The organism is Senegalia massiliensis, assembly GCF_009911265.1.
In the GTDB taxonomy this organism is placed as follows: Bacteria; Bacillota; Clostridia; order Tissierellales; family SIT17; genus Anaeromonas; species Anaeromonas massiliensis_A.
The window spans coordinates 57672-115342 of sequence record NZ_QXXA01000013.1; the positions used below are offsets into that span (position 1 = coordinate 57672).

Consider the following 57671-nt stretch of genomic DNA (forward strand, 5'->3'; position numbering starts at 1 on the left):
AACTCCTTTTTTATTTTTTTATTTATTTATAACAATTAAAAATAAACTTATTTAACTTCTTGAATTAATGTATCATCAGAATTGTAGTAATCTGTTTCAATCATTTTTTTTCCTCTATTATCTAAAGCGTTTTTTACTGTTGGCAATAAATTATAACCAATAACTGCTATCACAGCTATTATTAAAATTAAGCATATTAATCCATTTGCTTTTTTACTTTTTAAAATGGAACTGAATCTATTGCTTGAAATGTTGAAATTAACCAAGGATAACCACCTACCAATACAAATGCCATAAGAGGTATGACTAATAATATAAACATAAATATAGTTTTTTTAGCATCTCTTTTTTTCCTTGCAATTTTAGTTAATTGCTTTCCATATTTTCTATTATTTTTTATATATCTCAAACTTGTTGACCTACTACTTGTTAACATCTGTTCAAGAGAAATTACAATACTTCTAAAGTCATCATTTGCAGTTCTTTCTCTTAAATCAATTAATGCCTTCTTAGGATTTTCACTAAAGTTTGTTGCAGCTCTTTCCAAATCACTTTTAAAGTGATTTGATCTGTTCATAAGACCTATTAATATTTGTTTTACAGGTTTTCCACCTCTAATCATCATAATAGTATATGTTTGTAACATTACTATTTCATTTTGTCCTAATGTTTTCCTGTAAACTACATACAGTCTTAATACGATTGAAGGTAGAAAATAAGATAATAAACACACTATAATAATAAATTCCCAACTGATTGCAAAATTTACTTTACTTAAGTTTTCCTCTCCAATTTTTTTTGCTATTTCTTGTAACCTATTATTATTTATAATATTATTAATTTCAGTAGTAATCTTAATTAAAATCATAAATAGTATTGTTACAATTGGTGACATTATAGAAATTATTTCTAACATCCCAGTTGTTATATTAAGTCCAGATGCTTTAACTAATTTACTTTTCCTTTTATAGCTTTTACTATTTTCTTTGCTTAAAGCCCATTTCATTTTTTTATTTTTTGCTAAATTTCTAATCTTGTTACCTATTGGTGAATCTCTAACCCTCTTTCTTTTTCTTTGAGGAATCAATTCAATTATTAGTAATAAAATTGAAATAGAGATTAGAACAGAATATATATTTATATCTAATTCCATATTTATATTAATCCCCCCTCTTTTAAATCTTTTCTATCAATGTACTTGTGAAAATTCCTATTGCTACAGATATTACCCACATAGTTATTATTCCATTTCCTGCAGTAGTATATAAATATAGGAACTTAGCTATATCATTTATAAATATGTTAAATAAGAATACTCCTAATGTAGACAAAGTAAGTATTAAAAATGTTAACTTAGTAGAGGTTAACTCTGATTTACTTTCTTCCATATCATGAATATCATCATTAATTAAGTCATTTAAGAACAGTAATTCATCAGATATATCTCCAGAGCCTTCATAACTCATTACCAATAATTCTGCAAAAGCATATGCCCAAACATACTTTAAACTATCTGCAAATTCTCTAAAATATTTTTTATATTCATACTCACTTGATAATCTTCTTGCTAATCTTTCAAATACATAACTAATTTCATTAGGCATATCAATATAACATTCATTTAAAGTTGCTTTGATATTTTTATTAGTTAAATATATATCAGTAAATTTTTGTACTGCTATAGGAAATTGTCTATGTATTTTTTTTAATCTCAGATTAAGATATAAATTAAATGAATAATGAATAAAAAATATAAAAACCATACCTATTATTAATATAGATAACCACATATTCATTATTGTAAATAAAAATATAACTAATATAAGTGTTGCTAAAAATGAAATGGTAATAAAACCTTCGGCGATAATATTTACTTGGTCTCTTTTCATGTCACTAATAACTGATATTTTCATTGCATATTTTGATCTAAGATTATAAATATACTCATTTTTCTTGAATAATTTATCTGTTATAAAAGATATTCTTCTAAAATTAATTGTAAATTTCTTTTTTCTTGCTACTCTTAATTTTCTTTTTCTATGTCCCATTAATTCAATTATAAAAAGAATTATTGGGATAGATAGTGGTATTACATATAACATTTTATAACTCCCTTCTATTCATATTTAGCAGGGAAAACTTCGTTTATTTTACTTCTCTTAACACCATAATGATTTAATTTATCTTTTAATTTCTGTGATATAGTATTTTTCATTACATGTTGTCCTTGACTTTCTGGATTTTCTTCATCTATTTCAAATTCAAATAGTGGAACTGCATCATATTTCATATTTTGACTATCAACTACTATTTCATAAATTCCTGCACAAACTCTTCGTTTATTAGGCAATTTTCTAAATTGTATAACTATATCTAATGCTCTAGCAATTCTATATTTAACTTCCTGTAAACTTACGAGTTTACCACTCTCTAGCACCATATCTGCCATATCATCAATGGCTTCTAAAGGACCTATACTATGTGCTGTTCCAATACTACCACTATGTCCTCTAGTCATTGCTTTAATTAATTCATTTACCTCATAACTTCTTGTTTCTCCCACTAATATTACATCTACACTTTTTCTTAGCATTGTTGCAAAGAGTTCTCTTAATGGATAATTTTCTTGTTCTTCAAATTGCACCCAATGTCTATTTGGATATAATTTTTCTAAATGTAACTCAAATGTAGTCTCCAAAGTTCCTACAGTTAAATCTTTTTTCATAAATCCAAGCAACCATTTAGTTGCAGTTGTTTTTCCAGAACTCATTTCTCCTATAATCATTGTATTTGCTCTACCTTTAATTAAAGTATCTAAGACTTGTACCATTTCTTGTGTCACTGTTTCATTTTTAACCATATTTTCAGTAGTAGGTACAAAACTTTCAAATTTTCTTATATTTAAGTAAGGCATTTTTGCTACTGGAGGAATTTCTGCAGTAACTCTACTTCCATCAAGTCTTTTTGTTTCTACTTTACAATTCCCTTCACTTAAATCTTGTTTTTTATCAAATTCTAAACATCTTCTCATTATAGTTATAACTTCTTCATAATTATTAAATTTTTCTGGTACTTCTTCATCAATACCTTTTCTTTCTATAAGGATTTTTGTTCCATGTACTTTTATTTCATCTACATCATCTACATCATATTTATCTAAATGACCAAGTCCCCAATTTTTAGAATATATTTTATCGGTTAATTCTTTTAGAAAATTAACATCATTAAATCCTTCCTCTGTTAATTCTCTCCAAATATGTTGTTTTACGTATTCTTTAGCTTTTTTATCTCCTGCTGAACAATTTATTAACATTTGAGTATGTTTCTTTCGCATTTCTCTATTACTGTGTTGTAGAGTTATTCTTTCTTTAACTCTATTATTTAGCATAGCAAAATTTTCCTCTGTTAAGCTTTTCTTAAACATATTTACACCCCCTTAACTACTTAAAATAGATTTTAATTTTTTACCTACAAGTTGTACTTTATTATAATCTGGCTCTTTGCCTGTAATTTGAATTAATAACTTATCTAGTATTTTACTTGTATTATTATTTATTTTTTTATTATAGCCATTTAGAAAATCAATAATTTTATTATCAAAATATATCTTATATATTTTTTTACTTCCTATATCTTTCTTTACTTCTTTTATGTCTAAATTAGCATCTTCACTTAATCTGTTATAAATAAAAAAGCTTTTCTCCATTATTTCATTTATTTTCTTCTTATTATCATTATCTAAAGATTTGTATTGTTTTAGATAATTAGCGTAATCATATTTATTTTGGTGAGATATAAATAACCCATGATCAATATAATTACTTAAATTTAAGACTTCTTCATGGTGTATACCTGCTTTGTTATCTACAACTATATAGTCATAATCATCTCTAACTATTTCAATTAACTTTATTAACTCATCAGAGGATAAAGTATTATTTACTTTCATTTTACTTCCACAAAGAATATCTAAGTTATTTTCTATATTAGTAATAATAGATTTTGTTGTAGACTTATCTAAATTATCTCCTCTAAAAAAAGGCTTTAAGTCGTCTATATTGTATTGTGGCTCTATCATTAGATAATTTTCTAAATCATTAAACTTATAATTATTATCTATTACTAGCACCTTACCATCATATGTTAATTCTAGTGATAATAAAGCAGCTATAGTTGACCTTCCTACACCATTTCTTAAACTTAAAACAGAAATAACTTTACTCATTACTTTCAACCTCCTTGTTTTTCTTATCTTCTTCAGTAACTTTTTCAATAGCATTTTCATCAGTGTTATCATTTTCATTAATCAATATTTCACTTGCTTTTTCTGTTATATTTTTATCAGCTTCTTCTGAACTTAGTCTTTTTTCAAGTATTTTATATTCTAAATTTTCACCATAAACGCTAATTTTAGAAATGTAACTTCCTTCTACTAAACTTAAATACTCTTTTATTTCTTCTTCACTTAATAAAACAGTAAGGTAAATTGCAACTCCATTTTCCTCACCAGTTGTTTTATCCCTATCACTACTATTCGTATAGTTTTCTGTCTTAGATTCATACACCTTTAATTTTTCAAATAATTTTTCCACTTCTACACTATTTTTATCAGCTAATCCCTCTTTAGTAGGCTTTAGCCAAATATCTATGTAATCTCCTTCCTGAATATCTAATGCTTTATCTTCATCCATTACTGTTATCATAAATTTGTTCTTGTCTAAATCTATATCGTTCATATAAGGCTCATTTTCTATTAATCTATCCCTATGAACTATCTCATTTCTATAAAGTGGAGTAATTGTTCTTCTTCCAATTATAAGGTCAATATCTCCTGTTACACCCTCAAACATTTTTTGCTTGTTAACATCTCCTCTAAATCTTTCTTCTACTTTAACCATATCTTTTTCTATAATAGTATTTTCTGGTATATCTTCCACCGCTACAACAACGCTTTCTTTTTCAATATCTACTCTTTCATATGTTTTCATTTCTTGAAAGTAGTAAATAATTCCAACTATTATTATTATAAATATAGCTACAACTACCTTGATACTAGGTTTTTTCATTGAAAATCCTCCTATATGCAAATTAAAACACATCCGTTTTTGTTTTAATTTAAAATTATAATATAATATTAACACAATAGATATGTTTTGTAAATCAAAAATAAAAAATTAATATAATTTGTTATTTTACAAATGGAATTAACTTTTTTATGTTGAATTTCTTCTTACTTTCGCTTATATGATGAATCTCATTACAAATAACTTTTATCTGTTCTACAATTTTAGAATCTATTTTTACTTCGTTATCCATGATTAGATAGCTGTTCAATAATTTAATATAATTATCAACTTCAAAATCCACTTTAAATATATTCGCATTTATAGATAGTTTGTTGTTACTATCATCATTTTCTAAATCTAATATTGGATCAGTTAATGTTGCTAGAATATCTTTCTCATTAACTTTACTGTTTATATATTTGTTTACAATTAATTTGATTTTCTTTTCATTTACTCCACTTTTAACTAGGGTTTTTATATAATCTTTTGTTTCTATCATATTTATTACATTTAAATCATTAACTACATATAAGTCTGAAACTCCATATTTTAACCATTGATAGTTACTTTTAAAGTTTAAATCTATCAGTATAACATCATTATCATATCTTATAGTCTCAATTGCATTATAAAAGTCAAATTTATACTGCTCTTTTTTACTATTTCCTACCATAGTATATAAATTATAATTTTCATCAATTTTTATACTATGGTTTTCTCCTTCTTCTAAAAATCTTAATGAGTTCTTTTGATAGTCAGTTATACTTTCATCTCCCCAACACTTTATATAAAATAAAGTTTGATTATTAGTTATATCTAATACAGATACCTTTTTTCCTTCTTTAGCTAATGTCTTAGCGATTAAATCTATTATAGTAGTTGTTCCTACTTTTCTATTTCCTACAAATCCCACTATCTTTTTATAGTCTTTTGGCAAATCACGTATATATTCTTTTTCTATTTTAGTTATTGTTTTTGTAACTGTATTAGTCTTAACTTTGTTTTTTTCACCATCTTTAGTTGAAAAGAAAGTTTTTATATTTCTATTTGTATTACTTTTTTTATTTTCATCATCTTCTTTTTCATATTCACCATTCAGAATTTTGTATCTTTTATAGTGCATATGGAAATATTCATTGTCACTATTAAGTAACTTCTCCATTATTTCTTTAGGTAACTTAGTAAGTAAATATAAATTTTGCTGATCATTATATTGGTCTTGTATTTCAACATAGGAATTTAAAAACACTTCTTCTGAAGTATTTAAATCATTAGTTAAATTAATTATTATAGTTTGTAGTTCTCTATCCTTTACTATATTAGCATTCTCACTATCTAAGATTTCAACTTCTGTTATATCCATATATATCTTTGCATCTTTTTTACTTCTGTTTTTTTCAATTAATTCAACTATATTTCTAAGCGTTAAATCACTTTTATACAAAACATTATAAATACCTAAATTAAACACATATTTAATATAATCATCATTCTTATGTGCATCATTAACTATGTATATTATCTTTAAGTCCTTATAAACATCTGTTAACTCATCTAAATCACTTTTTGGAATACTATTATCCTCTAAATCTTCTTTAAGAATCAATATATTGTATTCATTTTTAAGTTCTTCCCATATACCACCAAAGTAGTATTCACTTTTATATTCAAATGTTTTTTCTGTCATTTCATAATATGCTTTTTTTATTTGTTCTTCTATATCATTATTCGCAGATTGATTTAATCCAAATAATATCTTCATTTAATAACACCTCTATATTATAAAATTAATTGCTACTGGTAGAGTTTGTAAAACAATAAATGTAATTATAGCAGTTTTCTTAAAATATGCACCTGTAGTTTTTCTGGGTACATCAGCATTTCCTTGATCTCCTAACAACTCATTTACAAATCCATATAAATATAATATAAGACATAAAGCTAAACTATTAGCCTGTAAAAAACTAATGAAAGATATAAGACTATTAGCCATTTTATCAGCAGTCAATATCTCATGCATAGGATTATTTTGAAAATATAATATTACTATAGGTATGTTCATTACTACTATAAATAAAATAGTAATAAAGAATGACATTAATATGTATTTTCGTCTTTTCTGTAAACTCTTTGCCCCTAAAAAGTTTATCATTATAACATTTGTTACAATAATGAACATATATACGAATACTGAATACTTCCTCATCCCTAATGCAATTTTCAAAAAGATTATAGTTAAGTTTCTTTTTATATCTGCAAAAGTAGTTTTTTTAGTTTCTTTTGAATTTGCTATCATATTATCTACTGTACTTTCAACTTCTTCTTCCTTACTTAACCCTGTATCATTTAACTTTTCTTTCAATAATTTATTTTGTTCATCTAATTTATTTTTTACACCTTTATCTTGCTCTGCATATACACTACTCGATAAAAGTATAATTACAAACATAATCATAAAAATTTTAAATAATTTATTATAATATTTCCTCATAATATTCTACCTTCCATAAACCATTATAGAGTCTATATTTATGTATTCTAATGGAGCTTGTATTAATTTACCTTTTTCATATTTAATAATTAGCATATCCGAATACCCTTTACAGCTACTCTCTCTAGCCCCTAAAAATATCCCTGATACAAATCCATATTTTTCAGAATTAAAACTTATTCTATCCCCTCTATTTAAAGTTATTCGTTCATCAATAGTAATAGATTCTTTTTCTAATTCCATTAATTCTGCTAATTTTTTATTAGTAACTTTTTCATTTGTAACTTCAATACTTTCATTATTTTCTTCTGATAATTTCTTTAATTCTTGCTTTTGTATAATCTTGTATTTATATTTCTTATAGTTCTTTATTATTATTTGATTTGTTATATATATTGCAGTAGTTATTCCTAAAGCTATAAAAATTACATTCGTTCCCATAAGAGTCCCCCTCGTTTATTTGTTTGTATATATATACATTTTACCACATTTAATAACATCTAACAATCGGTATATATTTTGTTTCTAATCTATATAGTTTATATTCTATTTTTAAGAAAGTTTAATTCTATTTTTTTACCATCTTTATTTTCTAACCAAATATTATCTATATCATTTTCTGTTTGAAACTTTATTAAATATTCTTCTTTTTCATCAGGATTAATCATATAATCCATGTCATAATACTCTATATTTTTATTTAGTAGCTTATGGCCAATTTTTCTACCCTCATATAATGAGTAGATACCTTCTTTTGTATTATTTATTATTAAACTTTCATCTTTATTGTTCATAATTTCTACTAGATAGGCAACTTTACCATCTACTTTATATTTTCTTTTAATCAGAAGTTCTATATTTTCATTTTCAACACTAGTATTCATTTCTGAAATATTCGTAATAATTTCATTTGCAAGAGTTATATTATTGTCTTTTCTAAATATAGTTAAGTTCTTATTTATAAAACCTTGCTTAGTTATTATATAATAATTAAATGAAATATCTCTATCTATACCATAAGTAGCTAAGTCACCCATTAAATACTTTTCTATCTTTCTTTTTGAGTACTCCAATTTAAATTCTTCTAGCGTATAATTAAAGTCTTCTCTATATTTTTCATCTAACATACTATAAGCCTTCTTATATTCTTTTCTATTTATGTAACTGTGAAATTCATTTAATATATAAGAAGATACTTTAACTACCCTTTCTTCTTCACTCTGTCCAAATAACTCCTCTGCTATTTTACTATCAACATCATTTTCTATTTCTTTGTTTTTATTTGTATATACTTTTTTTAGTTTTTCTTCTTCGTTTGCAATCTCTTTTATTCTTTTATTTTCTTTTTCTATACCAAATATAACTAATAAAAGTATTAAACTACAACATAATATTCCTGAAAGTATATATATGTATTTTTTTGAAGTCACATTTTCACCCTTTCTTTATTCTATAAAAATCAGATAGTATTTTTTATTTTTTACTTCTTCTACTATTATCTTTAATTCCATTTTAACCTTTTCTTCCTTAGATTTTACATATAGGTCAGTAACTATTATATTATCTGTTATTCTATTCCCATCTACTTCAATGGTTGCATTAATGACCTTATCAATAGGTGTCAACTTATTATAGAACTGTTCAAATTCGCTAAGTGATTTTATACCAAATATGTCAAATAAAATTCCTTCATTTTGCCTATAATAATTTTCTTTATTAATCTTATCTTTAGAGAAATCTTCCTTAATAGTATTTATCAAATCTATAGACATATTTAACTTCTTACTTACTTTATCAATATCATTGGAGTCTATTATAAAGTCCTTATTTAATTCACCTATTGTCTCATCATCAATTGCTTTAATTGGACTATTTACTTTTTTTATTTCTTCTTCTATCATGTCAATCTTTTTCATTTTATGTGGATATATAGTTTTATCTTTATATATAAATACTTCTATTTCAGTAGTATAAGAATGATCCATATCCTCTAAATTTATCAATAGAATTGTATTGTGATAATAGTTTTTATTTTCTTCAATATTAAGTATTGAATATGTTAACTCATATCCATCTGTAACACTAAATTCTTCTTTCATTTTTTCTATACTATATTTTTCACTTTTCTTTTTTTGGCTTATCATATCAAATGCTTTATTAAATTCCTTATTATTTAATTTTGTAAGAAATTCATAGAAAATTGCAGCATTAAAATCTTCTATTTCCTTCGGTATTTCTTTTTTATTAATATCTGTTGCTTTATTTGTAGTAGATATAGTCTTTTCTTCTTTACTAACTTTTTTATTATCTCTTATATCCGTTATAATTATATCTATAATTACTAATAAGAATATTATTAATAATACTGTTGATACGATTTTTTTCTTATTCATATTTAACTCCTTTATCGTATATATGGTAATGGATTAACTGGTTGTCCATTAATCCTTATCTCAAAATGAAGATGTGGACCAGTTGAGTTACCTGTAGTTCCACCTCTAGCAATAACTTGTCCCTGTTTAACTCTCTCTCCAACCTTAACAAGTAATTTACTATTATGAGCATATCTAGTAGTATATTTTCCATCATGTTTTAGATATATTACTAAACCATATCCTCCACCCCATCCTGATCTTGTAACAATTCCATCTTTAGCTGCTATTACTCTTTCTCCAACACGTTTTCCTGCATATGCTAAATCAACTCCGGTATGCAATCTTTGTGTTCCATATATAGGATGAGTCCTATATCCAAATGGAGAAGTTACTTTATTATAATCTGGGACAGGGAACATAAAACCTTTGCCTGAAGGATTCCCCTCAACAATTTCTCCACTTCCCCCTCCAATTACACTACCATTACCAGAGCCAGTAGATTGCTCAAAGTTTATATTTTTAAATTCTTCTATATCTGCTATTTCCATAGCTTTACTTAATTCGGTTACTATGCCACTAGAATTAGGTAAATTATTTATAATCTCCCTTAATAAGATAATATCAGTAGTAGCAAGTTTATTATCATCAAATGTACTCTTTATTCTTTCGAAATTTGGCTCTTCCAAAACTTCTGCTACTTTATCTTCAATAATTATTTCTTTAGTTTCTGTCCATTTTTTTAATTTTACTTCTTTTATTTCTCCTTCTACCCACTTCTTTTCATCTGGTAAGTCTACAGTTTTATAATATCCTTTTTCTTTTACGACAGTTACTGTTTTAGTTTCATATACAGGGTCTATCCATATTCGTTGCCATATACCAAATTCATTTGGAGCAAATATCCAATAACCATCTTTAACTTTAATCCTTCTTGTTTCTTTTCCGTATACAGGTTCAACATATACTTTTTCCGTACCACCTTTAACAGTTTCCCAATATCCTTCCTCTTGATATGTTCCTGTTTTAGTTTGTACTTTTGATTTTTTCCAATCTGTTTCATTTGTTTTTACATCATAATTGTAAGTAAAATTATAATTAGTAAATACCCCTTTAACATATTCTAAATGTGCTAATGGCATTTTTTCTGTTATTTTTTCTTTAGTTACTTTGAGTTCTACCTCACCTTTATCATTTAAAACTTCTTCATAATGTTTAATAGTAGTAATTGTATCTTTTGTATTTTTATTTGTTAAAAAACTAAACTTAGGTTTCAAATTTGATTCAATATCAGCTAAATATTTTTCATTCTTACCTTCCCATACATTATGATTTGGGTTTACAATTTCTAATCCTGCTATTAGTTTCCAATCAAGCTTGTATGGCTCAACAATGTCTTCTACATCAAGAGTTATCTTTTCTTTTTTAACATCCCTATTTCCATTTTTCTCAGTAATAATTGTTTTTGTTGCAGGAACATTCTTGGGAGTTGACCTAATCTCTATATCTGCATAATCTGGAATTAACTCTGGATTTAATGGTGATCCTCTATCCTGTAATGATTTAAGCTCATCTTCTGATAAGTTTTCTGCCCATATTTTAAAATTCTCTGTCTCTGTATTTTCACTGACACCACTTTGTTTGCTATCATTAAAGGCGTCACTTACCATAGTTGCCCCTCTTGTTATTGCTATAAAAGCTATACTTATAAGTATAATTGTTCCTAAAGAGGGTACTACAATACTTCCTAACCATAACTTTAACTTTTTCATAGCTAGACTTTTAGCCTTTCTTTTAGCCATTTCTACAACTATATTTTTATTTTCTTGCTCTTGCATTTGATGCCCCCCTTATCAAAAAGGAAAAAACTCTAGGTTTTGATATAGAGTTTTTTCGTTCTTAATTATTGTGAATCACTAACTGAATTTAATCTATTATAAGTGTTTGATAGATTGTTTATTGTTTGCTCATATTGTTGTTGTTGTCTTATGTTTTCTTCTATTTTAGTTTGTATTTCTCTTCTAATGTTTTCTTCATTATTTTGTCTTGGTATAGGTGCTGATTGATTTTTCATGTTTGATACATGTGATAAATGATAATCTTCAGCAGTCATTTTATGTGAACTCTTTATCATCATATTATTTAATCCATCTACCTGTACATTATAAACTTGACCATGCATTTCTTTTTGTATTTCTGTTTGTGGTATTGGTTGTGAGCCTATAAATTCTTGTGTTTCTCTATTGTAAAAATTATAATCTCCTGTATTTGAAGATTCTGTATCTACTGTTACCATTATTTGTGAATTAGGCTCAATATTTTCTTTTATTTCTGGACTTATAGCTTTATTAAAAGGTTTCATACTTGTAGGTGCAGGACTATGGAAACCTGTTCCCTCTATAGCATATTTCATTTGGTCTTGTAATACCTGTCCATTATCATATTTTATAGGAGATATTTCCATTTCTCCTTGACTTAATTTTGGATTACCCATAGTACTTGTTGCAACAACTTCACTACTCCCATTACTTCCACGTTTGAAATACGTTGTACCATTATTGCTTGTTAAAGAATAGCCTACTCCTTCCATTAGCTTAGATTCTACTCTATTATCTTCTGGTAAATTTATTTCTTCTATGTTTCTTTCATCCAAAACCAATCCATCTTCCAATGATTTGTTTTGCATAGATTGAACATCTCTAATTGGGTCAAAATAACTTGTTCTACCTTCTACAATACTTTTATCTTGGTCAGAATAGGTCATTGTATTAACGCCTAAGTTATTTCTAAGTTGATTTAATTCTTGTAATTCTGCTCCTTTTAAACCTGTTCCATTTCCATTATCATTAAACTCAACTTGTCTTGTATAAGGTTGTCTAGCAGTTGGGTCTCCGTTTCCAGTTCTTAATATTTTCTTACTGCCATCTTCATTTCTTCCATATAATACACTTTGATTTTTATCTACGTATAGCTCTGCACTCTGTAAGTTTTCTATCTCTTCATTTGAACTTTCATAAGGAGTATATTCAGCATATTTTTTATCAGCTAGATTATTTAGTCCAAATGCTCTGTATAAATTTTGTTGCCTTAATGCCTTTTTTTCATCTTCTTTAAATTGAGTACCTTGTAACACAGGAGAAGTCAATCCAAGTTTTTCATCTTGTTGTTTTTCAGACATACCTTCAAATTCTCTATCTTCCTTATAAGCTGCAACACCATTTGATACATTATGATATCCTTTACCTATACCACTACCTAAACTTGAGCCAATAGCAGTTGCTCCTGCACCAACCATTAAACCTTCTTGTACTCCAAACACTGATGCCCCTGCACCCATACTTAGACCTGCAGTAGAGCCTAAAGCTAAACTTGATACTCCTTGTCTATGTTGTTTCTTACCTTGATCTAACATATCATCAATTTTACCTTGTGTTACAATTTCTCCACGTTTATTTACAGCTTCTAGCATACCAGTTTTTTGATTCAATACACCTTTTTTGTTTAATAATTGCTGATTAGATTGAGCCTGTGATATCATACTGTTTCCTTCTCTAAGGTTAGTAGCACCATCTTTAATCCCTTTATAGCCCATTTGTCCTATCCTCATAGCACCATACATAGCACCTAAACCTGCAAATGATTTAGCACCTCCGATACTACCTTCAAGTCTCAACATCTTTTTAACTGTTGCAGTAAAAGGTATAACAAGACCAAATGAAATCATTATGAATAAAGCATCACTTAGCGGTACACTTTCTGCAACTGAGCCTACAATCGTCTTAGGTGCGACATTAACTGTTATTGCCATTACTGTTATCATCACAAAAGCATGAATAGCTTGTGTGAATATATTCGAACACATTTCTTTCCACCAAGATATTAAAGCTCCTTTTTCTAATGGATATGTAACTGCAATTATTGGAAATAACACAAATAAATAAGCAATAGCTATATCCCTTATAAAGTAATAAATAAGCATCCATATGTTTAAAAATACTGTCATAGCATATATAACAGATAGAGCAAATGTAGTTTTTTCGAATGCCAATGCTCTCATGAAACCAACTAATAAACCACCACTAAACTCTAAATCAGATCCTGTTATTTCTTGTAATAACATAAATAATCCTTTTACAAAAGCATTATTAAAAATAATTACCCAATCTAATAATTGTGGCATTGAAATAAGCCAAAACCAAGTTACAAATATTCTAGTTGCTTTATCTTTTAGGTGAGCTTTTCTTTGAGGACTATCTCCTGCTTTGTTTATTGCAACAGCCAGCCATAATAACATTGGAATAAAGAAAGCAGTAGCAATACTTTGTATCCATAGAAACAATTGCATTAAAACTTTCGCAATCTTAGGATTCAATCCTCCTCTAAGAATTAAATTTTCTCCGCCTTGGTTATAAACTATCTCATCTATAGTATTTACATCACTTACAGGATAAAATATAAAGTAAAATATATCTGTAAATGACCTAACAACTTCTGCAAATGCTATGTCAACTGCACCAACAGCTAAATCTTTCAATCCTCCACCTATAACACTAGTGAAATCTTTAATTCCATCCCCTACACTTTCAAAAAAACCTTTATCTTCATCGTCATCATTAGCTGCAATAACTGGTGAAAAAGAATTAAAGATAATGAAAAATATTATTAAAAAAGATATTATTCTTTTTCTATTATAAAAATTCATTATGCACCAACTCCTGTAGGTTTCTTTTTATTTTGATTTGTTTCTACAAAGTTAATCTCGAACTCTGGAATTTCAATATTTAATTTAACACTACTTTTTCCCGTTATAAATAAACCCTGTCCTACGCCACATGTACCTAAAAATTCTACTTCTCCTTGAGTCAATTTAAAAATATCTCCTATATTGTCAACACTTGTGGTATCTGGAGGCAAAAATAATTTAGTATCTGAGTTCCTGATAATTGGACTTGTTTCTTTTCCATAGAACTCATCAAATTGTTGTGATATAACTGTAAAGCTTGTATTTTTCTTTCTCGCTCTTCTAAAGCCTGTAATAAGGAAATCTAATGCATCTGGAAAATTTATCATTCTCCATGCTTCATCAATACCAACTCTAATTTTATGTCCTGAATTGTTTCTTTTAATCATATGTTCCCAAATGTAATCTGTTATTAAATGTTGTGCAATTGGTAGTTCTGTTTTTTCATTTAATCCACTAACATCAAAATTTATGAAAGGTATATCATAACTTAATTCCACTGTACTTTGACCATCAAAGGCAATAAAACTACCTTTCTTAATTCGGCAGAAATCCTGTAAAACCATAAGAAGATAATCATAGGCTGGTTTATAGGTAACTGTTTTATTTAGCTTAGCAAGTTTTTCTAACTGTAAATAGAAAGATGATAGTGTAGGCATTGTTTTTTTTGTTTTTCCTCCTACTATCCTTCCATTAACAACTTTTTGTTGCTTTATTTCATATAAACTTTCTGGGTCTGATGTGATTTCTAACCTCTCATATTCTGCTCTTACAGTATTCTTAATAATCATTCTTGTAATATCATTAAAATATTCTTTATTATCCATTTGCCCTTTTGCCATTGTCATTATCATAGCACTTACACTATTAATCTTTTCTGAAATAAGTAGTGTTTCATAATACTTTCCTGTTTTTTTATTTTTAACTATGTCAATTGTAATATCAAAAGGATTAAGTATTGTATCTGTATCAGGAGCTATTTTTATTATCTGACCTCCTAAAATTTCACAAATATCGTTGTACTCTGGCTCTATATCTATAAAAATATTTTGTATTTTATCTAATGTGTTACTTCTAGCAGATAACATTTTAATAAATGTAGATTTACCTCCACCAGATTTAGCGAAGATAACCATATTATAGTTTGCTAATGATTCATTGAAATTGTTCCAAAAAATTGGAAGGCCATTATCCATATTAAAACCTAAAGGAACTCCACCTTCGTGATTTATATTGCTACTTGTAAAAGGATATACACAAGCTAATGATCTCTTATCAAAAGTATGCCATTCTTTTACTCTATTGTTCATAATAGGCTTATTACTTCTAAAAGTATCTTCCTGTATATATGTAGCACTTTTTATACCTACATCAGATTGCCCCATTGTTTCTTTTAGTTGGTCAGAAGAATTATTTAAGTCTCTTAAATCCTCTTCATAGAGAGTAGAAATAATAGAAGCTTCATATAATTTATTAGTACCATCTCTTATTTCTGTTCTAAGTCTTTGTGCCTCTCTTGCCTTACTAGCCATATCATCACTTCTATTATTTCCTTCAGCAGTTAACAACTCTGCTTCAAGATTTGTTCTTGTCTTTGATAAATCAGATTTAGCTGTTTCGGAATCAATAGGATTAATATAAATAGAAGTATCAATATTTCCAAAGTTATATAATTGATGTAAAAACGATGCGAAATTTACTGTATTAGGAAGTAATCCCACATACATATTTTTAGCATAGTATTTATCACCAATAGTTCCATAAAAAGGACTTTCGCTGAAATTAATACTATCTGGTGCTATTAGATCTTTCAATTTCTTTCTGTTTTTATCAAATATAGTCTCTTTTGTATCACTATCTATTTTTTTATCTAATAAATCTTCAGTTTCTATTTTTTTCTTTTTATTTTTTTTATCTTTTTTTTCTTTTTTATCTTTGGTTTTTTCATCTTTAGTTTTTTTCTTGAAGATTTTTTTAAACATAAAATTATGCACCTACCTTTTCACTTTCACTGACTTCCATATTGTTATCTAAATTTTCTTTTAAATTATTTTCTTCCTTTTTTAATTCCTGTAACCTAAGTTTCATATCTTTAACTTCCATACTATCTGCAGTTGTATAAAGATGACTAAAACCACTTTTGAAAGCATTTTGTATCCTATAATTTTCATAATCTGCTTTGTTATAAGATATATACAATACTTCTGCTAGAGTATTTCCATCTAACAATTGTCCTTTTAATTTTGTAGTTTTTAATGCACCTATTATACTTTCTGCCTTATTTATTAACTGAAAGAAAGCTTCTGATAAGATTTCTTTATCATTTAATTCCTCTTTATACTTATTTGGATTATGGGTAAAAGCCAAGCTTATATAATATCTTCTTTCCAACATATGTTTCTGTTTAAATCTTCTTTCTATATAATTCATTAGCTTTCTACCATATTGATATTTGCTTTTAATTTTTAAAGACTGCTCTTCCCAATATTCTAACTCTGCGATTTTTTCATTATTAGATTTTTCTTTTAGATATCCTATTTTCTTTAATGCTCTACTATATTCATTTTCTATTTCTTTTAACCTAGTTAAGTAGTTTTTCATATACATTTCTATATCTATTTTTCTACTCTGTATAAATAATTGAATTGGATAATCAATACCATTTAACAACTTTTGAAATTCTTTTTCGAGAGTGTTTCTTTCTGATAAGTCAAGCAAATTAAAATTAACTCCATATACTTCTAATAAACAAACATAGTTATATTTATCCTTTTTAATTATTCCTAATGGATTATTTTGGGTATAGACTTCTATAGATTCAAACTCTAAAAAATCTTGTGTATATTCATATTTAATATCTTCATTGTTTTTATTATCTTTATTTGATTCTTTCTTATTTTTACTTTTATTTTTTTTACTTTTTTTATTATTTATTGGATTGTTATCATTCTTCTTTATTTTTGTACTTTTATTATCTCTATACAAAACTATACCTAAACCTATTATAGTTAAAAAAGATACTCCAAATATAATATATTTAGCAACACTTAACACTTAATAACCTCTCCTTCTTATGTAAATTTTTTTTGAATTTCTTTTATACTTGTATTTCCTCAATAAATATATATCTAAACCTACTCCTCCACCTTCAAACTTCTTTTTCGGTATTGGTATATGTGCTAATGGATATGCGATAATATTAAGAATTAAAAACAATCCTAAAAAAACCCATAAGTTTGTCAACTTACCTATAATTGCAGCAAATGCAGTAACACCACCATTATAGAAAGCACCCTTTTTATTAAAGTGAAGATTAATTGCAGGTATACTAAAAAACCTTTCTTCTCCTTTTAACTCTTGGGGAGTTAAATGTGCCATAAGTCTACCTCCTTTAAAATCTTTATTTTATATTTTAAAAAGGATATAGACATTTTTATAATGCTATATCCTTTTTTTATTTTTCTATAAGCTTTTACTAAATGTATTAAAAAATATTTACATTATCTGAAATAAAGCTGAAGAATGCTAAATAGTTAGCAAGGAATATAAGTCCACCTATGTGCCAATACAACTTATTTTTCAATTGAGCTTTTCTCTGAGGATTATCTCCAGCCCCAGATAATTGTGCACCTGTCATTATTCCACTTACCAAAACTATACCTGTAACAACTATCATAGCAATATCAAAAACATCTTTAACAATACCCATAATTTGCCCTTTAGCATCTCCAGATTTATCAATTACACTTCCACTAGATTTAATATCATTCATAGTGTTTTTTATAGAATCAGCATGTACATTATTAGTTTCTACTAACCCTAAAGAAATTGTAAGCACTAAAGACAATACCAAGATAAAACCGATTTTTTTCATTATAATACCCTCCTAAACATTTCAAGTGTCTTTAATTATTTTTTTTACTTTTATTTCATCTCCTTCCTTATCTAAATTTATGTAAACAAACTTACCACCTACATCATAAAAAGCACCTAAATCAATATTGTATATAGCAGTTCCATCATTTAGCGTTGCTCTATTATTAACCACATCTTCAACATAAACATAGATTGTTTTATTTTTTATATATTGTTCTTCATATAACATATAGAGAAAAATCATATTTTTTCGCAATTTCCTAATAAGCTTTTCTCTTTCAAATGAATGTTTATTACCAGATAATTTTGTTCTCTTATATTCTATTTCCATAGGTCTTTTATTCTGTACCTCATCATAAAATCCATATTTGATACTTTCTTCCTTAGAATATGAGTGAACTTTTGTTCCAAGTCTTTCATCGTTTATTTTTTTTATGTTTTCTTTAATCTTTTTTTCATCTTTTATTATTCCTTTATCTTTAAAAGAAATCTTACTTTTTTTACTGAGGTCTGGTAAATTTATGCTAAAAAATAAGTTAGCTATATGTCTTACATGAGAATAAATATAATAAAATACTTTCTTTAAAATAATAAACAATAGACAAATTAATAGTAACCCTAAGATTACATTAAGCATATTATTTACATTTAAGAAAGAGGATACAGTGGTAGTTAATTGTTTATACACATTCATCACTCCTTTTTTATTAAACTACAAATACATTTGAAAAACTTAACACTAAATCATATACAAATTTTATATGTTATGGACAAAATTATAACATATAAAAATTATACCACAATTTTTAAAGTTGTACAATATATCTATTGTGTTTATTTGAAATCAAATATTATTTTTATAATCAAAAAAGGTGCTATGTATAAATTTATACATAGCACCTTTTTTGATTATATATCATCTTCTATATCATCTTCATCAGATAATCCATATCCTGTATCTAGAAATTCGTTACCTCCTAAAATTCCATCAATTACTGATAACCCAGAGTTTTTAACTTGTTCTTTTTGTTCACTTTTAACCTTTGTACTTTCATCACTAAATAGATTACTTAATTCTTCTAATTCTTTATCTTTAGCAACATCATTGTTATTATTTTTTATAGAATCCTCAACCTTTTTATTAACTTCAACCGGTTTACTTATGATATTATCAATATCAGTATCTTTCTTGTTTGACTCTTTAACACCTTGTATTTTTTCATTATTATTATTTACTTCAGATAAATTACTTGAAGACAAATTATTTATATCTTTGCTTGTTGAAATTTCACTTTGAGAAACTTTCTCTAAAAACTCTACTTTTTCTTTTAATAGCTTGATTTTTTCTTTTAATATCTCATTTTCTTGGTTAGCATACTTATTTTCAAATTTTAGATCTTCAATTTTATCTTTATATACTAATTTTCCATTGGCAAAATCATTTACCAATGTAGCTAAGCTACTAGATATACTCTTTTCACTTTGTAAATATTGTTTAGTTGGTTTATCAAAAGTTTCTTTTGTAAAAATAACTTGTATAATTTTTCTTCCATTCTTTAATTCTAGCTTTCTTTTTAAGCCCATATTTTAACCTCTATTCTTCATCATGATTATTTTTATTCTCATTTTGTAGAGTATTAATATCTGGAAATCTTTCATATGCAACCTGTGTCAATATCTCTATTACATAAGGACTCATATATTTTGGAGTATTTAACATTTTTAATAGCTTTGGGTCAGCATTTTCTGGTATTAAAAGAGTAACTTTATCGCCGCTTCTTATTGGCTTTGTTCTTATTCTTGCCATTACTTACTTAACTCACTTTCTTCTTCATCATTCTCTAAAGTATCAATCAACTCTTTATAATAACCAACAGCATTTGCAAACACAGGATTTGGATCAACAACAGGAAAAACTAGAGAATCATCATAGCCATAGTTCTTAAATGATTTCTTTAACTCATTTGTTACTAGTTGCATTTTACTTCCTCCACCTATTAGATAAACTCTTTTTAACTTATCTTTTTGGCCACTTCTGCCTAATAAGTCAACAATTTCACCTGCTATAACATTTGAAAGGTCTCTTAGGTGTCTTGCTAAATTTACTAATATGTTTATATCTGTACCTCTTAAATAACCTCTCTTACCATTTCTCATACCTTGCTTAGTAAGAGATTGTTCAATATCGAATCTTGAAAATTTGTTTGATGCTCCATGCTCATTTTCTACATCTGATATAACAGATAACATAGCATGTCCTATTCCTTTTGGTACACCCTTTGATATGTTTTGCAAGGTTCTGTGTTTCACAATAAGCTCACTATTAATATCATATCTATCATCTTCTTCACCATTAGATATTGCTTTAAATTGTTTTCCTATTATCTCAGTTGTAAAAGCCCCAAGATCAACTGTCATTACTATATTATCTATTAATTCTTCTGGATTTTTCCTTATAAACTCATTATCCTTTTTGCTTAACAGTAGATTTGCAGTTGTTTCTCCCTCTATATTTACTTTCACTCTGTCTACAATTAAATTTATAGACGTAGGAAACGAGTTTTGTTTAAACCAAGGATGTACAAATTCAATTTTATGAATACCTTTTAATTCTTTCTTCAATCGAGTCCTATTTTCTTTATCTATCCACTCACTATATGGTAATCCAGTACTTAGATTAACTCTTAAGTCTTTTTGATGTCTTATATCAACACCATCCTTCTTTTCACTATATAATATAAGATATGTAACACTTGCTAATATAGAGTTATGTAACTGATTATCTTTAGCTTTTTCCACATCAAATTTTGATACTCTACTCTCAATATGATTTTCAGTTAGATTACCCAAAGCAAAATGTATTGTCTCCTTATATTCTTCATTAGAATGTTTTGTAACTTTAACATCTAATTTATCTCTACCAAATCCCTCTAAATCTTTATCCTGTACATATGCATTTTCTGGAGGAAATGCTATTACATTAGGTATTTGCATTTTATATTTTCCATTATACAATAATTTTAACTCACTATTGCCTCCATCCATACTTACATTATGATTCATATACAACACTCCTTTAATTAATTATATCATATTTAATATATGATATTTTTTTTATTGTTTTATTCTCTTAAATACTGCTATATAGTTATTTTAACAATATAATATAAAAAATTATAGTTTCAAATATGATATTATATTTTATATCATAACACAAAACATATGTTGTGTAAACATATTTATCATATATCTTTTTTACATTTATGATATATGATATAATTAATTATAAATATAAAAGGGAGTGTCACTTTTGGGGAAAATAGTTGAGTTTAAGAAAAGGGTAAAATCAAAAGGTACAATATATATTGCTGATAATACAAATTATTTATCAGTAAAAGCTGATTTATATTTATTGTGTAAACCTTATACAGATAGTTTGCCTAAAAATAGTGCATTAGCTAAAGAGTTATCACCATCCTTAGAACTATATTTGTTAAAACAAGCTAAACTATCAAAAGCTATATTTAAAACTGATTTTAAAGAATTTAAAGAAAAATATCTCAGAGAACTTCAAAATAGAATTGATTCCATTAATGCAATCAATGATATAAAACATATGCTAAATCAAAACAATACAATTTGTTTGTTTGATAACTGTAAATTAGAAGAATATTGTCATTTGAATATTTTAGGTGAATTATTTCAAGATAAGGGTTATAAAGTACAATATATTAAAAGTAAGGAATGATTATATGAAAATGTCTGAATTAGTTAATAGCTATAATAGTGTTGATGATGATAACTTTATACTAGAAAGTTATATTTATGAATATGAGCAAAAACTTTTCTCAGAAAAGAAATTAAGCAATAAAACTATAACTCAAATTATATTAGATTTGCATAGATTTGATAGATTTTTAAAAGTAACTTATCCAAAGTTAGAAAATGTAAAAGAACTTAAGTATATGCATATTAATTATTATCTACAATTCTGTATAAATGGATTAATGTTAAAAAATAAAACCTTTAATAAAAAGTTAAGGGCAATAAGGAAATTACTAAACTACTTAACTTTAAATAAACATATATTAGATTATAATCCTGCATTAAAAGTAAGTTACCTTAAAAATGAATTAGAAAGGCCACTTAAACATATTCCTAAAAACGTTATTAATATAATATTTGCAGAGCTTAGTAATTCAAAGTACGGTGTTAGAGATATAACTATCTCAAAATTTCTATTATACACTGGATTACAATTACAAGAAATTATGAATCTACAAATAAATAATTTAGACTTAAAGAATAAGAAAATACATTTATTAAGGGATAATGAAAAGTATACTTTTAAACTAGCAGCACCTTTATATAAAAGTCTTAAAGAATATATGAGCCTAAGAAAAGTACTATCAAGTAATAAAGAATTTACAAATTATTTATTTATCTCCAATACAGGAAAACCATATGACTCAAGATTATATCAATATCAATTCAAAAACGCTATTATAAGAAGTAATATACAAAGTAATTATACTCCAAAACATTTAAAATTCAGTTTTGCTTATTATATGGCTAAGAAAACGGACCAAGATACATTAAAAAAAATATTAAACCAAGATAAAGTAGAACATTATTACGACCTTGACGAGAATCCTTTTCTTTCTTAATTTATTTCATGAATAAAATTACACAAAACAAATTAATACAAAAAAACAGAATGGAGTGTGAAGATGAATAAAGAAACTACTGTAGAAGAGTTTTCTAAATTAATAAGTAACATACCATTTAAAAATATAGATTTAAAAGAGATTTATATAAATACTAATGAGGATTTTATTTTATATAGGCATCAAATCTTAAATGGTTATTATATAGCTATATATAATGATGGTAATAACCATTTGAGAGTTATTACGGAAAACAAAAATGCCTTTATTATTAATTTAGAAAATGTAGATAAAGACAATTACTCTATATTATATAAAGTTCATAAACCACGAAAAATAGTTTTAGATGCAAAACCTATATATAAAAATGATTTTAATTTGGTAAATGGAATATATGATATATTACTTATAAGTAATATTTTTTATAAATTACATATAAATGATATAAATGACTTTATTAAAACTTTCATGAATAATGTGGATTCAAATAATATAAATACTTTAATTTATAATCTGCATATAATTAAGGATAAATTTAATACTATTTTAGATAAAAATAAAATGTTTACAATGGTAAATAAAGAATTTGAACTACTAGAAGTGATCTCAAGATGTGAATTAAATGGATTACCTTGTAACTGCATTGAGTTTGAGAAATTTATAAATGTTATGAATGAAAAGTTTAAAGAAAATGAAAGTACTTTTAGTGAGGTATATAAAGCTAGATACACTAATTTAAAGTCCCTCCTAAATGGTTTGAAACAAGAAGGACATAAACCTGTTTTTAACGAAGAATATTTATATAAAACAGGCAATACTACTCTTTATAGTTTATCGGTCGTTAGAAGGATATATAAAGAGAATAAGAATAGGAAGATAAATTCTAAATCTGATAGAATATTACCAACTTATAATCCTTATAATAAAATAGGTGCTATAGAAAGCAACTTTAATATTGATCCTCTATATCTCCCCTACCTTACAACTGATAAAGAGAAATATTATATAACAAGTAAATATGAAAATCTTGAATTAAGAATTTTTGCCAATTTAAGTAATATTGACTATTTAATTGAGTGGTCCAATAATAATAATTTAATACCTTCTATGGCAGAAAAATTATTTAAAGAACAATATAATGAAGATAAACAACTTTATGAATTATATACATATGCCTTATTAAAAGCACTTATAAAGGGATATAATTCACTAAATAGTATAAGAAAATACTTTATATCAGAAGTTCAGTTTTTATTAAATGAAGAAGAAATAAAAGAATATCTTAAAAAGTTTAAAGAAGAATTTAAAGAAGTTATAATTTTCATCTATAATTTTAATAAAACTATTAGCCATGAAAATCGAGTATCTACATCCAGTGCTATGCCCATATACAAATACATGAAATTAACAAGTAGTGATATTATGAAAGATTTTATTATAAAAGTATATAAAAATATCAAACAATATAATAAAAGAAATAAATATAAACTTTCTATAGTATATTTGTCTCAAGATAAGATAATTATAGAAAGTGATAAGGAATCTTATAATTTAGCACTAGATATTTTAAATAGAAATTTATCTAAAGCCTATAACAAATATGTTAAAAATGTTTCTATGTTATCTAGTGTAAATACAGGTTTTAAAAGGCTAAGAGCTTAATTTGCTCTTAGCCTTTTTTATTATATTCTTTATCATAAATCTTTTTAAGTCTTCGGAAATGTTCTGAAGTTATAGCTTCATCATATTTTAATAATGCTTTCATTTTTCCATTCTTTATATCATTTCTATCATATTCCAATGAGTTTTTTATTTTAATCTTTTCTACACTATCTTTCTTTTTCTTTTTAAGGACTCCCATTTTACCTTTTTCTACATCTCTTTTTATATTTATAATGTTATTTACCTTACTACTTAAATCTTTAATTTGTTGTTCTCTTTTTTCTATATCTTGATGTTCTTTTGTGTTCTCTAACTTGTCTATAGCCTTAGTATTTGTTTCTATTTGTTTCTTTTTTAATTTTATTAATTCTTCTTTATCTTTTTGTTTAGAGGTTCTTATATTATCTATCTCTCTTTTTAATTTTCTGTTGTGACTTTCTAAGTCTTTTTTTTCTAACCATATCTCATTTGTAGATTTTATAGTTCTTAATTCTTGCATCTTTTGTTGTCTATAATTTTCCGTTTCATCATACATTGTATTTAATTGTTCTAAAGGTTTTATAGTAATGTATCTATGATTCTTTTCATCATAAGTTAAATTTCTTATAACATCATAAAATTCTTTACTTACATATTCTAATTGATATAGGTCATCTGTTGAAACTTCTAATGCATCAGCTATAGCTTTTACTGTTGTTATAGTAGGAGTATTATCATTTCTTTCAATTGAGCCATATCTCTGCTCAGAATATCCAAGAAATTCCCCTATTCTTTTTTGTGTTGTCTTTTCTTCTCTCAAACTTTTTACATTATTTATTATTATAGGCTTTAAATTTTTTTCCTTTAGTTTAAGGATTTTATTTTCTAATCTTTTTTTATAAGATTCTTGTTCTTTAACTTTTCTTAACTTCTCTCTAGTTCTTATAATTCTATCCATTAAATTATCTTTCATTTCTTTAGTTATCCACTTGCTATTACAATTTTTACATCTATATCCCTCAACATCGTATTCTTGTTTTTCTCCAAATACTTTTACTTTGTAATCTATAAGGTCTTTCATTATATCTGTACTATTACAATTATCGCAAACAGTAACCTCATTATAAACTATCTTAGCTTTTTTTCTTTTAGTAGTTTTAATAACTTCCTTTTCATCATAAACTATATTATTTACAATAGCTCTAATACTATTTAAGATATCCTCATAGTGTATAAAAATATCCTTACTATCTCCTAAATATCCTTCAACCATTAAAGTTTCTTCTTTATTAAATACTTTTATTTCAAATTCAAATTCTGTTTCATCTATAATATCTTCATCTTTATCTATTGCATTAATATTATTTTCTTTTATAACTTCATCAGTTTTATTTTTTATATAGTCTTCTAATGTTGGTATATTTAAATCACTATCAGCATTATTATCACTAACTTCATTTAATGGTAGCAGTTTTATTTTTGCTTTTATAGATCTATAACCTTCTGCTACAAAAGTTTTAACCTCGCCATTAATATTAGTCTTATATTTTATCATTTCCTCTAATAAATTACCTTTTTGAGTATACTCTTTTAGTTTTTCAGTATTTTGAACTACAAATATATTGTTGTTTTCCATATAATCAACCCTTTATATACATTTTATATTTATCTATTCTTTATCCTCTATTGTTCCTTTTATATCATAATTTTCTAATTTTATATTTTTTAAATCTTCTAAGTCAAAACTTTCTAAATCATCAATACCATCAATATCTAACACAACATCCGTTTCAGAAGTAGTTTCTTTTTGTTCCTCATTATCAAATTCATTTTCTATAACTGAAGTATTATAACTTTCATTTCCAGACAAAGTATCATTATTACTTAAATTATCAAAATCATTGATAGTCTGTTCTTTTTGAGAACTAATACTGATATCAGATAAATCATCATCAATGTTTAATACTTGATCCTTATCTACTTTAAGTTTTGTTGTATTAATTTCTTCAGTATAACCTCTTTCAAGTTTACCATCTTCATCTTTTTCATCTTCAATTACTTTCTCAATATTAGACTGATCTTCTTTAATTTTATAATCTTCTTCATTGTTATTATTATGTCCTGACTCATGACTTTCTTCTTGGCTTTTGTACTCATTGTCTTGTTCATTATTCATTATATCATTTTGTTCCTCAAAATTCACTCCTGTTTTTTTGTTTTTATTTGTTTCTTCAAATTCCATTGAGTCAATATCTTCTTCATCAAAACTAATTTCTACTTCTTCATTTAATTCCTGTGATTTATTAGCTTCTTCTTCACTATAATTATTAACCTTATCGTTTGCCTTATCGTTTATAGATTCAGTATTATCATCTGGTTTGATTTTTATTATAGGGTTGTATTTTTCAAATTCAAAATTATTAAATTTAGGCTTATTATTTATTTTCATAAAATCAGTAATTCCTTTACCTATCTTAGTTCTTCCTTTACTATCAGTATAACTATAAAGAGCCTGTTTAAAGGTTAAATCATTAATCTCTTGTTCACTAACATTCTTTTTTTCTTGAATTGTACCTCTTCTCGTCTCTGTATATTTAGGATTATCAGAAAATATTGAACTTGATGAAGTACCTGTTTGCATTTCAAAGTCCGTATATGTGCTAAAATATTCTGACCAATATTTTCTATCTTCTAAATTTGATTTTGGAAGAAGTATTTTTGTATCAGTGTTAGTGAATATAGTTTCTCTAAATTCATCAGATATTTCTCTTAATTGAGCCATGTTTTGTATTGCAATAGTAACTGCACACTTATACTTTCTGGCAAATGTAAAGAATACTTTTGTATTATCATTAATATAAAAAGGAAATTCATCAATTATAGTATGGAAAGGTCTCTCTGGATTTTCATCTTCAGAAAATCTACTTAAAACAACATTTTGAATAGAGAGTATAAAGAATAATGCGAATGCTTTACCAAGCCTTTCTCCTAATTCATTTTGTCTTGTTGCGATTGCTAAACATTCTCCTTCTTCTATTACCTTATGTAAATCTATACTATTTTCTCTATCACAAAGTATATAATCAACTTCTTCACGTGTTATAAAGTTATCCAACTGATTTATAATTCCAGTTATGCTTTCTTCTGTTTTTTTCCTTTGACTTCCTATACTAGTTCCTCTAATTATCTTTCCATTATTGTCCACAGGAGGAGGATAAAAACAAGTTTGAAAGTAACTTATTACACTTCCCCATTTTTTTCTTTTCACTTCGTCTTCTTTCATGGTTTCTACATATGGAATAACACTATCAAAATCATTAAGACAATCTAATACATCTCTTAATGTAGGGTCAAGTTCATTATTCATGATAGGATATATCTCTTTTAAAAGTATAACTAAATTTCTAACTGCCCTTATACTTGCATTTGTGAAAAAAGGATTTGATTTACTACTTCCTTGTGCATTATCCATACTTACTAATATAGAAGAAATTATATCTCCTACCTTATCAGCTCTGCCACCCTTTAATGGATTAAATTTAGCTATACCACCTTTCTTAATTTCTGCCAAAGTCGGATCAATTTTATGTACCTTTACCCCAAATTCATTAGCTATTTTTATAGTATCAGAAGGTAAACCACCATCTGGTGCAATAACTGCCATTCCTAAATCTTTATATATGATCTTATCAGATCCTTTTTTATTAACAATAATCTCATACCTTTGTTCACCTTTTAAGTTAGGAAGATCTATAACTATCTTTTCTTCCTTATCAGTATCGTCACCTGTTGAATCTTCTAATATTATACTTATATCCTTGAACCTATCTCCAAGTTTAATATCTCTATTAGTATCTTCTTTTTCAAACTGAGTCTTTCCTGCTGCTATTTCTAATCCTCTCTCAAAGATTTTTGTATTAATAATATATTTCATATCTCCTTCTAAAGTATCCAGTTCTACTTTTTTTCCTTGAGTTACATTTTTATATATTAATTCATCTTTATCTCTTACACCTATAATGAATTTATCTAATTTTTTTATGTACATTTCTCTTTTATCTTGTTTAGGTTGAATTAATTCCATTGAAAAATTATTATTTAACCAATGATTACTTACAGGCTTAGTTAAATAAGCTAAACCTTCTTCTAGACTTTCAAATGCTAACTTCTTTAATTCTTCTCTTAAGTATGCCTTTTTCTTGAATAGTTGCTCTAAGACAGGTTTAATATACGTTGCAGTTTTTCCCGACCCTGTACCTCCTTGTAGAAAGGTATGTTCAAATGTTTTTTTCTCTGGCACAATACATTCTTCGCCTGTTTCAATATCCTCACATATTTTAATATCAATTGTGGTATCATCAATTTTGTATACTGTTGGTAATAATAAATTTACTTCTAACTCTCTTATACTTTTTTTCATTTTATCTTCTTTAAGCATCTCAACTATTAAAGTAAACATTGGTATTATAGCTACAAGAGGAAATATAAATGTTATAAGCTTAATATTACCTACTAATAAACTAGATGGTATAACTTCTATATTATCTATAGCTGTAAGCCAACTGACAAAACCTGTGTTTGCTATTTGAATTATATAGCCTACTGTTGAAATTGATGTTAAAAGGATAGTAAATATGAATAATTGAATTCTTCTAGAAGGTTTTTTGAAAAAATCTCCTGCTAATGTTATAAAAAATAATAACATAGGGAGTGCTATTATAATAGCATAATTTGTAGAGCTAATAACATGACTTATTATTGGTAAATCATTTGTTATAGTATTATAGATTAATTTTATTATATATCCATTTATGATAATGCTAAATAAATACCCTATAGCTGCAATGATATCAATTGGTTTACCGTTAAATAGGTCTACTAATACTTGTATCTTACTTTTTAGTTTTATTCTTATGTAATTAATTTATTTCAACCCCTTTTTTAAATTTTTGATGTATTACTATTAACTTATCTAACTTTTGACTAAGAAATATACTATTCTCGCTTAGTCCTTCATTAATATAAGTTTTTTCCAATTTTTTTCTCAGATTAGATATATCATATTGCAATTGCTTATATCCTATTTCCATTTTATCCTCCTATCTTTTTAATTCGACTTTTATTATATTAGAATAATTAAACTCAATACCATTACAGAACTTACCTCTCAAATCATGATTTTTTCTTATTATAAATTTTTCATTACTATTCTGTATTAATACCTTTTTTTCACTTTCTGTTAAGTTTAATTTTTCAATTTGTTCTAAATAATACGAGTTAATAAAAAACTCACTAACTCTTTCATTGAATTTAATAGAAGTATTTAAATCTATATTCTTTTCATTTTTTATATAATAATCTTGATTATTTTTATAAACTTCATATACTTCTATTTTTTTATTCAGATTAATATCTTCTTTTAATGAATAAACTTTTACTGTGTCATTATTTTTTATATCTAATAAGTTATATATAACATCATTATTAATGTTTAATTCTCCTCCCCTATATTCTTTTTATCACAATAGATATATTGTTATTATAGCACTAAATTAATCTATTATCAATTAGATATATGTCTGTTAAATACTATGCTAAATACTAAATATATATATTTATTCCTCTGTATAATTAAATAAAGTAAAAAGAAGGATTTAGTCTTGATAACAACTGAATCTTTCTTTTTACTTTATTTTTTTGCTTTTTTGAATAGTATTTGATTGGTACTTACTAAGTTGTATATTTCCGTATTAAAAATCTTATATTTTAGCTATCAGAACGATTTATATGTCAAATCTAAAGTGACCCATTCTTATATATCTTGTTACGCACTTTATTTGGCATTATATGTAAATATACCTTTCTACATAATACAGTTTTACTAATTATACTAATACCATATTCTCATGCTTTATATATCATTATCATTTGTTAAACTTCTATTTATATACCTCAATCATAATAATAACTTTCAATCATATTACAAAAAAATAGATAAACATACAATGATGTTTACCTATTTTCATCCCATATATTAATTTTAAAAACTAATTTAGTTACTAATAAGTTTGTTTAACAATGTAGAGTTACTTTTAGAAGATAATATTTCATTAAACTTAGCATTGGAAGATAATATACCATCTTCACATAATTCACTAATAGTATCTTCGACTTCAGCTTGATCTACTTGATTACACTCACCATAGAACACTAATCCTTCATTTTCTTCAAAAACAAATAGTACTCCATCTTTTATACTGTACTTATAACAAGTAGCACATTGACTCTCTTTTATGTCCATAACATATACCTCCTAGCACTATTAAATTTGGAAGGTATAAAACGCTGTAAATTTATAAAAGCTAGATGAACCTATGTAATAAGCTATAAGCATATATGGAATGTCATATATATTATATCATATAATGCCGAAATAAATAGAATAATAAAAATCAATATAGCTTTTAGCTTGAAATATGTATCAATAAATTAGTTTTAAAGCATACGTTCCTTCCAATTGCAATGAGTCTTTAAGCACAATTATTATATAAATCAAATAAAGACTTGTCAAAAGAGAAATTCGTCTTATTTTGAATATTTTTGTCGAATTATATATAAGCATGTAAAATATTTCAAATTATTATTCTTTGTATATATTTAATCAATTCCTAAAATTAGCTATTTACATATAGAATTTGTATTTTTAAAAAGTAATATAAGTATGTATATATTTTGTCGAATTATATCGAAAACTTTTTATCGTTAATTATAAAACAATCAGTTTTTATAACATTTAGGACTACCTCACTATATAAGCTTTTCTACTACATTTAAATAATTTCTGTAAAAAATATACATAAAAAGTTCATAAGCCGAAATATAAGAATGGCTTACTTATAATTTGACTTATGAACGTACGAAAACTCTTGATTTACAAATTGCGTTTATAAAAATAACACATCCAATTATAGACAATCATGAACTAATTATATGCTCATATTGCTATTTGGAATATAATTAAGTGTTATAACTATTATTACTAGTAACGAAGATTTAATTTATAATATTATCTAGTTTTCTCTATATATTACTTCTTTATGCAATACTCTTAATTAATATTTAGCATTAATTAAGATATTTCTACAAGTAGCTTATGTACTAGATTAAACGAAGTTATTATATAATCATTATGTAATCATTATGTAACTTATTATATAGTGATTAAATATAGTAAACATAGATAAATAGACCTTAATTTATATATAATCATTATATATTAAATACGTAACTTATATATATAATATTATGTAATCTATATATAATATATTCCTTTAACCTAGTTATTATCAATGTTACACAGTCTCTTTTAATAAAATAATATATGTCACCATTAGGCAAGTTTAATAATTCACGTTTGACAAATAGGGAATTTTTTTATATAATTTATATATACTAAAATATAGAAAAGGAGGAAACATATGAGTTTTAAGTTTAGTTTAGTTGGTGATATGCACCAAAGGAAGAATGCTCCTGCTAATCGACTAGATGATTTCTACTTAACTTTAAAAAATAAAATAAGAGAGATAGTAGATGTTAGTTATTCAAATAATGTTGATGCAATCATTCAAACAGGAGATTTTTTTGATAATCCTATGCCATCAATGGCGGTTACAAATGAAGTAATAAAATTGTGGCTAAATGGAGTTGATATATCTGATGTGATCTATCAACCATACAAAGAATTTACTAAAATGTCTGCATATCAAAGAGAATATGAAGAACTAACAAATGAAATCATAAATATATATGATGAATCAAATCAACAGAATAATCCAGAAAGTAAAGAAAAAAGATTATATAAAGATATAGAGTTATTAATTAAAGACAAAAAGAAACAAAAAAATATTATTACTAGTGATATTAATAATATAAAGCCAAAATTAGAAAAAAAGATTAAGAAGGTTATTCCAATTCTTTTAGTTGGGGGTAATCATGAACTATATGGTAATAGTATAAATACCCTTAATAGAACTATGTTAGGTTTCCTAGTCAATCTAGGTATTTTAAAATTAGTTTCTAAAAAGAATCCTCATCTGATAAAAAAGAATAATTTAACTTGTGCTATAACAGGAACATCATATCATAACGATATAGACTCAAGAGGATATGAGAGTGATTATATAATAGATAAGAAATTAGGAGATAGACATATTCATTTGATACATGGTATGTTACATAACAAAGACATGGGAAAAATCATAAGACATACTACTATAGACCAGATAACAGATACTTTAGCTGACTTTACTTATACAGGTCATGAGCATAATGGTTTCCCTCTTACTCAAGTTGATGGAAAGTATTTTTATAATTCTGGTGCAATCCCAAGACTTAATATTAGTGAAATAGAAAGAAAACCTAAAATTGGTATCTTAAATATGACTAAAGGTGATATTAGCCTTGAAGAACATTATCTAAAATCAGCAAGAAATGGAAAAGACGTTTTAGACATTTCCAAAAAGTTAAAGGATAAGCACAAGGAAGAAGAATTTGCAGAGTACAGAAAGGCAGTTAGAAATGTAGGTAAAATAGAAGGATATAACGTAATGGAGATCATTAACTCTATATCTTCTAATAAAAATATCAAACCTAAAGTAAGAGATAAAGCTTTGGAAATGGTTTCAAATGCTATACAAAAGTTAGAAAATAATCAAGAAAGGTAACTCGTTCTTTAATCTAATAAAAATGGGGTTATGTATAGGTAGTATTAAAGGTTTAAAAGAAGAAAGAATTAAGAAAAGGGGAGTTAAGTTTGAGTGTATTAGGAAAATCAGTTAAAGATAAAACAAAAGTAGTTAAATTAAGTTCTAACAATATTCTAAACTTTATTTTAATCATAGCTATTTTATTGATGTTTCTATCAAAACTAGGAGTAATAGGAAAGGTAAGTGAAGGCTTAATATATATCTATATCGGAATCATGATACTAATAATTTTAACTAGTATATATGCCATACGATATATGATTGCTACAGAGATTGATAAGATGTTGAAACTTAAAAATAGCATTGAACATAACTTATTTATTTTAGGTATTACATTTGCATTTCTATTTGGTTACCACATCTAAATATTAAATAGATGATTTAAGTACGAAAGGAGGAATTAAATTTGAGTGATGTACAGGATATTAATTTACTTGAACTTATAGAAGAAACAACAAAAGAATATGGAAAAAATAATAAATTTAAATATGGAATAGCTGAAAATTTTGAATGTCACAAATATACACATATTGAGTTCTCTGATTGCATGACTACCTTTGTAGGTGAATCAAGTAATGGTAAATCATCATTTATGAGAATGTTAGATTGGGTGCAATACAATTCCCTTCGTGGTGATAAGCATATTACAACAGGAGAAAGAGAATGTAGAGGTATAATTGGTACAATTAATGGCTTTGAAGTAAAAAGAGAGATTACACCTTCTCATAATAGATATTACATTACACATAAAAGTTGGGAACAAGAATTTATATTAGAAGGTTTTGGGGTTAATGTGCCTTTGGAAGTATCTGCTGTATTAGGGGCATTTAAAGTTAAGATTGATGATAAGAAGAATAACGATTTGAAAATCAATTATATGGAGCAAGGATCTGGATGGTTTTTAACATCCGACCAATATACTTCTACTACTAAAGCAAAGGCAGTTTCTTTATTATATGGAGTCCATTTTTTGGACCAATCTATAAAAGATACTAAAGTTGAATTAAATAAAGTAAATAAGAATATATCTGGAAATGAAGAAGAAATTGAATCATTAAAGTTGAAATTAAAGCAATATGACTACCTTGATGATTTAAAAGCACGAATAGATAAGGTACAAGCACTATATGATAGACAAGTTAAATTAAAAACTCTCTCAGAGAAAGTAAAAGAATTGAATACTAAATATATAAAAGTATGTTATGAGTACAATAAATCAGTTAAGCTGCTAGAACAAATTAATATTAATAATATAGATGGTGCTAGTAATTTAATTAAGGATATTGCTATTAAATTGAATAAGGCTAATAATTTGGTTAGGTTAGATAAGGGGTACTCTCACTCTACTAAAGAAATAAATAACGCCGATAGAGTTATAAATGAAGGCTTAAAATTAGATGATATAGATGAATTAATAAATAACATTTCACAATCTACTAATAATCTCAAAATACTTATTAAACTAAATGAGGACTATGTAGTTACAAATAGAAACATAAAAACAGAAAACGATATACTTAAAATTGAAGATAATAATAATAAAGCTAATACATTATTAAATAATGCTACAGAAAAATTTAATTTAATTGCTAATACTATTCCATTGATAAATAAATACACAAACACAAAGAAAAAAATAGGAAATGCTAATTTAGTAATTAAGTATAGTCCCCTGGTATCTAAGTTAGATGGCAATATAGAAAAAGCTAACAGTTTGATATATAAACTCAACAACCTAAATAGTGTAACTCAACCTTATAAGGTGGTTGATGCTCAACTTGATAAGATAAGACGAATTTTAGATGAATCTAAAGATATAAACAAATTGTCTAAAAGATATAAAGATGCTACAAGAGATTTAAATAAAGCCAACACACTAATACCACTTAAAAACGAATACAATACTATAAAAGCTAAAATAGAGAATACAAAGCCATTTATCCAACAAGAAGATAAGCTAAATAGAATAGACGATTCTATAAGTAAAATTAACAATCTATTTAGGGTTTATGAAGGTGTATTTAGCCTTAAAAAAGAAATAATGAATAAGAATAAACTAATTGATGAAGAAGATGTAACTATTAAAGAAAAGCTAAATGATCTAAATAATAGTATTTGTAAATATGAAGAAATCATTAAGCAAATTGGAGTATGTCCTTTATGCAGAAGTGAAATTAATGATAATGTTGTAGACCATTTAATAGTTGAACTAAATAAATAAATTAGGGAGTGTTAAAAATGAATAATAAATTAGATAAATTAAATATAGAAGAAAAAGAAAAGCAACTTAAATACTATAATGAGTGCATAGCTAATACTAAGACACTAGTTGAACTAGCAAAGGATAGAAAACAACAACACGAGCAAAGAAAAGTCGAGTTAGAGGAAGAAATAAAAGCACAAGGAGTAAACCCAGATAACATTGATGAAGAAATAAATAACATATCTGAAGAATTAGAAAGATTAATTGAAGAAGTAGATAGTTTGATACCATATGACCTGTTAAAGCAAATGAATAAATTACCAGAAAGAGATTAGGTGATTAAATGAATACAGATGATATAAAGATTTATTTAGATTCAATGATAGAGTTATATCAGAGTGAAAAAGGCAAAAAAGATAGCCTTTCTGACTTAATAAAGGAAAAAGAAACTTTAATAAAAGATAAATTAGAAGAAAAAGAAATACTAAGTGAAACATTAGTACTGTTACAGAGTGCATCTGATGAAGCAAGAGATCAAAGTGTAGAAACTATGGAAAACTTAGTTACTAGACCTTTACAATATATATTCGAGGATAATACAAAATTTAAGATAGATATGAAAACTAAGGGTGAAAATAGTAGTGCTGAATTTAGTGTAGTTACTGACTTTGATTTTGGAACAGTTAAGGCAGACCCAAAAGGAAGTGCAGGTGGGGGTAAAGGAGACATAACGGCCTTATCTCTACTTACTACTTTAAATTGTAGTATTGGAACTAAAGTAACTGCCCCACTTATATTAGATGAGCCTAGCAAATATGTTTCTCCTTCATCTAAAGCATTAAATGTAGGAAAGTTTTTAAGAGAATTATCTACTAGTTTTAACAAGCAAATAATTCTATCAACTCACAATCATGACATATCTGGAATAACAGATAAAGCATATGAATTTATATTAAAAAATGGAATTAGTAATGTGAAAGAAGTTACAGAAACTTTTGAGACAGTTTAAAGTATAAGATAGTACATTATATATATTCTTTATATAATTATTATATAAAGAATATATATAATAATACATGATAATTTTATATGTTTTATATTTTACTATAAAATCAAAGTATAAATTTTCTATCTGTATAATTAAATATATATTGAATACATAATCATTATGTAATATTTATATATTCAATATATATTAATTCTATAATAGTTATGTATATAATAATTTTAAGGAGTTAAATTATGAATAGTTCATTAATAACAAAAATAAATAATATAAATAGTTTTTTAAGAAATAAAGAGAATAATAAAATAGATAAATCAGAGTTACGTAAATTATTGAATAGTAAAATAGGTAATTTCATTACAACGGATAAACATATGCAAATCAATAGATATAAAGATAATGGCATTCTATCTGTAGATGGGTCAATAAACAATGAAGGAGCTACATTTCCCTATTTAATCACACTACTTAGAGCCTATGCACATAATACAAAGCGAGATAATTTAGGTTGTATTGAGGAAGTTGAAGAAGTATTCTGTCCTGTATATAAAAGTGATAGAGATAAATTAGATAATTTGATTAATGATATGGAAGAAGGAAATTATTCAATGGAATCAATTTTCCATTCATACATAAAAAATAGGTTAGCTGAATTAGAACTGATTAGTGCTATGGAGGGTATTAAGAGATTTAATAATAAGATTGTTTTGTTAGATGGTGGATTCAAAAGATTTGAATATAATTGTCCTACACTTCTTGACGAATTCAAAGAATTTTGTTTAGAGAATAATGTAACTGCAGTAGGAATTATAGAAGAAGTATCAACACACACTATATCTAAATTATTAAAAGATTCATTAACTGAGAACTACATAAAAGATTATGATAGAGAGCTTTTATTTGGTGTTTTAAACATCAATGAATGGTTAAAGGTAGATTTGGATATAGAAATAAAAATAGGCTACTACACGACATTTGCAAGGTTCTCACAACATCCTCAAATTATATCTATAGACTTTCTGAAAGAACAAGTTGATGTAGTAGATGAAGTAATGAGTTTATTATCTTCTCTTACTCCATTAAAAAGCAGAGGAATACCTATACCAATTGATATAGTGGATAAAGAGGTTAGAATTACCGACAATGAAACATCTATCTTAATGGGAGAGTTAGACTTAGATATTAAAGAGAAGTTTATAGTTGCTAACCATAACAGGAGGCAATTTTAATGTTTAACGTAGGAAAAAGAATAAAAGAATTGAGAAAAAAAATGAATATAGAAGGTAAAGAACTAGCTAAAGAATTAGATATATCTCCTAGTTACTTATCTAAACTAGAAAGTAACATTAGACCAACATCAGTAGAAAAAATAGAGAAAATATGTGAGATTTCAAATATTAGCTTATCTGATTTCTTTAACACAAATCAAGAGAGTAAAATAGAATTAGATATAGCAGAAAACATATACTTAAATCCAAAATTAAATGAGTTATTTACAGAATTACAATATATGGATGAAGATAAATTAGAACTTATACTAAAACTTATTAAAAATTTTAAGTAAAATTGGAGGAATTATGATGTATAGAGAATACAATCCAGAAGTTTCAAAAGAAAAAATATTTAACGATTATATTTACCTATCAATAAGTAAGAACGAAGTTGAAAACGAAGATTTTACCAAAGTAGATAAAGTATTTAAAATCTTAGATGAATGTAGATTTAGGTCAAGAGGTAAACTCACTATAGGGTTTGAAGGATACATAAGAGAAATAGAAGAAGTTTATGAAATTGAAGAAATTAGAAATTATGTATCTACTATGTTCAGTAAATATCCATATATGTTTTATTATATTACAAGTGAAGAATTAAACAATGCTATTATACTATCCTGTATAGCAGATGTTAGATTAATATACAAGGGTGAAAAGAAGGCAATTACAGAACTTAAGCCTAGTGAAAACCCTACAAGCGTTGGACTAGATATAAAATTAACCAAGGAATTGAAAGAAAAAATCATTGTTAGTATTTGTAAATATGCTGAAAAAGTTGGTGATACACCAGAGAATACCGAAGAACATTTACTGAAGTTATTTCCAAGCAAGTAATCAATAAGGAGGGGTTTAAGTGAGTTTAGAAAGAAGTATTCGAATAGAACACAACGATGAATCAAAACATTATTCCAGAAGTTTTTTAAGTAGCCTGACAGGTCAAAGGTTATTAAAAAAATTATATAAAGCTAATACAGATGGTGATGAAGTAAAGATTTTTTGTTTGTGTAAAGATAACGGAATACCAATGCACATGGCTAAATATAGTAATGGTAGTACATATGCTATTCGAGCAAACAAAAGCCTAGACCATCACAAAAATTGTATTAGTAGTATGTCTGAAAAAGAATTTGAAGAAAGAAAAAAGAAAAGAGCTAGATCTTACAACTATGAGAAAGATGGTAAAACATTTGCAGTGTTTAATACTAATGCTTTTTATGAAAATTCAATAAAAATAAGCACCCCATCTAGTAGTAAGGGTAAGACTTCTACTACTAATGTCTATAGCTCTATTTTCAACATGGGAGATACTTTACTTTCTAATAGTTGGACAAACTATGTTAAACATAAGGGGTATTGTCCAAAGGAAGGAAATCTGTTATATGAGTTATATAGTGAGTTAGAGAATAATAAGACAAGTAAAAAAGGTATAAATCTTACTGACATTATGTTTATACCAAGATATTCTAAGGATAATAATAAAGATATATCTGAGTTAATTAAAAAAGCTTATTTTAGTGTTAAATATAGGTTATCAGAAGAAAAGAATATAGAAAACGGAAAGTTATATATCCTCATGAAATTAGGTAGTAAAGAGGATATACAAGAACAACTTGATGAACAACGTGGAGAAGATTTCATTAGAATAAAGGTAGTTGACCCTTTTAAAAAAGGTTATTTTTATGCTACTGTAAAATTTAAAAAATTTAGAAGAGAGTTTCATAAGCATAAAGTTAAAAATGCTGAATACTACATAAGTACTTTTATTACTTTTAAAAATGATAAGCTAATGATTGATAGGATGGCAACAATACCAACTTTAAAGGGTAGAGGGTTCTTTGTAGAAAGTTCTAAAGAAATAGAATTCGCCGAGTATCTATTAGAAAGAGAGATTCTTTTTGAAAGACCTACAAAATCATCTGACTCTAAGCATGAAGAGTGGAATGGTTGGATACCAGACTTTCTTATTCTAGATTATAAGACTAAAGAAGTAACAAGAATTGCTGAAGTTTTTGGTTTTAAAGATTTTTGGGAAGATGATGAATACAAAATGAAAATGGAAGAGAAAATTGATTTCTTTACAAGCATTCAAGGTGAAAAAATAGAAGAATTTATATATTGGAAAGCTAATGAAGATTGGTCAATGCCAAAGTTAGCCAAGAAAACAGGTCAATTTATAGGTTTACAGTATAATTAAAAAGGTGTGATGTAAAAATGAGTATAACAGTTGTAGGGAATACTACCAATTCAGAGGTTTATATAGCAACCAACGAAAGAAAATTTATTATAAATGAATACCTCATAATAGAGGATAATGATAATGATGAGCCAATAGTTGAGATTATAGAAACTAATTCATTTAATAAATTTGTACCTTTAGCAAGTGAAAAAGCAGGAATAATGGAAGATACAGTAAAGCAAAATCTTTCAAGTTATGGGTATGATCTTGATGATGAAACTATAAATCTAGCAAAAGTAAGAGTTGTAGGAGAGTTATCTAAGCCAATCACAGTAGGCTCTACTGTGAGGTTACCTAAATTTAATGAAGTAAAACACTTATTAATGAAGAAAAAGCCAAATAAAGGATTAACATTAGGTGTGATTCGAGGTACTTCTGAAATGCAAGATAGTTTACCTAATGATGTAAGTAATATTGCTATGCTTTATAAAGATGATATAGGAGTTTTAGACCAAGAGGGTGTACCTTTCGTTTTTGATTACTATAAAACTGCACAATATCCTCATATGTTAGTAACCGGAGGTTCAGGATCTGGCAAATCATATGGAACAAGAGTACTGCTTGAAGAAAAGATGCAGAAAAAAATACCTATGATAGTTTTTGATCCACATTACGAAATGGATTTCTCTGAAACTTTTGAAGGACTACCTGTAAATTATCAATATGATTATAAAAGACATTACGAAATAGCGTATGTTGGAAGAGATGTAGGGGTAGATTTTACTGAATTATCTAAGGAAGAATTATCTAGCTTACTATCATCAGCTAAAAATATGACTAGTACAATGGAAACCACACTTGCTGTTGTTTTAGAAAAAAGAGATACATTAACTAGTTTTCAAACTAAATTAAATAATCTTATGGAGATATATCAAGATGGTACAGGGGAATATGAAGTAAGGAGAAGTGAAGGAGATAAAGTAGCAACAAAGGCTTTAGAATTATATAACAGAACAAAGAGAGAATTAGGAACTGCTACCTTGATGGCACTATCTGGAATAGGTTGGAGATTGGAAAATATCAAAGCTACTGGAATATTCAACTGTAACATAGACTCAATTCATAATGCAATTCTAAAAAGAAAGACAATAATTATCAGAAGTAATATTCGTCTACTTAAGACTTTTGCAGGTTTTATTATAAATAACCTCTATAAGAAAAGAAGAAAATATATAGATAGTCAAAATACTCTTACTCAAGAACAAATTAAGCAGCTTAATATTGAAAAATTCCCGCCTTTTGAGGTAGTTATTGATGAATCTCATAATTTCGCACCCAAAACAATAGAAGGTGAAAATATGACTCCAACTAAATGGATTATTCGTGAGATATCAGCAGAAGGTAGAAAGTATGGTATTAATTTAGTTTTAGTAACTCAAAGACCTTCCAATTTAGATACTACAACCCTTGCAAATGTTAATACTAAATTTATTTATCGTACAAATAATAGTTATGATTTAGCCACTATTTCAGAAGAAACTGATCTTACAGGAGCAGAACTTGATAGATTAAAATATTTTCAAAGTGGTAATTGTTTTATAAGTAGTGCCATACAAGGTAGAAGTCTGGCTTTAACTACTAGAGTAAGTAAAACTCAGAGTCCACACTTTAAAAACCCTTATGATGAATTAGATGAATTTGGAGAAAATAATGATAAGTTAAAAGAGGTATTAAAAAAATATCTTCCATTGTCTGATATGAATTTAGCTAACTATCATATGGATATTAACAATGAAGTAAAAAAGACTATACCATCTAAAGAAATATTTGAAACACTAGAGGAAATGTATAGAAGTGGAGAAATAGATATTAAAGACTCACCACTTGGCAAACAATATGTAGAGAAATAAGAATAAATTCAAAGGGTAAATTAGGTTGAGTTCAACTTTAGTTTACCCTTCAAATATGTATATTTTCTAATTCTTTACTACACAATATATTTAGAGTATAATTATATATATAGTGTTAACTTTTATAACTAAAGGGGTAAGTGTATGAACTTGAATATGATAGAAAAGGAAAAAGATATACAATTGTATAAGGCTATAGCTAAAACTGGTTTAATTACTGAGGACCTAGCTAAACTCTTAGGAATGAGTAGAAATAGATTGAACAACCATATCAAAGAAGACAATATAATTAAAAAAGGTGTGTATATGATGTTTGGAGATCTAACTAATATATATACATTATCTGATAAAAGTAAAAATAAAATGAGAAAAGACTTTTTAATAGATATATATAAATCTGATACATCACAAATTGAACATGACTATGTATTAGCTAAAATCTATATGTATCTTAATTATAAAGAAAAGGAAAGTTGGATTACTGAAACAGGTTTAAAATATATGTATCAAGGAAAGAAAACTACTGATGGTCTATATATCACTAATAACAACAGAATCGGTGTAGAAGTAATAACAGACTCTTACTCTAAAAGTGATATAGAAGAAAAGAAGGACTTTATTAGATCCTGCTGCGATAACTACATAATGATACATACTCATAAAGATATAGAATATAGATTGTAATATAAGAAAGGAGAATTACTTTGAATATAGAATACTATAGTAATAAAGAATATGATATACCTAAGAATGTATCTGAAAAAACTGAACATAGATATTTAGAAATAATTAATCTAGGATATGCAAAGTTTTTAGATATATTAGGGAATTGTGATGGTTTTGCTATGTATAAACAATTTGAAAAATTAGTATATCTATTTGATGGTGAAAATCGAACTAAAGAATCCAATAGGAAAATAACTTTAGGTATAATAAAAAAATTAGAAATCCTTAAATTTATTGGTACTCAAAAAGTTAATCAAAATAAATTTTTATATCTTAAAAGACCTGCATTTGCTCTCTTATCTGGAGATTATAACAAATTTAAAAGAATTAATTTGAATAAAGATTTAAAAAATGATAAGTTTAGAATTTCTATATTGAAATTAGAATATTTTTTAGAAAATAATGTATTAATAAGTAATAAAACGATGTTTTATCATATTCGTATGATTATAAAAGATATTTTAAATAAGATAGATAAGAGTAATAATAAATATGGTTACGACATTCAACTAATAAAAAAGCTACTTTCTACTAAAAATTATAAAGATTTTTTTAGTTTATGTGAAGAATACCCAGAATATAGTCATAGGCTTGGAGTTATAAGAAGTTTATATGATATTTCAAAGATATATCGAAAAATGATATTACAAAGAGAAACTATTGCATTTAATCCCAAATATTATAAATCTTATGTTAAAGAAGATGGTGAAGTTACAATTCACTATATCCCTAATATTTTTATTTTTGATGTAGGAAAAGATAAGAGGTTTTTTGAAGATAAATCAAATAAATTATTCCAATCTTTTTATACAATAAGAAATAATGTTCTTAGAGGCATATACAAAGCGTATGCTAGTAGTAATAATACTTCTATGGGATATATAGGAGAAAATCATATTGGTTATACGGTTACTTTAATAGGTGAAGATGAAGGAATATTAACTAAAAAGAGAGATATATTTGATAAGAATAGAGCTACTTCGATAAATACACCAATTATGAGTATGACTAATATAATATATCTAAATACAGGAAACTACTTATATTCAGCTAGTAGGAAACTTAATACATTTAGGAAAAGTCACGATGAAAGAATAGATACTATTATTTCTAAAAAAATTAATCAGATAGAAAAAACAAGTGAGAATAAAAGAAAGGAAAGAATCGAAAAGGAAAATAGTCAATTTGGTAAAGATTTGTTTAACTTAGTAAAAGATAGTTAGAGTAGATCGTATGTTTGATTTACTCTAACTATTTTTTATTTAAAAGATACTAATAAATTTACCTAAATGAAGTATGTAGGATAAATTATAAATTAGCTTATATACAGGAACAACTAAACATTAATGAACTATGTATTTAGGTAAATAAGCTGTGAATTTATAATAGTTATATGTTATAATAAATTAATAATATGACTACCATTTTTAAAAGAAATCATTTTTTAAAAGAAAAATGATTTTCATCATAACTTTGGGTAAATAGTATTAATCAATTAAATATTTAATTTATGTATTTTAAGTGTATAACTCAACATCAATAGTTTATGTATTTAGGTAAATAAGGAGTGTGTTAAATGAAGGGATATTCAATTACTGAAGTAGCTGCAAAATTAGATGGTCTACATGTTCAAACAATTAGAAAATGGGAAAAAGATTTTGAACTTATAATTCCTAGAAATGACCTAGGACATAGACAATATACAGAAAAAGAAATTGAAGTCTTAAGAAATATAAAAAATATGAAAGATGAAGGTGCAGGAATAGAAATTATTAAGAAAATACTTAGTAAATCAGAAAATGCAGCAGAACAAAAAGAAAATGCACTTGAACTGGTATCTATTGATAGATTAAACGGAAAAGAATTAAATGAAATAATGATAAATAAACTTTCTCAGTATATGGAAGAAAGGGATGATAAGTTAATAAATGAGTTTGCTAATACAATGAAAACTCAACTTTCTGAGATAATTGATGAAAAAGAAACTCTTTTAAAAAAAGATTATCAAAAAAAATTAAATATAATGCAAAAAAATATTGAAGAAACAATCTCAAATGAAATAGAAGAAACATTGTCAAATGAACTAGAAAAACAGGAAAAGAAAATAAGAGAACAATTAAGTAGTGAGAATAGTAAGTTAATGAAATATATCGAGAATAGAGATAAAGAAAAAGAAAAAAAACCTTTTTTTAAAAGATTATTTAAATAGATACTGTAAAAATATAAAAGCATATTCTTTAAGAATATGCTTTTATTATATTCCAGACATATAAGTTGTATTTATACAAGTTATAGGTTGTATAAATACAACTTATATGGTATAATAATCATATGAGATTATTATAAGGAGGTTTTTATATGCCTAAAGTATTAACTAAAGAGTGTATAGGTGCTATTGATAAACTAAATGCTATTGGTGATGAACTTAAAGAATTTATTATGGAAAGGGAAGAAGTGATTAACCTTATAAAGTTAGCTTTAGTAAGTAAAAGGAATTTGTTTTTCTTAGGAAAAACAGGACAGGCAAAATCTTTTATTATAAAGGAATTTAACAAGAGAATTACAGGTAGTAACTATATGGAGTTATTAATGAATAAAATGATGGATAAAGACGAGATATACGGAAGATTAGACATTCCGGAGTTGGTTAACGGTAATCAAAAAGTTATTACAACGGGAAAATTACCAGAGTCAGATATAGCCTTTTATGATGAAATCTTCAAGAGTAATGATTTATTATTGAATACGTTACTTCAAAGTTTAAACTATGAAGATGTAAATTTAGAAGGTAATACATATCCTGCAAGACATTTATCAATTTTTTCAGCATCAAATGAAATACCTAACTTTAAAAATAAAGAAGAAGATAAGATACTATATCCTCTATATAATAGGCTACACTTAAAAGTAGTAACTAACTATATAGAAAAAAAGGACAATTTCAAAAAGGCTATCAAAATGAAAAGAGCAAGACATGGTACTAAACCACAAGCAACTATTAAGCTTAATGAAATTAAAATACTAAACGAAAAAGTTTGGGATGTAGAAGTATCAGAAGAAATTGACGAATTAGTTTGGAAGATCAGTAAGGATATAAGTAATAAATTAAATAGACCTGTATCAGATAGAAAGTTAATAGAGTCCTCTATAATACTTCAAGGTTATGCACTACTTAATAAGAGGGGTAAGGTAGAGCCTAGAGATTTAAAAGTTTTAGAATACTATCTATGGGAATCTCCAGAGGAAATACAAGTTATAAGGGAAATAATAAAAGCTAATTCTGATAATCCTTTAAAGGAAAAAGTTATGGGAGTTAAGTCACTTGTAGTAGAACAATTAGAAGATGCTTACTCAATGGTAGATAGTGAGGATACAAGGGCAAAAAATAAAACATTTAGTAAGACAGAAAAAGAACTACTGAATCTACATTCTGAACTAGAAAGTCTCAAAGATACTATTAAAACTGATGAAGATAATAGAATTATTGATAAAATGCTTGTAGAATTTGAAAATCTGTATAAAGAACTTAATGAGAAGTTTGGATATACGTATACGTCAATTGGTGAAATGAAAGAAAGAATGGGGATTTAATTATAACTAATTTAAAATATAATGAATATACTTTGAAACTATATAAAGGGGAAGGTTAATTATGTTTATACTTCTATGTGGCACTATCTTTACAATTTTAATGCTTAAAGCTATATTTAATACTTCTAAAATAAAATCATTAAATAGCGAAAATGATAAAATTATTAAAGAGATATTATTAAAAGAAAGTAAGCTTTACCTTTCTTTAGCTGTATTTATCTTTATATTTATGATATCTGTATCTTATTATATTGATACAAAAAGTGAATCTTACGATAAAAGTATTTTATATGTTGAAGGTACGTTGGTAAGTGTAATCAAGGAAGATAATTTTATATTTCATGATTATTATTTAAAAATCAAGTCAGAGAAAAAAGAAAATCTAATTAAGATTGATAGAGAACAATACCTGCTATATAAAGATAATGTAAATAAGAAAATATATGTAATAAAAGATAATACTTTAATTGATATTTTTGAAAATCCAGATGAGTTTCAAGAAAGTCTCACTAAATTAAAGAAGTCTGGAAGAGTTGTTGAAACAATTTAAATAGAAATATGGTTAGTTATTATATTTGATATAATTTATGAAAAATGATACAATTTATATATATACAACAAATAAATACAAAAAACCGAGCATATATTTGTATCGGTGGCATTTATCAAATTTAATAATAGGTTAGATTATCTATTATTACACGTTTTAAAAATGGAATAGCAATTTTTCAACTCTTTAGAGATATTTTTATATCTTTCAAAGGGTTTTTTTATTGCTAAATTTATCAAATGGTATAACAATTTTAAAATTGAAAGGGGAACTTTTAAAATGAATCAAAAGTATTATCAGATAAACATTGAAGGCGAATTAATAAACATTGATTTATCCAATCATTCTCTTAAAAGATGTGAAGAAAGAGGTATATCTAAATATGAAATATATTCTCTTATTCTAAAACTTGGAGAAAATTTACTTGATTTACGTAATGGTGAACAATTTGCTATCGTAGATAAAGAAACTGGAGTTGGAATAGTTAATCAAATAACTGCTGAATATGGAGAAATTTTTATAACTGTTATTACTGCTATACATAATGACAACATTTGGATTAGCAAAGGTACAAAAGTACTTAATGTAAATGAGGTATATGAATGTATAGCGTAGTTTATTAAATGTAACTAATAGAAATAAGAAATTATTAAATGAAAGGTGTGTTTATTACATGAAACTACTAACCAAGTCAATTAAGAGGAAATTACCAGAATTATATTCAACTGAGAATATAGAAAATCCATGTATCAGAGTTAAATTTTTTGATGCATATGGTAGTTATAGATGGTATGTTCTTGAGGGTGAAGAACAAGAAAATGGAGACTTTCTATTCTTTGGTTTAGTTGATAGTGGCAGAGATCAAGAATTAGGCTACTTTAGACTATCAGAATTAAAATCTATTAAATATTTAGGTAGATACCCAAGAATAGAAAGAGACATGCACTTAAAAGATGGTGAAGTACACTTAAAAGATATAGAAGGTAAGGTTGGTATAGCTGTTTAAACCAAAGAAAGAGATATATTTCTCTTTCTTTGGTTTATTAACTGAAAGGTGTGTTTATAAAATGAAAAATAACTATGTTCAAAATTATCAAATGGATTTTATTAAAACTGACATATTGAATATGAAAATATCTGAGACTAAAGGGAATAAAGATAAATACTTTTATGAACTACTCCCAATATTAGAAGAAAAACTTAAAACAATAGAAGGTCATGCAGTAAGTGATATAAACTCTTTTAAAAATTCTATTTTAAGTTATGTTTTTTCAAATTGTATTTCTAAAGGTATTCATAGAGAAATGACTGTTGAACAAATGTATCAATATGAATACAAAAAAAGTGGAATGGATAAAAAGGGAATAATCTTAAATGGTAAATACTTTTATGAAGGTAGTTATATAGCTTTAAAGCAGTATCTAGGCAATATAGAGCTATATGTAAAAAGCATATCTAATAATTCTATTATCATAGAACATAGATTCAATGCAGATATATTTTTAAAAGAATATAAAACCATTGAAAGTTTAGAAAATGATATGTGGTCCAAAAAAGATATAGAGGATCTTTTTAAAATAGAACTTAGCAAAGTAGATGAAAAGAAATTGATATATTTAAATAGACTATTGTGGAAAGTTAATGTTAACTTTGATAAACAATTTATATCTAAAGTAAATATGTTTGCTGAAAAAGTAACAAAAGAGTCTAGAGCAAGAGCTAAAAAAATAGCGAATTCTTTGAGTGAACATGAACTTATGGATTATATATCAAAAAGTCTTTATAATCGATTATGGGATAAAGATATTTTTGATAATAAAAAGGAATGTATCAATAAGCTAAAATATCAGTTTTCATTATCTGGTCAAACTTTAATTGATCCTTTATATAATCACTTTTCTATAGGATTCCTTAACTTCGATAATTCTAAGCTTTCTATAACTTTAAAAAGTGAGAATTCAAGAGAGTTTGATTATAGCTACTCAAAATTATATGAGTATATTAAAAAATATAACCACAATAATAATCAAATATCATTTTCTCATTATTTAATGTAAAGGTTAATTTCAGTATTTCAGTTTAATTATCATAAAGAGATTTATTTCTCTTTCAGTATCTAATATATTAATCGGCTTTATACAAATATAAACAAAAAAATAATTTATCAAATGAAATGAATTACTTAATAAATGGAAGGAGCGTTTAAAAAATGAATAATTCATACAAAACTTTTAAAAAATATGAGGTTAAAGCAGAAAGTCTTATAGACTTCATGAATACTTACTATAAAAGAGATAGATTTTATGGTAGAGGTAAAGAGTATGCAAAAAGCCTTATTAATAGCTATAAACAAGAGTTAAACCAAAATGGATATGTTTTCATTTCTCAACATGATAATATTACTGGGGAAGTGGTTTCATATTACAAAAAATAATGGATTCAAATTGAATCCATTATTTTTTTATGTATTTTAATTGTATATATACAAGTTATAGCTTGTTAGAGTTATGTTTTTATGATATAATTTAATTAGTGATAGACGTATCAGGAGGTGATTAGAATATGTTTAATATTGACGAAATTTTAAGTAACTATCCAGAAAATATAGATTCTAATAAAATCAAGAAGTTTGATACAACAATAAATCATACTAGAATGGAAAATTTAATCTATAAAGAAAAGAAAAAAAGTCTAGATGAAATGTATCGTGGAATAGACTATACAATCAGTGATATAGAGGAAAAAGCTAGTGAAAAGCTATCAAGTTTTAAATTTTTATCTCAAGACATTTTTAATATGTTTTACAAAGTTAATATTAGTGATAGAAAAAAAGAAGATTTATCTACTAATGCAAAAAAATTTAATAAACAAATAATTCAGAATATAAAGGAAAATCAAGATTATGGTGCATTAAAGATGCTTACAGAGGGTAATGATCTTGAGAGTATAGAAGGTACTAGGGAATTTATAAAACAATTGTATGATAATCTAGATATCCTATTAGAAGATATAACAGGAAATAAAGGTACACTCAAACAATTAGATAAAAAAAAGAAAGCTTTAGAATCAAAACAGAAACAATTAAATAATAACATCGACCTTTACCACCACTTGAAAGGGAAAGAAGGGAATAAAGAAGAATTAAAAGCAGCAGAGAAGAAAATAAAAGCACTACATAGACAAGTAGAAGGAATAATAAAACAAATAAATAAGTTCAATGATATTATAAAATACAAGACTAAAAATAATAGAGATAAAATAGAAAATAGAATAGATAATGCTTTGAAAAATTCATTGATTAAAGTTCAAGAGGTTAAAGACACCCTAGAAATATGGGGTACAGAAAATGGTACACCACAAACTATGGAAGGAAAGACTAAACTAATAGAGAAAATAAAGAAAAATCCATTATTTTTAAATATAGCTAAAGAATTAGGTAAACTAAGAAAATTAACAAATTCAAGTATCAATAAAAAATATACAATAGGAAGAGGAAAAAAGATAGGTATAGAATATGGTAATAATTTAAATAAAATATTGCCTTCAGAACTTGTTTTACTTGCAAATAAAGAAACTAAACCTATATTTTATAAAAAATATGTGGAGAAAAAACTTAAGCAATATAAAGAGAAAAAAGAAATATTTGTAGGTAGAGGTCATGTAATATTTATGGCAGATGAAAGTGGCTCTACCTCTGGAAATAGAGCAATCTGGACTAAGGCTTTAGCAATATCACTTATGGGTATATCAGTTAAAGAGCATAGAAACTTTGCGTATATCCCATACGATACGAGAGTAGGTAATATACAACATGTTAATAATACTAATTACTCAGAGGATATTGTTTTAGCGATAGCGAATAGTTACCTAGGTGGAGGTACAAATTTCACTGAGCCTATTAAGATAGCATCTAAATTGATAAAAGACAATAGATATGAAAATGCAGATCTAGTTTTTGTAACTGATGGCCACGCAACTATAGATAGCAATGTATTAGATTATTTCAATACATTAAAAAAAGAAAAGAAAGTAAAATGTGTAGGTATATTACTAGATAAAAGTAGAATAGGTAAAGCTTCTGATAAAACTATAAAGAAATTTTGTGATAAAATTTATAAGACTTCTGAAATATCAAATGAAAAAATAGCTCAAAAATTAATGAATCAAATAATATAACTTTATTTATCAAGTTTTATAAAGGAGATTAAATATGACTAATGTAATGTTTGATAAAATTTATAGAGAAAAAATACAAAATTTTATTGATAAGAGAATGTATACTTATGATATTAAAGATATATTGAAAGGTTATAATGATTATAAAAGAGGATGGTATGTTAGCGTTACTATGAAAGATTGTATCACTCATTTAGAAACCCCTATAAAAAAGATACTAGAGTTAGATATCAATAAAAATTATACATATAATAAAAGTAAAGAGAACTTTACAAATACAAATGAAGGAGATTAGTAATGATAAGAAATCAAGTTGATAAAAGCATGAATTTAAAGATAAAAAAACAGAAAAAAAGATATAGGAGATAAAATATGAAATATTATAATGAAGGTGCTTTAAAAAGTTATCATATCGTAGTAGAGGGTGATAGAAAGTCTTTATGTGGTAAAAAAATAAATCTTAATGAACTTGGTCATAGATTAGGTAATAATTTATTTAGTTCTTTGCTATGCAAAAAGTGCAAAAAGATATCAGATAGTAAAGTTAATAATACAGGAGGGTTTTAAATGAATAATGATGATAAAAGGGAAATATTAGAAATTCTCGTAGGAGAAAAAGTGTATTCTAAATATGGTGAGTTAAAAATAAACAATTTTTCAACTTCTGGAGAATTTGTTTATTTAAAAAAAGATGATAATACTACTTATCCTATAAAAATTCAAAATCTAATTATTAATGATGATTTATTAGATAAATATAAAGAAAAAATTAATAAAGACTATAATTTTAATATAGTAGCTTAATTTAAAGTTAAATATATTATTCAAGAAGATATAAAATGAGTATTTCAAACAAATCATTTTATATCTTCTTGAACTTTTCATAATAATTGTTATAAGATAATCAAAATGCTAATTAGAATACTGAACACATCTTTATTATTATTATTATATGATAAAGTTACATGGACTTGTTGATAACTTTATAAAAATATAAAAAATCATAATAATTTATATATTTTATACACAATTATTCATACTAAATAATAATATATTTATAATTTAGTTTATTATTATAGAATATAAATAATATTAGACATAACAAATAGACAACTGAATATCACTTGTCTAAAAACATTAATTAAATTAAAATTTTTATATTAATTATATATTTGAGTTATATATTTTGAAACGTTTTATTCCAATCTATTGTATATGGCTTGTCCCTATCTTGATCAAAACCAAAAGCTAGTGCAAACTTAGTTAATACATTTTCTAATTCTTGACCTATAAGATAGTTTTCAAAACATTTTTTAAAATATTGTTTTGGGTTATATATTTTTTCATTAAAATTAATCAATCTATCTGATATATTAGATAACAATGGCACTACCCTAGAAGGTGCTAGACTTATAGAGTTTATGAATTTCTTTAAATCTTTTAATATGCTAAAGCTATCTCTTTTGAAATATTTAAAATCAATATTAATTTTTTCTTTTTTTGTATGTAGTTGGACATTATCTGATGATAATTCATGTATTAAATTATTTAAGTCTTTTATAATGTAAGATTTAACTGTATTATCTATATTTGAAATCCATAGCTTACTATAAGCTAAGAAATTTATAATATAAGTATGGATTTTAAATGTTCCTTTATTAGTTCTTACTCTTTTGACAGTTATTAAAGGTAATCCATTGAGTTTAACCTTTTCCAGTAACTTCGTATTCTTACTTACAGTCTGTCTTGTAACATTCATACATCTAGCTATATAATTTTGAGATTTTCCATCTACTATCCCTTTTTCATTGCTTAAATTAGCTAATACCTGTAATAACCTAGCTGGTACAGGTTTTAGATTTAATCTTAATTGGCTATAGTAATTATATTTATTTATTTTTTTATTATACACAAAAAATCCTCCCTTGATTTACAAAAAGCAAACCTAGAAAGAATTCCTATTGTTCTTTTTATTTATATTATAAAAATCTAGTATTTCTTGTTGATTAAAACACTACATCTGTGGTATAATAATTATAAATGAAAAAGAACTTAATAAGTTTTCTTTGAGGTGAGATATTTCTGTGGCGGCCAAACCATTCAAGAAATATCTCTTTTGCTTTTTATATTTATTTTTAAATTATTTTTAAAACATCAAACCATAATTATTATAAATATTCGACATAAAAAAATAAATTCCTTTATTTTTTATATATTTTTTTAATAAAAATCAACTTGTATTAATTATTTTAATACAAGTTGATTTTTATTTCAATACTAAAATATATAAATACACTATATATTATTAAAACTAAACATATATATTGTATTATAAATCTATAAATGTTATAATCGTATTAAATAATGGTAAGGGTATATGAACAATATATAGGAAAGCTTATCTAAATGCCCAAAATATGAAATATTGCCTAATAATAATTAGTACATAGAACGTAACCAAAAAAGTAATAAGGAGATAAATTATGTTATATAGAGAATATTGCTCAGAGCCAACAGATTCATATAATGGAATTTATAATACTATTGAGAAGGAAAGAAAGATTTTTATAGATGGGAATTTTAAAAATATAAAAAGTATTAAAATGCCGATGATAGGCGAAAAGATTAAAGTTAATGTATTACCAAATAATAATCACAAAAATAGAGAATATATAGGTATAGTTATTGATAAGCAAAGTAAAGATCATATTTTAGTTAAGAATATCAAAACAGGTTGTAAAGAAAACTTTTATGCAGTAGATAAAGTTATTAACGATGTAAATATCACTGTTATAAAAGCAAATATTTAAAACTTATTAAATAAATAAATGGAAAGTAAAAGCCTTAATGATTTTTACTTTCCATTTATTTATTTAACATACTATCCATTGTTTAAATAAAAGCTATGAGTTGTTAATATACAAGTAATATGATATAATATATATAACAAAAGTAATTAGTTAAATGAATGGAGGGTTTTAAATGAATAGTAATTTTGTAGCCATAAACAGTAATGTTGAAGGAAATAATATAATTGGAAAGTTAGTTTATTATACAATTGGTGAAACAATGCTAAATGAAAAAGAAGTATTTAATATATTAGATGATTGTGGAATTTCTAAAGATATAGTAGCTAAAAAGCATACTAGTACACAAGCTTTCAAAACTGCTACTAAAAAGATACAAAAGAGAGGAATATTATTGTCAGACCCAATGACAGGAGATATTAATAAATATCATTTAATAGTTGAAGATAATAAAACAGAAGACAATGGAAATTTATGGGTTAGGGAAATAAAACTTGAAAAAGTTAAAGAAAGAAATAATAACTATACATACATGGGGAATTTTATATATGATAAAGTAACAGATAAAGCAAGTTACAGTTTAAACTCTGCCACTATGAAAAGTGTAGGTTACGATATAACTAAACTATGCGACTATGCTATGGAAGAATTCGAGAGAGAGGCTCATGGATTTAATAAGAATAGATTAAATAATTTTATGACTAAGTATATGAAAGAGATTTTAGATGGTTCTTCAGTAAAAATACGTGCTAAAGTTTGGTTTGTACCTATTTATAAAGCAAATGAGTTACTAAAACTAGAGAATTTTATAGAAATTTTAAGCAAAAAAAATACCGAAGATGGTACAGTTGAGATAATGAGTATTCCATTAATGCATGAAGAAAAATATGTTGAGAGATATACTAGAGAGTTTCATAATACTGTAAATTTTGAACTTAATGAAATATATAAACATATAAACAGAATAATGAAACAGGAAAATTCTAGACCAGAAACTATGGATACTTGGATACAAAAAGGTAAAAGTGTTTTAGAAAAAAAGCAAAAATATGAGAAAGTATTTAAAAGAAATTTTGAAGTGATGGAAGAGGATATGGAGATTTTAAATAGACAATTACAAGAACTAGAAATAAGAAAAGAAAAGAGGACAAAAGAAATTGAAAAAAATAAGTAAAAATACCATAATAAAATATTTTGTATTTGAAGTTAAAAATACAGATGGAGAAAAGTTCAATGTATCTTCAGCATTTCCCAAGAATATAGAAGAATATTGTAGAAGATGCAATTTGAAGATAAATAAAATTATTACTAGTTCATCAGATAGAAATTATATAAGGAGTATAAGTGATGAAATTTGATACTTCATCACTTATAACTCATAATACTGATTATATAAAAGTTATAGCTTTAATCACAATGGTAATAGATCATATATCTGTGTTATTTTTCCCTAATATTATAATACTAAGAATAATCGGTAGAGTTTCATATCCCCTAATTGCATATCTTATAGCATTAGGATATCAAAGAACTTCTGATTATAAATCCTATCTTACAAGACTTATATTATTTTCTTTTGTTTCTGCTATTCCTTATTACTATTTTTCAGAAGGTATAAATGTGATCTTTACTCTATCATTTGGGTTAATGACTATTCATTTTTATAAGAAAAATAAAAAAGTTATATCCCTTTTATTAATTATACTAGCCGAGATGTTAAGATTTAGTTATGGATGGTATGGAGTTTTAATGATATTATTTTTTAATATTTTTATAGAACATCCTAAGAAATTTATTTTCTCATTATTCATATTAAACTTGATATATCTGATAATCCATAATTCATATATTCAATTTTTTTCTATGGCAGCCCTTATATTTTTATTTTTGAAATTTGATAAAAAGATAAGATTATCTAAACATTTGTTTTATTGGTTTTATCCATTACATCTATATATTTTACTTATTATTAAAAAAATTATTATATAGGAGGATTTAATATTATGAAAGTTACGTCAAGAGTTGTTTTTATAAAAGGCAAATATAAAGGAAAAACAGGAACTATAATAGATTACAAATACCCAAGAGTATATGTAGAGTTAGATCATAATTTAGATTGGGTAGAATGTAAATCAAATAAGTTGTTAGAAATAGATGACATAACAAATATAGGAAACATTAAATTTAAAAAGAATATGAAAATATATGATGTAAACCTTAATAAAGTTGGAAAAATACTTGATGTATATAAAGAAAACAAGGAAATTCATAAAGTGAAATTTGAATGTGGTAAAATAATAGAATATACTTTAAAAGAAGATATAAATTTTATTATACTAGAGTAAATAAAGGGGTTAAGATAATGAAACAAAATAATTCAAAAGAAAAACATAATAACATTTCTAAATACAGAAAAAAATTAGGGTATACACAAAAAGAATTTGCAGAAAAACTGGAAATTACACAACAAGCACTTAGTCAAATTGAGAATGGGAAATTGAAAATCAATATTAATATAGTTGAAAAAATATTAAAAGAGTTTAAAAGTGTGACTTTTGACGAGTTACTAAAAACTAATAGAATGAGTATATATATAACTAAAGATAATCAAGAACTACTTAAGCAATATTCAAAAGAAATAAAAGGGAATCTAAATTATACAATAAGTGAGCATGAATTATATACTCTGACAATAAATAACTTAATTAAATTAGCTTTAGATAGTAATATAAAAGATATAGAAACTAAAGGTTTAATAAAAAAATAATAAGATATTATAGTTTAATTAAAGGAGCTGATTTATTGTTTCAGTCATGTAGCTTTGAAAGTTTAAAAAAAATTATGGAAGATAACTTAGAAGAGAATTTATATTTCAAGAAACCAAAAATTACTATTACAGATATGAGTGATAAAGAAGAAAGTTATACTTTTGTACAATTTAGATTTAAAGATAATACATTAAAAATTCCTCAGTTATATTTAAGTAAAAAAAATACAGGTACAGGGACTAAAATCCTAATATGGCTTGAAGAATTTTGTATTAATAATGGAATTACTAAAATACAATTAAAAAACATTTGGAAAAGAGGTACAAGTGAATATAGTAAAGAAATGCATAATATAATAAAAAAACTAGGTTATGAAGTAATTGAAGAAAGTAATACACATATTAATTGTGAAAAAACTATAATTTAATAGTTTGCTTAATTCTAAAATGTTAGATATGTTATATCTAACATTTTATTTAATTTTACAAAACACTTATGTTGTGTTATAATCTATTAGGAAATAATTTTTATAAGTAGGTGAGTGGAGTGAGTGATATATTAGAAACTGATATTAAATTTATAGAAGATAAAAGAAAAGATTTAAACTTACCAAAACCTCAAGATTTTGAAGAAGGAAGAATTAAACCAGAAGATATTGAAAAATTATTGGAATTAGTAAAATTACCTTTTAAAGAAGGAAGTACATCAAATAGTTATACAGGCTATTCATCTAAAGGAATAAAATATTTATTGCAATTGAATAGACTGCAGCAAATATTTGGCAATACACATATTAAGATAGAACATAAAGTAATAGATAAAAAATTAGTTGAAAGCAAAGACCCGAATAAAAATGATATGTATT

The 57671-nt window shown here is 25.5% G+C and carries 60 protein-coding genes (1 of these 60 only partly in view); 34 read left to right on the forward strand and 26 right to left on the reverse strand.

What is annotated here, in order from left to right:
- Positions 1-47: 47 nt before the first annotated feature.
- The 21 genes from D3Z33_RS12235 to D3Z33_RS12335 all read right to left on the reverse strand — a co-directional run bounded on the left by D3Z33_RS12235 (position 48) and on the right by D3Z33_RS12335 (position 21609).
- The gene (locus tag D3Z33_RS12235) at positions 48-266 is read right to left on the reverse strand and encodes a hypothetical protein (protein ID WP_160198055.1); all 219 of its coding nucleotides are present in this window, start codon (positions 264-266) and stop codon (positions 48-50) included.
- Positions 221-1153: a hypothetical protein gene (locus D3Z33_RS12240; protein WP_160198056.1), complete on the reverse strand. Its 933-nt coding sequence runs from the start codon at positions 1151-1153 to the stop codon at positions 221-223. Before D3Z33_RS12240 ends, D3Z33_RS12235 begins: the two co-directional genes overlap by 46 nt.
- Before the next feature lie 22 nt (positions 1154-1175).
- Entirely contained in the window at positions 1176-2102 is a 927-nt protein-coding gene (locus D3Z33_RS12245) for a type II secretion system F family protein (RefSeq protein WP_160198057.1), read from the reverse strand.
- Positions 2103-2116: 14 nt separating this feature from the next.
- A complete protein-coding gene (locus tag D3Z33_RS12250; RefSeq protein WP_160198058.1) occupies positions 2117-3424 on the reverse strand; it encodes an ATPase, T2SS/T4P/T4SS family in 1308 nt (435 codons plus the stop codon).
- A 12-nt stretch (positions 3425-3436) separates the two neighbouring features.
- Positions 3437-4225: an AAA family ATPase gene (locus D3Z33_RS12255; RefSeq protein ID WP_160198059.1), complete on the reverse strand. Its 789-nt coding sequence runs from the start codon at positions 4223-4225 to the stop codon at positions 3437-3439.
- A complete protein-coding gene (locus D3Z33_RS12260) occupies positions 4218-5066 on the reverse strand; it encodes an SAF domain-containing protein (RefSeq protein WP_160198060.1) in 849 nt (282 codons plus the stop codon). The genes D3Z33_RS12255 and D3Z33_RS12260 overlap by 8 nt, the downstream gene beginning before the upstream one ends.
- Before the next feature lie 121 nt (positions 5067-5187).
- Positions 5188-6828, reverse strand: a complete 1641-nt coding sequence (locus tag D3Z33_RS12265) for a hypothetical protein (RefSeq protein WP_160198061.1) — start codon at positions 6826-6828, stop codon at positions 5188-5190.
- 12 nt (positions 6829-6840) lie between these two features.
- Positions 6841-7521, reverse strand: coding sequence for a hypothetical protein (locus D3Z33_RS12270; protein WP_160198062.1), 681 nt, complete (start codon positions 7519-7521; stop codon positions 6841-6843).
- 42 nt (positions 7522-7563) lie between these two features.
- Positions 7564-7998: a hypothetical protein gene (locus D3Z33_RS12275; RefSeq protein ID WP_160198063.1), complete on the reverse strand. Its 435-nt coding sequence runs from the start codon at positions 7996-7998 to the stop codon at positions 7564-7566.
- Between the two features lie 98 nt (positions 7999-8096).
- The gene (locus D3Z33_RS12280; RefSeq protein WP_160198064.1) at positions 8097-8987 is read right to left on the reverse strand and encodes a hypothetical protein; all 891 of its coding nucleotides are present in this window, start codon (positions 8985-8987) and stop codon (positions 8097-8099) included.
- Between the two features lie 15 nt (positions 8988-9002).
- Positions 9003-9950, reverse strand: a complete 948-nt coding sequence (locus D3Z33_RS12285; RefSeq protein ID WP_160198065.1) for a hypothetical protein — start codon at positions 9948-9950, stop codon at positions 9003-9005.
- A gap of 11 nt (positions 9951-9961) precedes the next feature.
- Entirely contained in the window at positions 9962-11767 is a 1806-nt protein-coding gene (locus tag D3Z33_RS12290) for a M23 family metallopeptidase (RefSeq protein ID WP_160198066.1), read from the reverse strand.
- A 65-nt stretch (positions 11768-11832) separates the two neighbouring features.
- Positions 11833-14631 carry a hypothetical protein gene (locus D3Z33_RS12295; RefSeq protein WP_160198067.1) on the reverse strand — a complete coding sequence of 933 codons (2799 nt, stop codon included), beginning with the start codon at positions 14629-14631 and terminating at the stop codon, positions 11833-11835.
- Complete coding sequence (locus D3Z33_RS12300) at positions 14631-16652, reverse strand: VirB4 family type IV secretion system protein (RefSeq protein WP_160198068.1); 2022 nt, start codon at positions 16650-16652, stop codon at positions 14631-14633. Before D3Z33_RS12300 ends, D3Z33_RS12295 begins: the two co-directional genes overlap by 1 nt.
- 4 nt (positions 16653-16656) lie before the next feature.
- Positions 16657-17724 carry a hypothetical protein gene (locus D3Z33_RS12305; RefSeq protein ID WP_160198069.1) on the reverse strand — a complete coding sequence of 356 codons (1068 nt, stop codon included), beginning with the start codon at positions 17722-17724 and terminating at the stop codon, positions 16657-16659.
- Positions 17725-18048: a hypothetical protein gene (locus D3Z33_RS12310; protein ID WP_160198070.1), complete on the reverse strand. Its 324-nt coding sequence runs from the start codon at positions 18046-18048 to the stop codon at positions 17725-17727.
- Between the two features lie 106 nt (positions 18049-18154).
- Positions 18155-18544, reverse strand: a complete 390-nt coding sequence (locus D3Z33_RS12315) for a hypothetical protein (protein WP_160198071.1) — start codon at positions 18542-18544, stop codon at positions 18155-18157.
- Positions 18545-18565: 21 nt separating this feature from the next.
- Entirely contained in the window at positions 18566-19234 is a 669-nt protein-coding gene (locus D3Z33_RS12320) for a hypothetical protein (protein WP_160198072.1), read from the reverse strand.
- A 221-nt stretch (positions 19235-19455) separates the two neighbouring features.
- Entirely contained in the window at positions 19456-20130 is a 675-nt protein-coding gene (locus D3Z33_RS12325) for a hypothetical protein (protein WP_160198073.1), read from the reverse strand.
- Positions 20131-20140: 10 nt separating this feature from the next.
- Positions 20141-20353, reverse strand: coding sequence for a hypothetical protein (locus D3Z33_RS12330; protein ID WP_160198074.1), 213 nt, complete (start codon positions 20351-20353; stop codon positions 20141-20143).
- The gene (locus D3Z33_RS12335; protein ID WP_160198075.1) at positions 20353-21609 is read right to left on the reverse strand and encodes a ParM/StbA family protein; all 1257 of its coding nucleotides are present in this window, start codon (positions 21607-21609) and stop codon (positions 20353-20355) included. The genes D3Z33_RS12330 and D3Z33_RS12335 overlap by 1 nt, the downstream gene beginning before the upstream one ends.
- Positions 21610-21856: 247 nt before the next feature.
- Between D3Z33_RS12335 and D3Z33_RS12340 the strand changes: the two genes are divergently transcribed.
- The 3 genes from D3Z33_RS12340 (at position 21857) to D3Z33_RS12350 (ending at position 24875) form a co-directional block, all read left to right on the forward strand.
- The gene (locus tag D3Z33_RS12340) at positions 21857-22294 is read left to right on the forward strand and encodes a DUF488 family protein, N3 subclade (protein ID WP_160198076.1); all 438 of its coding nucleotides are present in this window, start codon (positions 21857-21859) and stop codon (positions 22292-22294) included.
- 4 nt (positions 22295-22298) lie between these two features.
- On the forward strand, positions 22299-23213 hold the full coding sequence (locus D3Z33_RS12345) for a tyrosine-type recombinase/integrase (RefSeq protein WP_160198077.1): 915 nt from the start codon (positions 22299-22301) through the stop codon (positions 23211-23213).
- 63 nt (positions 23214-23276) lie between these two features.
- Positions 23277-24875, forward strand: coding sequence for a hypothetical protein (locus D3Z33_RS12350; RefSeq protein WP_160198078.1), 1599 nt, complete (start codon positions 23277-23279; stop codon positions 24873-24875).
- Positions 24876-24882: 7 nt separating this feature from the next.
- Here the strand turns inward: D3Z33_RS12350 and D3Z33_RS12355 are convergent, their stop codons facing one another.
- The 4 genes from D3Z33_RS12355 to D3Z33_RS12370 form a co-directional block, all read right to left on the reverse strand.
- Positions 24883-26490, reverse strand: a complete 1608-nt coding sequence (locus D3Z33_RS12355; protein ID WP_160198079.1) for a helix-turn-helix transcriptional regulator — start codon at positions 26488-26490, stop codon at positions 24883-24885.
- 33 nt (positions 26491-26523) lie between these two features.
- Positions 26524-29559 carry a type IV secretory system conjugative DNA transfer family protein gene (locus tag D3Z33_RS12360; RefSeq protein ID WP_160198080.1) on the reverse strand — a complete coding sequence of 1012 codons (3036 nt, stop codon included), beginning with the start codon at positions 29557-29559 and terminating at the stop codon, positions 26524-26526.
- A 214-nt stretch (positions 29560-29773) separates the two neighbouring features.
- Positions 29774-29944, reverse strand: a complete 171-nt coding sequence (locus tag D3Z33_RS12365) for an aspartyl-phosphate phosphatase Spo0E family protein (protein WP_160198081.1) — start codon at positions 29942-29944, stop codon at positions 29774-29776.
- Between the two features lie 962 nt (positions 29945-30906).
- Positions 30907-31155: a hypothetical protein gene (locus D3Z33_RS12370; RefSeq protein ID WP_160198082.1), complete on the reverse strand. Its 249-nt coding sequence runs from the start codon at positions 31153-31155 to the stop codon at positions 30907-30909.
- Between the two features lie 1177 nt (positions 31156-32332).
- Between D3Z33_RS12370 and D3Z33_RS12375 the strand changes: the two genes are divergently transcribed.
- From D3Z33_RS12375 to D3Z33_RS12485, 23 genes are all read left to right on the forward strand, one after another.
- On the forward strand, positions 32333-33577 hold the full coding sequence (locus D3Z33_RS12375; protein ID WP_160198083.1) for a metallophosphoesterase: 1245 nt from the start codon (positions 32333-32335) through the stop codon (positions 33575-33577).
- A gap of 89 nt (positions 33578-33666) precedes the next feature.
- Positions 33667-33984: a hypothetical protein gene (locus D3Z33_RS12380; RefSeq protein ID WP_160198084.1), complete on the forward strand. Its 318-nt coding sequence runs from the start codon at positions 33667-33669 to the stop codon at positions 33982-33984.
- Between the two features lie 41 nt (positions 33985-34025).
- Positions 34026-35840 carry an AAA family ATPase gene (locus D3Z33_RS12385; RefSeq protein WP_160198085.1) on the forward strand — a complete coding sequence of 605 codons (1815 nt, stop codon included), beginning with the start codon at positions 34026-34028 and terminating at the stop codon, positions 35838-35840.
- 17 nt (positions 35841-35857) lie between these two features.
- Complete coding sequence (locus tag D3Z33_RS12390) at positions 35858-36157, forward strand: hypothetical protein (RefSeq protein ID WP_160198086.1); 300 nt, start codon at positions 35858-35860, stop codon at positions 36155-36157.
- An 8-nt stretch (positions 36158-36165) separates the two neighbouring features.
- Entirely contained in the window at positions 36166-36831 is a 666-nt protein-coding gene (locus D3Z33_RS12395) for a hypothetical protein (protein ID WP_160198087.1), read from the forward strand.
- 233 nt (positions 36832-37064) lie between these two features.
- Entirely contained in the window at positions 37065-38057 is a 993-nt protein-coding gene (locus tag D3Z33_RS12400; RefSeq protein WP_160198088.1) for a DNA double-strand break repair nuclease NurA, read from the forward strand.
- The gene (locus D3Z33_RS12405) at positions 38057-38392 is read left to right on the forward strand and encodes a helix-turn-helix domain-containing protein (RefSeq protein ID WP_160198089.1); all 336 of its coding nucleotides are present in this window, start codon (positions 38057-38059) and stop codon (positions 38390-38392) included. Before D3Z33_RS12400 ends, D3Z33_RS12405 begins: the two co-directional genes overlap by 1 nt.
- Positions 38393-38408: 16 nt before the next feature.
- On the forward strand, positions 38409-38936 hold the full coding sequence (locus tag D3Z33_RS12410; protein ID WP_160198090.1) for a hypothetical protein: 528 nt from the start codon (positions 38409-38411) through the stop codon (positions 38934-38936).
- A gap of 19 nt (positions 38937-38955) precedes the next feature.
- Positions 38956-40296, forward strand: a complete 1341-nt coding sequence (locus D3Z33_RS12415) for a hypothetical protein (RefSeq protein ID WP_160198091.1) — start codon at positions 38956-38958, stop codon at positions 40294-40296.
- A gap of 17 nt (positions 40297-40313) precedes the next feature.
- Positions 40314-42188 carry an ATP-binding protein gene (locus D3Z33_RS12420; protein ID WP_160198092.1) on the forward strand — a complete coding sequence of 625 codons (1875 nt, stop codon included), beginning with the start codon at positions 40314-40316 and terminating at the stop codon, positions 42186-42188.
- Positions 42189-42332: 144 nt separating this feature from the next.
- A complete protein-coding gene (locus D3Z33_RS12425; protein WP_160198093.1) occupies positions 42333-42872 on the forward strand; it encodes a hypothetical protein in 540 nt (179 codons plus the stop codon).
- 20 nt (positions 42873-42892) lie between these two features.
- On the forward strand, positions 42893-44137 hold the full coding sequence (locus D3Z33_RS12430; RefSeq protein WP_160198094.1) for a hypothetical protein: 1245 nt from the start codon (positions 42893-42895) through the stop codon (positions 44135-44137).
- Between the two features lie 353 nt (positions 44138-44490).
- Positions 44491-45123 (forward strand): helix-turn-helix domain-containing protein, encoded by a 633-nt coding sequence (locus tag D3Z33_RS12435; RefSeq protein ID WP_160198095.1) that lies wholly within the window; start codon positions 44491-44493, stop codon positions 45121-45123.
- A gap of 149 nt (positions 45124-45272) precedes the next feature.
- A complete protein-coding gene (locus D3Z33_RS12440) occupies positions 45273-46505 on the forward strand; it encodes an AAA family ATPase (RefSeq protein ID WP_160198096.1) in 1233 nt (410 codons plus the stop codon).
- Positions 46506-46566: 61 nt separating this feature from the next.
- Positions 46567-47055: a hypothetical protein gene (locus tag D3Z33_RS12445; protein ID WP_160198097.1), complete on the forward strand. Its 489-nt coding sequence runs from the start codon at positions 46567-46569 to the stop codon at positions 47053-47055.
- Between the two features lie 279 nt (positions 47056-47334).
- Positions 47335-47670 (forward strand): hypothetical protein, encoded by a 336-nt coding sequence (locus D3Z33_RS12450; protein ID WP_160198098.1) that lies wholly within the window; start codon positions 47335-47337, stop codon positions 47668-47670.
- A gap of 58 nt (positions 47671-47728) precedes the next feature.
- A complete protein-coding gene (locus D3Z33_RS12455) occupies positions 47729-48061 on the forward strand; it encodes a DUF2958 domain-containing protein (RefSeq protein ID WP_160198099.1) in 333 nt (110 codons plus the stop codon).
- 61 nt (positions 48062-48122) lie between these two features.
- A complete protein-coding gene (locus tag D3Z33_RS12460) occupies positions 48123-49112 on the forward strand; it encodes a hypothetical protein (protein WP_160198100.1) in 990 nt (329 codons plus the stop codon).
- A 152-nt stretch (positions 49113-49264) separates the two neighbouring features.
- A complete protein-coding gene (locus D3Z33_RS12465) occupies positions 49265-49489 on the forward strand; it encodes a hypothetical protein (RefSeq protein WP_160198101.1) in 225 nt (74 codons plus the stop codon).
- Positions 49490-49617: 128 nt separating this feature from the next.
- Positions 49618-51231 carry a hypothetical protein gene (locus D3Z33_RS12470; protein ID WP_160198102.1) on the forward strand — a complete coding sequence of 538 codons (1614 nt, stop codon included), beginning with the start codon at positions 49618-49620 and terminating at the stop codon, positions 51229-51231.
- A gap of 34 nt (positions 51232-51265) precedes the next feature.
- Positions 51266-51526 carry a hypothetical protein gene (locus D3Z33_RS12475; RefSeq protein WP_160198103.1) on the forward strand — a complete coding sequence of 87 codons (261 nt, stop codon included), beginning with the start codon at positions 51266-51268 and terminating at the stop codon, positions 51524-51526.
- A gap of 77 nt (positions 51527-51603) precedes the next feature.
- Positions 51604-51798, forward strand: a complete 195-nt coding sequence (locus D3Z33_RS12480; RefSeq protein WP_160198104.1) for a hypothetical protein — start codon at positions 51604-51606, stop codon at positions 51796-51798.
- On the forward strand, positions 51799-52035 hold the full coding sequence (locus D3Z33_RS12485; RefSeq protein ID WP_160198105.1) for a hypothetical protein: 237 nt from the start codon (positions 51799-51801) through the stop codon (positions 52033-52035).
- A gap of 373 nt (positions 52036-52408) precedes the next feature.
- Here D3Z33_RS12485 and D3Z33_RS12490 read toward each other — a convergent pair whose 3' ends face one another.
- On the reverse strand, positions 52409-53143 hold the full coding sequence (locus tag D3Z33_RS12490; RefSeq protein ID WP_160198106.1) for a MarR family transcriptional regulator: 735 nt from the start codon (positions 53141-53143) through the stop codon (positions 52409-52411).
- A gap of 571 nt (positions 53144-53714) precedes the next feature.
- Here D3Z33_RS12490 and D3Z33_RS12495 point away from each other — a divergent pair.
- From D3Z33_RS12495 to D3Z33_RS12530, 8 genes are all read left to right on the forward strand, one after another.
- Positions 53715-54041, forward strand: coding sequence for a hypothetical protein (locus tag D3Z33_RS12495; protein WP_160198107.1), 327 nt, complete (start codon positions 53715-53717; stop codon positions 54039-54041).
- Positions 54042-54213: 172 nt separating this feature from the next.
- A complete protein-coding gene (locus D3Z33_RS12500) occupies positions 54214-55212 on the forward strand; it encodes a DUF6744 family protein (RefSeq protein WP_160198108.1) in 999 nt (332 codons plus the stop codon).
- Positions 55196-55396, forward strand: coding sequence for a hypothetical protein (locus D3Z33_RS12505; RefSeq protein WP_160198109.1), 201 nt, complete (start codon positions 55196-55198; stop codon positions 55394-55396). Before D3Z33_RS12500 ends, D3Z33_RS12505 begins: the two co-directional genes overlap by 17 nt.
- Positions 55386-56027, forward strand: a complete 642-nt coding sequence (locus tag D3Z33_RS12510; RefSeq protein WP_160198110.1) for a TraX family protein — start codon at positions 55386-55388, stop codon at positions 56025-56027. Before D3Z33_RS12505 ends, D3Z33_RS12510 begins: the two co-directional genes overlap by 11 nt.
- 14 nt (positions 56028-56041) lie before the next feature.
- The gene (locus tag D3Z33_RS12515; RefSeq protein WP_160198111.1) at positions 56042-56383 is read left to right on the forward strand and encodes a hypothetical protein; all 342 of its coding nucleotides are present in this window, start codon (positions 56042-56044) and stop codon (positions 56381-56383) included.
- A 17-nt stretch (positions 56384-56400) separates the two neighbouring features.
- Entirely contained in the window at positions 56401-56805 is a 405-nt protein-coding gene (locus tag D3Z33_RS12520; RefSeq protein WP_160198112.1) for a helix-turn-helix domain-containing protein, read from the forward strand.
- A gap of 35 nt (positions 56806-56840) precedes the next feature.
- A complete protein-coding gene (locus D3Z33_RS12525) occupies positions 56841-57233 on the forward strand; it encodes a hypothetical protein (RefSeq protein WP_160198113.1) in 393 nt (130 codons plus the stop codon).
- 119 nt (positions 57234-57352) lie between these two features.
- Positions 57353-57671, forward strand: partial view of a hypothetical protein gene (locus D3Z33_RS12530; protein WP_160198114.1) — the 5' end (the start) only. 524 nt of this gene lie beyond the right edge of the window; 319 of the gene's 843 nt are visible here — the first part of the coding sequence; its start codon is at positions 57353-57355; the stop codon falls past the right edge of the window.

Bases quoted from the DNA above. Each gene is read 5' to 3' on its own strand.
- D3Z33_RS12240 (WP_160198056.1), bottom strand. From the start codon at position 1,153: ATGGAATTAGATATAAATATATATTCTGTTCTAATCTCTATTTCAATT.
- D3Z33_RS12245 (WP_160198057.1), bottom strand. From the start codon at position 2,102: ATGTTATATGTAATACCACTATCTATCCCAATAATTCTTTTTATAATT.
- D3Z33_RS12250 (WP_160198058.1), bottom strand. From the start codon at position 3,424: ATGTTTAAGAAAAGCTTAACAGAGGAAAATTTTGCTATGCTAAATAAT.
- D3Z33_RS12255 (WP_160198059.1), bottom strand. From the start codon at position 4,225: ATGAGTAAAGTTATTTCTGTTTTAAGTTTAAGAAATGGTGTAGGAAGG.
- D3Z33_RS12260 (WP_160198060.1), bottom strand. From the start codon at position 5,066: ATGAAAAAACCTAGTATCAAGGTAGTTGTAGCTATATTTATAATAATA.
- D3Z33_RS12265 (WP_160198061.1), bottom strand. From the start codon at position 6,828: ATGAAGATATTATTTGGATTAAATCAATCTGCGAATAATGATATAGAA.
- D3Z33_RS12270 (WP_160198062.1), bottom strand. From the start codon at position 7,521: ATGATTATGTTTGTAATTATACTTTTATCGAGTAGTGTATATGCAGAG.
- D3Z33_RS12275 (WP_160198063.1), bottom strand. From the start codon at position 7,998: ATGGGAACGAATGTAATTTTTATAGCTTTAGGAATAACTACTGCAATA.
- D3Z33_RS12285 (WP_160198065.1), bottom strand. From the start codon at position 9,950: ATGAATAAGAAAAAAATCGTATCAACAGTATTATTAATAATATTCTTA.
- D3Z33_RS12290 (WP_160198066.1), bottom strand. From the start codon at position 11,767: ATGCAAGAGCAAGAAAATAAAAATATAGTTGTAGAAATGGCTAAAAGA.
- D3Z33_RS12295 (WP_160198067.1), bottom strand. From the start codon at position 14,631: ATGAATTTTTATAATAGAAAAAGAATAATATCTTTTTTAATAATATTT.
- D3Z33_RS12300 (WP_160198068.1), bottom strand. From the start codon at position 16,652: ATGTTTAAAAAAATCTTCAAGAAAAAAACTAAAGATGAAAAAACCAAA.
- D3Z33_RS12310 (WP_160198070.1), bottom strand. From the start codon at position 18,048: ATGGCACATTTAACTCCCCAAGAGTTAAAAGGAGAAGAAAGGTTTTTT.
- D3Z33_RS12315 (WP_160198071.1), bottom strand. From the start codon at position 18,544: ATGAAAAAAATCGGTTTTATCTTGGTATTGTCTTTAGTGCTTACAATT.
- D3Z33_RS12325 (WP_160198073.1), bottom strand. From the start codon at position 20,130: ATGGGCTTAAAAAGAAAGCTAGAATTAAAGAATGGAAGAAAAATTATA.
- D3Z33_RS12330 (WP_160198074.1), bottom strand. From the start codon at position 20,353: ATGGCAAGAATAAGAACAAAGCCAATAAGAAGCGGCGATAAAGTTACT.
- D3Z33_RS12335 (WP_160198075.1), bottom strand. From the start codon at position 21,609: ATGAATCATAATGTAAGTATGGATGGAGGCAATAGTGAGTTAAAATTA.
- D3Z33_RS12345 (WP_160198077.1), top strand. From the start codon at position 22,299: ATGAAAATGTCTGAATTAGTTAATAGCTATAATAGTGTTGATGATGAT.
- D3Z33_RS12350 (WP_160198078.1), top strand. From the start codon at position 23,277: ATGAATAAAGAAACTACTGTAGAAGAGTTTTCTAAATTAATAAGTAAC.
- D3Z33_RS12355 (WP_160198079.1), bottom strand. From the start codon at position 26,490: ATGGAAAACAACAATATATTTGTAGTTCAAAATACTGAAAAACTAAAA.
- D3Z33_RS12360 (WP_160198080.1), bottom strand. From the start codon at position 29,559: ATGTTATTATTTTTTATAACATTAGCAGGAGATTTTTTCAAAAAACCT.
- D3Z33_RS12365 (WP_160198081.1), bottom strand. From the start codon at position 29,944: ATGGAAATAGGATATAAGCAATTGCAATATGATATATCTAATCTGAGA.
- D3Z33_RS12370 (WP_160198082.1), bottom strand. From the start codon at position 31,155: ATGGACATAAAAGAGAGTCAATGTGCTACTTGTTATAAGTACAGTATA.
- D3Z33_RS12375 (WP_160198083.1), top strand. From the start codon at position 32,333: ATGAGTTTTAAGTTTAGTTTAGTTGGTGATATGCACCAAAGGAAGAAT.
- D3Z33_RS12390 (WP_160198086.1), top strand. From the start codon at position 35,858: ATGAATAATAAATTAGATAAATTAAATATAGAAGAAAAAGAAAAGCAA.
- D3Z33_RS12395 (WP_160198087.1), top strand. From the start codon at position 36,166: ATGAATACAGATGATATAAAGATTTATTTAGATTCAATGATAGAGTTA.
- D3Z33_RS12400 (WP_160198088.1), top strand. From the start codon at position 37,065: ATGAATAGTTCATTAATAACAAAAATAAATAATATAAATAGTTTTTTA.
- D3Z33_RS12405 (WP_160198089.1), top strand. From the start codon at position 38,057: ATGTTTAACGTAGGAAAAAGAATAAAAGAATTGAGAAAAAAAATGAAT.
- D3Z33_RS12410 (WP_160198090.1), top strand. From the start codon at position 38,409: ATGTATAGAGAATACAATCCAGAAGTTTCAAAAGAAAAAATATTTAAC.
- D3Z33_RS12420 (WP_160198092.1), top strand. From the start codon at position 40,314: ATGAGTATAACAGTTGTAGGGAATACTACCAATTCAGAGGTTTATATA.
- D3Z33_RS12425 (WP_160198093.1), top strand. From the start codon at position 42,333: ATGAACTTGAATATGATAGAAAAGGAAAAAGATATACAATTGTATAAG.
- D3Z33_RS12435 (WP_160198095.1), top strand. From the start codon at position 44,491: ATGAAGGGATATTCAATTACTGAAGTAGCTGCAAAATTAGATGGTCTA.
- D3Z33_RS12440 (WP_160198096.1), top strand. From the start codon at position 45,273: ATGCCTAAAGTATTAACTAAAGAGTGTATAGGTGCTATTGATAAACTA.
- D3Z33_RS12445 (WP_160198097.1), top strand. From the start codon at position 46,567: ATGTTTATACTTCTATGTGGCACTATCTTTACAATTTTAATGCTTAAA.
- D3Z33_RS12450 (WP_160198098.1), top strand. From the start codon at position 47,335: ATGAATCAAAAGTATTATCAGATAAACATTGAAGGCGAATTAATAAAC.
- D3Z33_RS12455 (WP_160198099.1), top strand. From the start codon at position 47,729: ATGAAACTACTAACCAAGTCAATTAAGAGGAAATTACCAGAATTATAT.
- D3Z33_RS12460 (WP_160198100.1), top strand. From the start codon at position 48,123: ATGAAAAATAACTATGTTCAAAATTATCAAATGGATTTTATTAAAACT.
- D3Z33_RS12465 (WP_160198101.1), top strand. From the start codon at position 49,265: ATGAATAATTCATACAAAACTTTTAAAAAATATGAGGTTAAAGCAGAA.
- D3Z33_RS12470 (WP_160198102.1), top strand. From the start codon at position 49,618: ATGTTTAATATTGACGAAATTTTAAGTAACTATCCAGAAAATATAGAT.
- D3Z33_RS12475 (WP_160198103.1), top strand. From the start codon at position 51,266: ATGACTAATGTAATGTTTGATAAAATTTATAGAGAAAAAATACAAAAT.
- D3Z33_RS12480 (WP_160198104.1), top strand. From the start codon at position 51,604: ATGAAATATTATAATGAAGGTGCTTTAAAAAGTTATCATATCGTAGTA.
- D3Z33_RS12485 (WP_160198105.1), top strand. From the start codon at position 51,799: ATGAATAATGATGATAAAAGGGAAATATTAGAAATTCTCGTAGGAGAA.
- D3Z33_RS12495 (WP_160198107.1), top strand. From the start codon at position 53,715: ATGTTATATAGAGAATATTGCTCAGAGCCAACAGATTCATATAATGGA.
- D3Z33_RS12500 (WP_160198108.1), top strand. From the start codon at position 54,214: ATGAATAGTAATTTTGTAGCCATAAACAGTAATGTTGAAGGAAATAAT.
- D3Z33_RS12510 (WP_160198110.1), top strand. From the start codon at position 55,386: ATGAAATTTGATACTTCATCACTTATAACTCATAATACTGATTATATA.
- D3Z33_RS12515 (WP_160198111.1), top strand. From the start codon at position 56,042: ATGAAAGTTACGTCAAGAGTTGTTTTTATAAAAGGCAAATATAAAGGA.
- D3Z33_RS12520 (WP_160198112.1), top strand. From the start codon at position 56,401: ATGAAACAAAATAATTCAAAAGAAAAACATAATAACATTTCTAAATAC.